Source organism: Gilliamella sp. B2772, assembly GCF_026536985.1.
Classification (GTDB): Bacteria; Pseudomonadota; Gammaproteobacteria; order Enterobacterales; family Orbaceae; genus Gilliamella; species Gilliamella apicola_E.
Genome location: NZ_JAFNNB010000001.1, coordinates 576,715 through 632,176 on the forward strand (window position 1 = coordinate 576,715; position 55,462 = coordinate 632,176).

68 protein-coding genes, 2 tRNA genes and 1 pseudogene (2 of these 71 running past the window's edge) are annotated in these 55,462 nt (G+C 34.4%); 29 read left to right on the forward strand and 42 right to left on the reverse strand.

Features of this window, described 5'->3' with window-relative positions; translation table 11 throughout:
* On the reverse strand, nt 1 holds a 1-nt sliver of the coding sequence (locus tag J3T98_RS02685; protein ID WP_267362081.1) for a major capsid family protein. The gene continues 956 nt to the left of window position 1, outside the view; just 1 of its 957 coding nucleotides falls inside the window; its start codon straddles the left edge of the window (only 1 of its three bases is visible, at nt 1); the stop codon falls past the left edge of the window.
* Complete coding sequence (locus J3T98_RS02690; RefSeq protein WP_267362082.1) at nt 1-501, reverse strand: structural cement protein Gp24; 501 nt, start codon at nt 499-501, stop codon at nt 1-3. The genes J3T98_RS02685 and J3T98_RS02690 overlap by 1 nt, the downstream gene beginning before the upstream one ends.
* A 1-nt stretch (nt 502) precedes the next feature.
* Entirely contained in the window at nt 503-1,645 is a 1,143-nt protein-coding gene (locus J3T98_RS02695) for a DUF2213 domain-containing protein (RefSeq protein WP_267362083.1), read from the reverse strand.
* A gap of 62 nt (nt 1,646-1,707) precedes the next feature.
* The gene (locus tag J3T98_RS02700) at nt 1,708-2,547 is read right to left on the reverse strand and encodes a phage minor head protein (protein ID WP_267362084.1); all 840 of its coding nucleotides are present in this window, start codon (nt 2,545-2,547) and stop codon (nt 1,708-1,710) included.
* Nucleotides 2,504-3,772 (reverse strand): DUF1073 domain-containing protein, encoded by a 1,269-nt coding sequence (locus J3T98_RS02705; protein ID WP_267362085.1) that lies wholly within the window; start codon nt 3,770-3,772, stop codon nt 2,504-2,506. Before J3T98_RS02705 ends, J3T98_RS02700 begins: the two co-directional genes overlap by 44 nt.
* Nucleotides 3,769-5,187: a phage terminase large subunit gene (terL, locus tag J3T98_RS02710; RefSeq protein WP_267362086.1), complete on the reverse strand. Its 1,419-nt coding sequence runs from the start codon at nt 5,185-5,187 to the stop codon at nt 3,769-3,771. Before terL ends, J3T98_RS02705 begins: the two co-directional genes overlap by 4 nt.
* The gene (locus tag J3T98_RS02715) at nt 5,141-5,599 is read right to left on the reverse strand and encodes a DNA-packaging protein (protein WP_267362087.1); all 459 of its coding nucleotides are present in this window, start codon (nt 5,597-5,599) and stop codon (nt 5,141-5,143) included. Before J3T98_RS02715 ends, terL begins: the two co-directional genes overlap by 47 nt.
* A 26-nt stretch (nt 5,600-5,625) precedes the next feature.
* Nucleotides 5,626-6,312 (reverse strand): KilA-N domain-containing protein, encoded by a 687-nt coding sequence (locus tag J3T98_RS02720; RefSeq protein ID WP_267362088.1) that lies wholly within the window; start codon nt 6,310-6,312, stop codon nt 5,626-5,628.
* A gap of 307 nt (nt 6,313-6,619) precedes the next feature.
* The gene (locus J3T98_RS02725; RefSeq protein ID WP_267362089.1) at nt 6,620-7,036 is read right to left on the reverse strand and encodes a hypothetical protein; all 417 of its coding nucleotides are present in this window, start codon (nt 7,034-7,036) and stop codon (nt 6,620-6,622) included.
* Between the two features lie 353 nt (nt 7,037-7,389).
* Entirely contained in the window at nt 7,390-7,749 is a 360-nt protein-coding gene (locus J3T98_RS02730) for a hypothetical protein (RefSeq protein WP_267362090.1), read from the reverse strand.
* The gene (locus J3T98_RS02735; protein ID WP_267362091.1) at nt 7,746-8,186 is read right to left on the reverse strand and encodes a D-Ala-D-Ala carboxypeptidase family metallohydrolase; all 441 of its coding nucleotides are present in this window, start codon (nt 8,184-8,186) and stop codon (nt 7,746-7,748) included. The genes J3T98_RS02730 and J3T98_RS02735 overlap by 4 nt, the downstream gene beginning before the upstream one ends.
* Nucleotides 8,186-8,494: a phage holin family protein gene (locus tag J3T98_RS02740; protein WP_065563004.1), complete on the reverse strand. Its 309-nt coding sequence runs from the start codon at nt 8,492-8,494 to the stop codon at nt 8,186-8,188. The genes J3T98_RS02735 and J3T98_RS02740 overlap by 1 nt, the downstream gene beginning before the upstream one ends.
* A 419-nt stretch (nt 8,495-8,913) precedes the next feature.
* Nucleotides 8,914-9,741, reverse strand: coding sequence for a hypothetical protein (locus J3T98_RS02745; RefSeq protein ID WP_267338474.1), 828 nt, complete (start codon nt 9,739-9,741; stop codon nt 8,914-8,916).
* Between the two features lie 318 nt (nt 9,742-10,059).
* Here J3T98_RS02745 and J3T98_RS02750 point away from each other — a divergent pair, with 318 nt between their 5' ends.
* Together J3T98_RS02750 and J3T98_RS02755 are read left to right on the forward strand one after the other, a co-directional pair.
* On the forward strand, nt 10,060-10,257 hold the full coding sequence (locus tag J3T98_RS02750) for a ribbon-helix-helix protein, CopG family (RefSeq protein WP_267362092.1): 198 nt from the start codon (nt 10,060-10,062) through the stop codon (nt 10,255-10,257).
* A 28-nt stretch (nt 10,258-10,285) separates the two neighbouring features.
* Nucleotides 10,286-10,816 (forward strand): hypothetical protein, encoded by a 531-nt coding sequence (locus tag J3T98_RS02755; RefSeq protein ID WP_267338472.1) that lies wholly within the window; start codon nt 10,286-10,288, stop codon nt 10,814-10,816.
* A gap of 159 nt (nt 10,817-10,975) precedes the next feature.
* Here J3T98_RS02755 and J3T98_RS02760 read toward each other — a convergent pair whose 3' ends face one another.
* Genes J3T98_RS02760 through J3T98_RS02815 form a run of 12 tightly spaced genes read right to left on the reverse strand, consistent with a single transcriptional unit; the run spans nt 10,976 to nt 15,968 of the window.
* The gene (locus J3T98_RS02760; protein ID WP_267362093.1) at nt 10,976-11,410 is read right to left on the reverse strand and encodes a hypothetical protein; all 435 of its coding nucleotides are present in this window, start codon (nt 11,408-11,410) and stop codon (nt 10,976-10,978) included.
* Nucleotides 11,411-11,467: 57 nt separating this feature from the next.
* On the reverse strand, nt 11,468-11,821 hold the full coding sequence (locus J3T98_RS02765; protein WP_267362094.1) for an antiterminator Q family protein: 354 nt from the start codon (nt 11,819-11,821) through the stop codon (nt 11,468-11,470).
* Nucleotides 11,821-12,174 (reverse strand): RusA family crossover junction endodeoxyribonuclease, encoded by a 354-nt coding sequence (locus tag J3T98_RS02770; RefSeq protein ID WP_267362095.1) that lies wholly within the window; start codon nt 12,172-12,174, stop codon nt 11,821-11,823. Before J3T98_RS02770 ends, J3T98_RS02765 begins: the two co-directional genes overlap by 1 nt.
* The gene (locus J3T98_RS02775) at nt 12,171-12,458 is read right to left on the reverse strand and encodes a DUF1364 domain-containing protein (protein ID WP_267338087.1); all 288 of its coding nucleotides are present in this window, start codon (nt 12,456-12,458) and stop codon (nt 12,171-12,173) included. Before J3T98_RS02775 ends, J3T98_RS02770 begins: the two co-directional genes overlap by 4 nt.
* Entirely contained in the window at nt 12,442-12,576 is a 135-nt protein-coding gene (locus tag J3T98_RS02780) for a hypothetical protein (RefSeq protein ID WP_267328496.1), read from the reverse strand. The genes J3T98_RS02775 and J3T98_RS02780 overlap by 17 nt, the downstream gene beginning before the upstream one ends.
* Nucleotides 12,576-13,019 (reverse strand): recombination protein NinB, encoded by a 444-nt coding sequence (locus J3T98_RS02785; RefSeq protein ID WP_267362096.1) that lies wholly within the window; start codon nt 13,017-13,019, stop codon nt 12,576-12,578. Before J3T98_RS02785 ends, J3T98_RS02780 begins: the two co-directional genes overlap by 1 nt.
* A gap of 2 nt (nt 13,020-13,021) precedes the next feature.
* Entirely contained in the window at nt 13,022-13,204 is a 183-nt protein-coding gene (locus tag J3T98_RS02790; RefSeq protein WP_267338467.1) for a hypothetical protein, read from the reverse strand.
* Nucleotides 13,189-13,347, reverse strand: coding sequence for a hypothetical protein (locus J3T98_RS02795; protein WP_267362097.1), 159 nt, complete (start codon nt 13,345-13,347; stop codon nt 13,189-13,191). Before J3T98_RS02795 ends, J3T98_RS02790 begins: the two co-directional genes overlap by 16 nt.
* Nucleotides 13,348-13,372: 25 nt before the next feature.
* Nucleotides 13,373-14,788: a replicative DNA helicase gene (locus J3T98_RS02800; RefSeq protein ID WP_267362098.1), complete on the reverse strand. Its 1,416-nt coding sequence runs from the start codon at nt 14,786-14,788 to the stop codon at nt 13,373-13,375.
* Nucleotides 14,785-15,501 carry a replication protein gene (locus J3T98_RS02805; protein WP_267362099.1) on the reverse strand — a complete coding sequence of 239 codons (717 nt, stop codon included), beginning with the start codon at nt 15,499-15,501 and terminating at the stop codon, nt 14,785-14,787. Before J3T98_RS02805 ends, J3T98_RS02800 begins: the two co-directional genes overlap by 4 nt.
* Nucleotides 15,494-15,784, reverse strand: coding sequence for a hypothetical protein (locus tag J3T98_RS02810; protein WP_267362100.1), 291 nt, complete (start codon nt 15,782-15,784; stop codon nt 15,494-15,496). The genes J3T98_RS02805 and J3T98_RS02810 overlap by 8 nt, the downstream gene beginning before the upstream one ends.
* Nucleotides 15,768-15,968, reverse strand: a complete 201-nt coding sequence (locus J3T98_RS02815) for a helix-turn-helix domain-containing protein (RefSeq protein ID WP_267362101.1) — start codon at nt 15,966-15,968, stop codon at nt 15,768-15,770. The genes J3T98_RS02810 and J3T98_RS02815 overlap by 17 nt, the downstream gene beginning before the upstream one ends.
* A 113-nt stretch (nt 15,969-16,081) precedes the next feature.
* Between J3T98_RS02815 and J3T98_RS02820 the strand changes: the two genes are divergently transcribed.
* Complete coding sequence (locus tag J3T98_RS02820) at nt 16,082-16,726, forward strand: LexA family protein (RefSeq protein ID WP_267362102.1); 645 nt, start codon at nt 16,082-16,084, stop codon at nt 16,724-16,726.
* Nucleotides 16,727-16,806: 80 nt separating this feature from the next.
* Nucleotides 16,807-17,952, forward strand: coding sequence for a type I restriction endonuclease (locus tag J3T98_RS02825; RefSeq protein WP_267362103.1), 1,146 nt, complete (start codon nt 16,807-16,809; stop codon nt 17,950-17,952).
* Between the two features lie 576 nt (nt 17,953-18,528).
* On the opposite strand, the gene J3T98_RS02830 is transcribed toward J3T98_RS02825, so the two are convergent.
* Nucleotides 18,529-19,050: a super-infection exclusion protein B gene (locus J3T98_RS02830; RefSeq protein WP_267362104.1), complete on the reverse strand. Its 522-nt coding sequence runs from the start codon at nt 19,048-19,050 to the stop codon at nt 18,529-18,531.
* Nucleotides 19,051-19,429: 379 nt separating this feature from the next.
* Here J3T98_RS02830 and J3T98_RS02835 point away from each other — a divergent pair, with 379 nt between their 5' ends.
* From J3T98_RS02835 to J3T98_RS02870, 8 genes are all read left to right on the forward strand, one after another.
* Complete coding sequence (locus J3T98_RS02835) at nt 19,430-19,711, forward strand: hypothetical protein (RefSeq protein WP_267362105.1); 282 nt, start codon at nt 19,430-19,432, stop codon at nt 19,709-19,711.
* On the forward strand, nt 19,708-20,532 hold the full coding sequence (locus tag J3T98_RS02840; RefSeq protein ID WP_267362106.1) for a PD-(D/E)XK nuclease-like domain-containing protein: 825 nt from the start codon (nt 19,708-19,710) through the stop codon (nt 20,530-20,532). The genes J3T98_RS02835 and J3T98_RS02840 overlap by 4 nt, the downstream gene beginning before the upstream one ends.
* On the forward strand, nt 20,525-21,343 hold the full coding sequence (locus tag J3T98_RS02845) for a hypothetical protein (protein WP_267362107.1): 819 nt from the start codon (nt 20,525-20,527) through the stop codon (nt 21,341-21,343). Before J3T98_RS02840 ends, J3T98_RS02845 begins: the two co-directional genes overlap by 8 nt.
* A gap of 36 nt (nt 21,344-21,379) precedes the next feature.
* The gene (locus J3T98_RS02850) at nt 21,380-21,931 is read left to right on the forward strand and encodes a DNA N-6-adenine-methyltransferase (protein WP_267362108.1); all 552 of its coding nucleotides are present in this window, start codon (nt 21,380-21,382) and stop codon (nt 21,929-21,931) included.
* The gene (locus J3T98_RS02855) at nt 21,924-22,106 is read left to right on the forward strand and encodes a hypothetical protein (protein ID WP_267362109.1); all 183 of its coding nucleotides are present in this window, start codon (nt 21,924-21,926) and stop codon (nt 22,104-22,106) included. The genes J3T98_RS02850 and J3T98_RS02855 overlap by 8 nt, the downstream gene beginning before the upstream one ends.
* Before the next feature lie 68 nt (nt 22,107-22,174).
* A complete protein-coding gene (ssb, locus tag J3T98_RS02860; protein WP_267362309.1) occupies nt 22,175-22,624 on the forward strand; it encodes a single-stranded DNA-binding protein in 450 nt (149 codons plus the stop codon).
* 144 nt (nt 22,625-22,768) lie between these two features.
* Nucleotides 22,769-22,972: a hypothetical protein gene (locus tag J3T98_RS02865; protein WP_267362110.1), complete on the forward strand. Its 204-nt coding sequence runs from the start codon at nt 22,769-22,771 to the stop codon at nt 22,970-22,972.
* Between the two features lie 271 nt (nt 22,973-23,243).
* Nucleotides 23,244-24,290, forward strand: a complete 1,047-nt coding sequence (locus tag J3T98_RS02870; RefSeq protein WP_267362111.1) for a tyrosine-type recombinase/integrase — start codon at nt 23,244-23,246, stop codon at nt 24,288-24,290.
* Between the two features lie 26 nt (nt 24,291-24,316).
* On the opposite strand, the gene J3T98_RS02875 is transcribed toward J3T98_RS02870, so the two are convergent.
* Nucleotides 24,317-24,393 (reverse strand) — tRNA-Ile (locus J3T98_RS02875).
* Nucleotides 24,394-24,606: 213 nt separating this feature from the next.
* Between J3T98_RS02875 and J3T98_RS02880 the strand changes: the two genes are divergently transcribed.
* Nucleotides 24,607-24,966: a DUF4156 domain-containing protein gene (locus J3T98_RS02880; protein WP_065734066.1), complete on the forward strand. Its 360-nt coding sequence runs from the start codon at nt 24,607-24,609 to the stop codon at nt 24,964-24,966.
* Nucleotides 24,967-25,023: 57 nt separating this feature from the next.
* Here J3T98_RS02880 and serC read toward each other — a convergent pair whose 3' ends face one another.
* The 6 genes and pseudogenes from serC to J3T98_RS02910 form a co-directional block, all read right to left on the reverse strand.
* Entirely contained in the window at nt 25,024-26,103 is a 1,080-nt protein-coding gene (serC, locus tag J3T98_RS02885; protein ID WP_267362112.1) for a 3-phosphoserine/phosphohydroxythreonine transaminase, read from the reverse strand.
* A 152-nt stretch (nt 26,104-26,255) separates the two neighbouring features.
* Nucleotides 26,256-27,632, reverse strand: a complete 1,377-nt coding sequence (gene argH / locus J3T98_RS02890) for an argininosuccinate lyase (RefSeq protein WP_220226003.1) — start codon at nt 27,630-27,632, stop codon at nt 26,256-26,258.
* Nucleotides 27,633-27,926: 294 nt separating this feature from the next.
* A pseudogene (locus tag J3T98_RS02895) lies at nt 27,927-29,144 on the reverse strand (argininosuccinate synthase); the annotation flags it as partial.
* A 107-nt stretch (nt 29,145-29,251) separates the two neighbouring features.
* Nucleotides 29,252-30,031, reverse strand: a complete 780-nt coding sequence (argB, locus tag J3T98_RS02900; protein WP_267338677.1) for an acetylglutamate kinase — start codon at nt 30,029-30,031, stop codon at nt 29,252-29,254.
* 59 nt (nt 30,032-30,090) lie between these two features.
* On the reverse strand, nt 30,091-31,101 hold the full coding sequence (gene argC, locus J3T98_RS02905) for an N-acetyl-gamma-glutamyl-phosphate reductase (RefSeq protein WP_220226000.1): 1,011 nt from the start codon (nt 31,099-31,101) through the stop codon (nt 30,091-30,093).
* Between the two features lie 187 nt (nt 31,102-31,288).
* On the reverse strand, nt 31,289-32,752 hold the full coding sequence (locus J3T98_RS02910; RefSeq protein WP_267362113.1) for an aminoacyl-histidine dipeptidase: 1,464 nt from the start codon (nt 32,750-32,752) through the stop codon (nt 31,289-31,291).
* 150 nt (nt 32,753-32,902) lie between these two features.
* Between J3T98_RS02910 and gpt the strand changes: the two genes are divergently transcribed.
* From gpt to proA, 6 genes are all read left to right on the forward strand, one after another.
* On the forward strand, nt 32,903-33,433 hold the full coding sequence (gpt, locus tag J3T98_RS02915; RefSeq protein WP_081299561.1) for a xanthine phosphoribosyltransferase: 531 nt from the start codon (nt 32,903-32,905) through the stop codon (nt 33,431-33,433).
* A gap of 22 nt (nt 33,434-33,455) precedes the next feature.
* Nucleotides 33,456-34,709 carry an esterase FrsA gene (gene frsA, locus J3T98_RS02920; RefSeq protein ID WP_267362114.1) on the forward strand — a complete coding sequence of 418 codons (1,254 nt, stop codon included), beginning with the start codon at nt 33,456-33,458 and terminating at the stop codon, nt 34,707-34,709.
* A gap of 26 nt (nt 34,710-34,735) precedes the next feature.
* Nucleotides 34,736-35,845 carry a glutamate 5-kinase gene (gene proB / locus J3T98_RS02925; protein ID WP_065563543.1) on the forward strand — a complete coding sequence of 370 codons (1,110 nt, stop codon included), beginning with the start codon at nt 34,736-34,738 and terminating at the stop codon, nt 35,843-35,845.
* Nucleotides 35,846-35,858: 13 nt separating this feature from the next.
* Nucleotides 35,859-36,149 (forward strand): hypothetical protein, encoded by a 291-nt coding sequence (locus J3T98_RS02930; RefSeq protein ID WP_267362115.1) that lies wholly within the window; start codon nt 35,859-35,861, stop codon nt 36,147-36,149.
* Between the two features lie 31 nt (nt 36,150-36,180).
* Nucleotides 36,181-36,597, forward strand: coding sequence for a hypothetical protein (locus J3T98_RS02935; RefSeq protein ID WP_267362116.1), 417 nt, complete (start codon nt 36,181-36,183; stop codon nt 36,595-36,597).
* A gap of 594 nt (nt 36,598-37,191) precedes the next feature.
* Nucleotides 37,192-38,445 carry a glutamate-5-semialdehyde dehydrogenase gene (gene proA / locus J3T98_RS02940; RefSeq protein ID WP_267362117.1) on the forward strand — a complete coding sequence of 418 codons (1,254 nt, stop codon included), beginning with the start codon at nt 37,192-37,194 and terminating at the stop codon, nt 38,443-38,445.
* A 52-nt stretch (nt 38,446-38,497) separates the two neighbouring features.
* Here the strand turns inward: proA and yegQ are convergent, their stop codons facing one another.
* On the reverse strand, nt 38,498-39,841 hold the full coding sequence (gene yegQ, locus J3T98_RS02945) for a tRNA 5-hydroxyuridine modification protein YegQ (RefSeq protein WP_267362118.1): 1,344 nt from the start codon (nt 39,839-39,841) through the stop codon (nt 38,498-38,500).
* A 383-nt stretch (nt 39,842-40,224) separates the two neighbouring features.
* Between yegQ and J3T98_RS02950 the strand changes: the two genes are divergently transcribed.
* The 3 genes from J3T98_RS02950 to J3T98_RS02960 all read left to right on the forward strand — a co-directional run bounded on the left by J3T98_RS02950 (nt 40,225) and on the right by J3T98_RS02960 (nt 44,066).
* Nucleotides 40,225-41,529, forward strand: coding sequence for a GntP family permease (locus J3T98_RS02950; RefSeq protein WP_220225997.1), 1,305 nt, complete (start codon nt 40,225-40,227; stop codon nt 41,527-41,529).
* 17 nt (nt 41,530-41,546) lie between these two features.
* Nucleotides 41,547-42,686, forward strand: a complete 1,140-nt coding sequence (locus J3T98_RS02955) for a glycerate kinase (protein ID WP_267362119.1) — start codon at nt 41,547-41,549, stop codon at nt 42,684-42,686.
* Nucleotides 42,687-42,917: 231 nt separating this feature from the next.
* On the forward strand, nt 42,918-44,066 hold the full coding sequence (locus J3T98_RS02960; RefSeq protein WP_267353193.1) for a sugar diacid recognition domain-containing protein: 1,149 nt from the start codon (nt 42,918-42,920) through the stop codon (nt 44,064-44,066).
* 25 nt (nt 44,067-44,091) lie between these two features.
* On the opposite strand, the gene J3T98_RS02965 is transcribed toward J3T98_RS02960, so the two are convergent.
* The 3 genes from J3T98_RS02965 to J3T98_RS02975 form a co-directional block, all read right to left on the reverse strand.
* A complete protein-coding gene (locus tag J3T98_RS02965) occupies nt 44,092-44,286 on the reverse strand; it encodes a thermostable hemolysin delta-VPH (RefSeq protein ID WP_065734052.1) in 195 nt (64 codons plus the stop codon).
* Nucleotides 44,287-44,960: 674 nt separating this feature from the next.
* Entirely contained in the window at nt 44,961-45,215 is a 255-nt protein-coding gene (locus J3T98_RS02970; protein WP_267362120.1) for a hypothetical protein, read from the reverse strand.
* A 726-nt stretch (nt 45,216-45,941) separates the two neighbouring features.
* Nucleotides 45,942-46,015: transfer RNA gene (locus J3T98_RS02975), tRNA-Cys, on the reverse strand.
* A gap of 389 nt (nt 46,016-46,404) precedes the next feature.
* Between J3T98_RS02975 and J3T98_RS02980 the strand changes: the two genes are divergently transcribed.
* From J3T98_RS02980 to J3T98_RS03010, 7 genes are all read left to right on the forward strand, one after another.
* Nucleotides 46,405-46,701: a DUF6694 family lipoprotein gene (locus J3T98_RS02980; RefSeq protein WP_267356614.1), complete on the forward strand. Its 297-nt coding sequence runs from the start codon at nt 46,405-46,407 to the stop codon at nt 46,699-46,701.
* A 200-nt stretch (nt 46,702-46,901) separates the two neighbouring features.
* Nucleotides 46,902-47,753 (forward strand): MurR/RpiR family transcriptional regulator, encoded by an 852-nt coding sequence (locus tag J3T98_RS02985; RefSeq protein ID WP_267362121.1) that lies wholly within the window; start codon nt 46,902-46,904, stop codon nt 47,751-47,753.
* A 197-nt stretch (nt 47,754-47,950) separates the two neighbouring features.
* A complete protein-coding gene (locus J3T98_RS02990; RefSeq protein WP_065563527.1) occupies nt 47,951-48,382 on the forward strand; it encodes a PTS sugar transporter subunit IIA in 432 nt (143 codons plus the stop codon).
* Nucleotides 48,383-48,393: 11 nt separating this feature from the next.
* A complete protein-coding gene (locus tag J3T98_RS02995) occupies nt 48,394-48,867 on the forward strand; it encodes a PTS system mannose/fructose/N-acetylgalactosamine-transporter subunit IIB (protein ID WP_065563528.1) in 474 nt (157 codons plus the stop codon).
* Nucleotides 48,868-48,912: 45 nt separating this feature from the next.
* Nucleotides 48,913-49,704 carry a PTS mannose/fructose/sorbose/N-acetylgalactosamine transporter subunit IIC gene (locus J3T98_RS03000; protein ID WP_267356612.1) on the forward strand — a complete coding sequence of 264 codons (792 nt, stop codon included), beginning with the start codon at nt 48,913-48,915 and terminating at the stop codon, nt 49,702-49,704.
* A complete protein-coding gene (locus tag J3T98_RS03005; RefSeq protein WP_065563530.1) occupies nt 49,701-50,516 on the forward strand; it encodes a PTS system mannose/fructose/sorbose family transporter subunit IID in 816 nt (271 codons plus the stop codon). The genes J3T98_RS03000 and J3T98_RS03005 overlap by 4 nt, the downstream gene beginning before the upstream one ends.
* 14 nt (nt 50,517-50,530) lie before the next feature.
* Nucleotides 50,531-51,589, forward strand: a complete 1,059-nt coding sequence (locus J3T98_RS03010; protein WP_267356610.1) for a tyrosine-protein phosphatase — start codon at nt 50,531-50,533, stop codon at nt 51,587-51,589.
* A gap of 480 nt (nt 51,590-52,069) precedes the next feature.
* Here J3T98_RS03010 and truC read toward each other — a convergent pair whose 3' ends face one another.
* The 5 genes from truC to uvrA all read right to left on the reverse strand — a co-directional run.
* Nucleotides 52,070-52,780: a tRNA pseudouridine(65) synthase TruC gene (truC, locus tag J3T98_RS03015; RefSeq protein WP_267353189.1), complete on the reverse strand. Its 711-nt coding sequence runs from the start codon at nt 52,778-52,780 to the stop codon at nt 52,070-52,072.
* A gap of 16 nt (nt 52,781-52,796) precedes the next feature.
* Nucleotides 52,797-53,618 (reverse strand): pyridoxal phosphatase, encoded by an 822-nt coding sequence (locus tag J3T98_RS03020; protein WP_267353188.1) that lies wholly within the window; start codon nt 53,616-53,618, stop codon nt 52,797-52,799.
* Nucleotides 53,619-53,691: 73 nt separating this feature from the next.
* A complete protein-coding gene (recR, locus tag J3T98_RS03025) occupies nt 53,692-54,297 on the reverse strand; it encodes a recombination mediator RecR (protein WP_267356605.1) in 606 nt (201 codons plus the stop codon).
* Nucleotides 54,298-54,453: 156 nt separating this feature from the next.
* On the reverse strand, nt 54,454-55,053 hold the full coding sequence (gene plsY / locus J3T98_RS03030) for a glycerol-3-phosphate 1-O-acyltransferase PlsY (protein ID WP_141673967.1): 600 nt from the start codon (nt 55,051-55,053) through the stop codon (nt 54,454-54,456).
* Nucleotides 55,054-55,096: 43 nt separating this feature from the next.
* On the reverse strand, nt 55,097-55,462 hold the 3' portion of the coding sequence (gene uvrA / locus J3T98_RS03035) for an excinuclease ABC subunit UvrA (RefSeq protein WP_416380615.1). The gene runs 2,469 nt beyond the window's last position; the window shows 366 of its 2,835 coding nt (coding positions 2,470-2,835); its start codon lies off the right edge, out of view; it ends in the stop codon at nt 55,097-55,099.

Below are 55,462 nucleotides of genomic sequence, written 5' to 3' on the forward strand. Positions count from 1 at the left end.
TTATGCCTTAACTCCTCTGGTTCCTGCTTTTACCGATTGAGAATAACCTAGTGTGATTGCCGCGCAGTGATTGCCGTTGCTTACGCGCTCAACCCAGTAGCCTAAATCGATATTGTTTTCTGCTACATTTGTGATTTTGCCTGCATCGTCGCCCGTTGGTACGATATAAACACGCTCGCCTCGCTTTAATTCAATGTCATTTACTGCTAACGCAACAACAGAATCACCATGTGAAAAATGCCCGATGTTAATTTGGCGATTATTTGGGTGCTTGTCACCGTAAATATCTCGAACAATAATTCCGTGGATTAAATCATTTGCAGATTCGATTGCTTTAATGCCTCCCTCAGCGTTTACTGCCACGAAAGTACCGCACAATAAATCTTTGCCAGTTAAATTTTCTTCACCCCAGACTTTACTGTCTGAGCTAGATACACGGTAAATAGAACCAGGTTGCATTGTCCCTTGTTCTGAATCCCAACTTGTAAAACTGTACCCCATATTATTTACCTCCTAAGCGTTTGCTAGCTGATTTTGTTTGCGCTCCTTTGCTGTCATTAAGCAAACGTGAAACAGCCTTGTTCTTCTTCGTGCTTGTTGCTACCAATCCAGCATAAGCTGCTCTGATTTCAGCATCTGTTAATTTTGATGCTTGGTCCTTTGTGTAAATGCCATGATCCACTAACACACCGACACGAACATCACGACCGCTTTTAGCGTCATTTAGTTTAACTTTTGGGAATCTGACTTTGGCGTCATTCATCACGTTTTCCTTGTCTTTTTCAGCCTCCAGCTCTTCAACTCGTGCTTTCAATTCATCACGCTCTTTTTTGACCTGTTCAAGTTCTGCTGTTAACGATGCTATTTGTGCATCTTTATCATCTTCACCTATTGTTGGTTCTTCATCATTCAAAGTTTCAAGCTTTGCTTTTAGCTCATCGATTTGTTTTTGAAGCTCATCAGCCTTGGCTTTTGATTCCTCATCTTCTTTATCTTGCACTTCCTTAAGTTGCGCCATGAGTTCATCAATTTGTTTATTGATTTCCTCTCTTGATAATTCGCCCTCTGCATCATTTAAACGCTTACGAAACGAATCTATTAGCGCGAGTAATTTATTTTTCTTCGGCATTGATTTTGCTCCTGTTGTTTTTGGTTTACTGTCATTTAGTCTGCAATCTGAGCCAGCTCTACCCTCTGCGACGATTGCAATATGATTAACTCGGATATTTTTGTGATAAAACTTTCCATTAACTTCTTGAATATCAGATGGTTCATAACCAACCGATAATTCGCGAATATCTTTGTTTTTGAGTAACTCAATTGCTGACGCATCTTGAATATATGCATCACATACAATGTAATTGCCTTCTGCTCTCGGATTTTGAACATGGCCAACCGTTTTATTTTTCCAATCACTAGCATCAACCGATTTTTTATCGGGGTGTGTAATTGTGATCGGCATACCGTTAATTGATTTGAGCGTGTCTGGTTTACTAAGCTCCTCAATTGTGCGGTTAACATCAACAAGCCTATTTGCTCTGCTGTCTGTTAATCCAATTTCATGCCCGTAATACTGTAAAACCCCGCTTTTAGTGATTTTTGCGGTTGTTTTCAAATACCCTTGCGGTGTTATTTCCCAAGCCATAAAGCCCTCTTTTAGACGTAAATACTCCTACTCAGTTAAGAGCATTTAATTAGTAATTTTGATTAGAATTTAATATAAGGAATGGCTAGGCATCGGCATTGATAATCCTCACCACATTTACCGATATACCCGCCAATTGACTTGCGCTTTTTCCATGTTTTACCCTCGTCATCTGAGTAGACTGTCGGGTCTGAATATTTGCATAACATGTTATTTAAAACTAAATGCGATTCGCGCTCCCGTGCGTCACCTGTGCCTTTCCATTTGTAGATATCAAACCCTAATTTTTTGTTTCGCTCTTCCTCAAAATCAGCGTTAATTTTAGCTGTCTGGTCACGCGCTATAAGTTTTGCACGAGAATATGAAACATTGCCTCTGGCACGAATTTCATTAATTAGCTCGCCATGCCTGAAGCCTTTTTTGTAGTTTGTGAAAACATTTGAGCCGATATCATTAATAAAATCGTTTTTGATTGAAGTGATTAAATCTACATTTTGTTGAATGGCGATAGATAACGTATCGCCTAAAATTTCTTTTTCGATGATACTTGAAAGGTCAACATCAAACGCATTTTTAAAGTTCCTCGTAAATTGCGTTTTGTTCTGATAATGAACCTTTTTAACGAATCGAGTAGCCAATAATTTAGCCCTTTCTTCTATGCGCTCACCAGCAATTGACGCCAGAACTTCAATTAGAGAATTGATATAATCATCATCACTAATCGCTACAGCATCGACGAGATTTTTTTTACTGAGCGCAATAGTTATCCGATTTACCATTGTTCTAATAAAATCAGCTAATGCTTCACGATAATAAACCTCGGCGCGCTTACTCGGTGTTGTTGGTGGTAAAAACCTATCACGCCCCGACAGCGAACTCTTCAGTAGAGAATAAATCTCCATCTTTCAAATCCTCCTCGGTCGTATTAATTAGGAGTTTACGTGCTATTAGCTCAGTTTGTGCTACTTTATCAGAAATGATATTAGCGGTAACTAAAGCAGAAAGAGCGCTCGCGAATTGACCGACTCTAGCAGCTTCTTTGTCTTCGTTAACCACTTTTATCGAGGGGTATTCAAACATTAATCCGTGATTAGGCATCATTTTATCGAGAATAAACTTATCGATAAACTCTTGTGCGGGTCGCAATCGGCTTTCTTGTAATGCGTTAATTGTTCCGTGGTACGATTCTAAGTCTTCCTCACCAGTTGAAAAGCCACTTGCAGATAATCCAAAAAGCACTGTAATCGGTCTATCTAAAGCCCCTGCGGTAACCGTTATCAACTTAGTTAGAACTTCCGACAACCCAGCGTATGTAGCTGTTTTTTGCTCCCAACGACCTTGAGCCTCACTATTACCCGCATCTAACGCAATAGCATTCATTGACGATTTAGTATGATTGATTAGATTGATGAACTTTCTGATATCATCCTCTTTGCCTTGAGCCACTTTTGCAATCAAATCAGGGATAAACAACACATCAACATTGCTGTCCTGAATAATATCGCCAATACATGTAATTGTCGTATCAAACAACCGAATAGCATTGTATTTGTTTTGTAAATCCGATATACCAAATTGATTTCTATCTGTCAGTTTTGATTTACCTAACTTTAATCTGTGGCAACGTGAATGATGAACATTGTCATTTTTCCCGATTGTGTAGTAAAGTGGCTTGCCAAAATTAGCCGACGTTAAATTATCATCGATATCGCTATCAGGGGTGAACTCACCCTTTGTTAACACAATGAAACGTTGAATATCTTCGATATCCGATAGCGGTTGCGACAAATCATCAGTATCAGTAATAGCGACAATTAACGCATCACCGAGCAATGAGCTAAACGCCAAAAATTTCTCTTTTATCTCGTTTAGCTTTAATCGATTTTCTTTCTCGATAACGAGTTTTAGCAGGTTTTCATCATAATCACCGCTAAACACCCTTGGCAGTTTAAGCATGTCATCTGCTGTTTTGTCAATGTATTTACCAGTTAGCCACGAACTGCTATACATATTCAATAATTGCCTGTCAGATATTTTCTTATTCGAATATCTCACTGAATCATTTTTGTTACCAAGTGATGTGTACAGGCTTTCTAATGAATCCGTAAGATAGTTAATTTTTGTCATAAAACATCCCAGATATCAATAATAAATTTCCCAAAAATAATATTCAAACCATCCGACGTTGTATCTACCTGATCATCATGCGCCCCGTTCGGGAATTGTGCATGTTCAACAATAAAATCATTTAACCACTCCGCTTTTTCCGGTAAATAAACCCTGCCACTTTCGATGAATGGTGCAACATCATTAGCGCGCGTAATTTTGTCAATGTTACGTTGAACGGCTTTAATCGGTATAACGGGGTCAACTGATTTAGATAGCGTTTGAATTAGTGTTGTTCCGCTTACTTTATCTTCTACATTCATTGACCGAATGTTGAAAGTAGGAACGTGCTTATACCAGAAAGCTTTAGCCATTTTGATTAAGTCGGGCGATTCCCATTTACCGCGCAATATATCAATTAAATACGCATTACCGTCTTCACCTTGCCCCCAAAGCGCAAATACCGAATAATCGTTTTGCTCTTTCGTTTTTTGGGCTGTATCAACCGTGATAACTGTAAATTTAAGCTTAGGTAATACGCGATATGATTTGAACCATTCGGTTTTGAATATTCCACCGTCAGTAATGTATGGGTTTTGCTGATATAGCGCTTCAAAGTTAGCGGCTGGCATCACTTTCTTTCGAGCAAGTAGAAAATCAATACTTTTATGCTCTGGGAATAGCGCTTCACCTGTTTTTCTGTGCTTGTCATCCTTAATAGCTATAGCTGGATAACTTAATACTTTGACTGTCTTATCTGCGGCAATTAATCGACCTATTGGGTCATCAATATGCCAGCGCGTAAGTATTGCCAATAATGCACCATCTTCACTAAATCGCGTCAAAAAATCATCGGTGAACCAATCCCATGTTGAGTTACGAACAGTTAAGCTATTTGCATCTTGTCGCCCTTTTAATGGGTCATCAATAACACCTAAATCTAATGATTCGCCTGTAATAGAACCGCGCACAGTAGTATTTCTGAAATAACCATCGCGATCAATATACTCGATGATTTCTCGATTTCTTAATGTCTGAGATGAAATAGTAACGGCGTTTTTATTTGATATTTTTGTGTCAGGAAATATCTTTTGGTAAGTGGGGTTGTCGTAGATGCGTTGTAGTTTTAAGTTAGCTTTAATGCCTAATCGTTCTGAAAATGAAGCGTATATTGTTTTACAGTCTGGGTTATGCCCAGCAACCCATGATATAAAATCAATGATTGCAACTGATTTACCGTGCTGAGGTGGTGCCTGAATAACTAACTTAGGTTTTAACCCATTAACAAAATCATAATAAAATTTCTCTAACTCTTCACATACTTCCTTTACCCACCAATTGACTTTTAAATTCTTGTTGATCAACTGGCGATAAGTAAGAAATGATTTTCTAGCCTTTCTTATCCTCAGTTCCAGCAACAATTCTATTGATTTCATGTTCGCTGTAACCATTGGCTTTTAACTCTTTTATGATGTCATCGGTGGTCATCTTTGATATGTCCAATTTGTTTGTGACAGTTTGGTCTACTTCTTGCTTATCGGTGTAGCCATGCTTACCCAACATAAGCTTGACAATATTTGAATTAAATTCACCTGTTAAACCTTTGTTAAGTAACTTATTTTCTTGAACTGTTTTAACGCTTTCTAATATGTCGGAAAACTCACTGCTTTGCTCAGCGTAGTCATACATTGTTGAGCGGTGTTTACCTAAATAACAAGCCAACCCAGCCACACTTGGAACTACATCGCCAAATGTTTCATAATCCCCAAGCAAATACTCTTTAGCCTTGACTAAACATTCGGCTAACTCACTTGGGCGACCTATTTTTTTCTTTTCGCCCTTTGTCATAATTTTCTCCAACAATAAATACCGCACTAGGCGGCTATATGATGTTGTTCATCAAACAATGAAATAATATGGTTTCGTTTGAATAGCTCCATTAGCTTAACTTTTCGATCTTCAAACTCCATACCTAATTGAATAAATGTTGTATTAGCTCTTTGAAGGTCAGTAATGCATTTAATTTGGCACGGAGTTAAATAATCTCGAATTGATTCTGTTTTTCCAATTTCGTGAAATACTTTAAATTTCGCTGATGTCATCCCTAAAGCTATACGGTTGATTAAATCAGCTTCATTACTAAAGTGGTAATACTTAACTTCTTTGCCTTGATGCTCCTTCTCAAATTTTATTGCATCAGTCATTGGCTTATATTCAACTTTTGCCAATTCTCTTAATCGTTGTCGTTGAAAATCTTGCTCGATTACTTCATCAAAGGTTCGAATTACATAAAGATGAAACCTTGCATTAATCCACATAGCATAAGCATAAACTAATTCTTTGCATACATATGTACCCTGATTTAAACCACCTCTAACGACCGATAGCGGAATTCCGCCATCGCTTGATATTTCCGCTATAAGTTCTTTCGTGAGTTGATTTGAAAGCCAGTAACTTGGTTTGTGCTTATTTTTACCTCCAGCCGCTTTATGTATATCATTGATACAAAATAGCCCTTTCTTATCTTGTTTTATTGCAGTATTTAAAATTGTAATATTCATAGTGTTCTCCATTAGAAATGAGTTTTAGTCACACAGGGAACCAGTCCAAGAGAGGTAACCATGAAAACCATCTGGCGCCCTCTAAAACTCATTCCTAAGCGATCTCTTGTTATTGTGAATTGCCGTGTGTTGGCATTATGATTGATTGAAAAATGATTTAAATTTATTCGACTTGTAGATATCGGTTTTACAAGTCAGGGGTAATTATGATTAATTAAAAGTTGAATTGGGTTTGTGATGTTTCAAAAAAAATAGGTACAAAAAAACCGCAATTAAGCGGTTCTTGTGGATTCTATTATGTATTGCTTTACTTATTTTCTTCAGGGCATGGATGATAATATCTCACTGTAAGTCTAACAAAAAAATATAAATCCTCATCACCAAATTTCTTGATTGGATCACCATTAAATAAGTTTGCATATTGGTTCATCAACTTTTTAACTTCAAGTAATTGTAATGCCGATTTCGCACAATAAATTTTAGGTAATCCTTTTTGTTCACGTGCTATATTTTCCCAATTAAATGTATTAACAATCCCAGACAAATAAGCTGTACCAAATGATTGAGCTCTCTCGTCTTTAGAGGATATAAAATTATTAAAATCATTGTAAGAAATATAACCTTTTATAAGATATGGATTTATCCAATCATCTTTTTTAGCGTTATCTGCAAATACAATAAAAGGGAATAAAGTTAATATAAAGCAATATAATATTTTTTTCATAAACAACCATCCAAACAATAAGATGATTTATTATACCATTACCATTCAAAGAATAACTATAACTTAGAGTTAGTGTCATTTCTAAGTGTAACTGATTAAATATGCAGTTATTCTTTATAGCTGCTCGTGATTTTTTATACTTTATGCGGTAAAAGCGAATAATTATTTAAAATTGGCTGAGCGATTTTTCATTTAGTCGCGCTAACACTCAGCCGACGAGCTTTTATTTATTAGCAATTTGTTTGATAGCCCTTTTATCTGCATTACACTTCTCAATGACATTTAATAAATGCTCGTTATATCGTAAGCTATCGCCAAAAGTCATGGGATTAGGTGGTAAATTTGGTAAACAGTCACTTAATAGATTGGCTGGTATCGGTCGATTCACGTATACCTTTCGCTCGGTTGTACAAGCTTGTAGAAACAGGCATAGGCACAAACTGCTTAGCACAATCATTATCTTTGAGTTGCTCATTAATTTGCTCCTGCCGTTCTAGTGATTGTTTTTCTAGTTCACGTTTTGATAATTCGTTATCTGCGATGATTTGGTTGTTTCTAGATATGGTTTGCTCTAGCTGGTTAATTTGATTAGTTAGCTCGGCATTAGCTTCTTTTAACCGCTTTTTCTCCTGATAATTGTTGTAGCCCAAATAAATAAAGAAAACAAAACCGACAATAATTAATGCTATGCTTAATAACTTTTCTTTACTCATAGCAAACCGCTCTTATAAATAGTTTTACCGCCCTGCTTAACAGCAGTGAGTACTATTTGACGGTTATTATTAGGACTAAAGCCGATATGTACCCACTGGTTGTATTCTTGAATGAGTTTATCGAACTGAACACCAGCATCGATTAAGCGTTGACATATTTCTTTAGGGGTACCATACGGTGAATGGAAATCTACCGCTAATCCTTTCGTGTGTGCGCTAGTTGACACTCCACCAACACGTGCATTTAATACTGGGCAACGATAACCTGATGTAATGTTAATTGGCTTACCTAGTGCCTGCCTTACAAACTCCAGTTTAATAGCTGTTAATTGCACATTAGGCATTAGGTCGGCCGGTACTGAATTATCAATTTTTAAACGACTAGCAGTTAATGAACGTGTAAATTCTTCTAGCGTGAAATGTTCAGTTAATTTCATTAATCGTCTCCTTTAGCTTTTCTTATTAATCGTTCTTCTAATGCCTTGATTAGAGCCGCACCTGACCATCCAGCTAAGCCAGCTATACCTCCTGCTAACTCAAAGTCCCAATTAAAATAACTTGCGGCTAATACAACAAGCGTTCCAGCAAATATCGATATAAATATTTGCGCAAATAACACCCAGATATTGAATTTATTGCCATTTAGAAACTGATAGCAATAACTTGATAGAGAACCAAGCAAAGTGACGAAAAATAAATAAACAACAACTGTCCAATTGACGTTGTTAGGGTCTTTTATCGGCATGTTTAAATCTTCTTATTAAATGAGAGGTAGCGTACTAGCTAATGTTTAGTTATGTGTGTGTCTAGCATTGCTACCGATTCTGTGATGAGTGAATACTCAATATTGATAATAAAAAATACAATCAGCGGAAATATAGTGTTTTGATGTGTGTTAATGCTGATTGTAAAAAATGCATAAAAAAACCGACTTTCGTCGGCTTAATTACATTGTTGAGTAACGAACTTATTATCGTTACCCTGAATTTGTTCTATTAGTTTGTGCTCAGAATCAGATAAATTCACATTGTATTTATCTGATATATAGAAATAAGTACGAACTATGACTCCACGGATTTCGTTACGAGGCTGAAATTTTTCTATCTTTTTTATAAGTCCATTTATGAAAAAAAATTCTAATTTCTTAACTCAGACTAATATATTTTATTGTTTTGGGCAACTGCTCTTATCCATATGAATTACAAACGGCTTTTCATCTTCAATAGAATATATATAAGACACTCCATTAGGAAATATCATTTTTAATTGTTGGAGTATTTTAGGTTTTGATTCATCTATATTACAATATTTATCAACTGCTGATACTTTTAATAAAGCTTTAAGTATTTCATCACTAAAGTTATCTTTTGTATATTTTTTCACGCTTATTTTAAAGAATAATTCATTATTTTTTTTATAAACATCTTGCAATATAGAATATTCATCTAGATCCTTAGGAATTATTTTTTTAAAGGTTTCTATTATATTATCCTGTAATAAATTCAAATTGGCTTGAAGTTTTTGCACATCAATCTGATTACTAAAAGGATTTTCTTTGTAATATTTACAAAAAGGCAAAGTATCTTTATTGGTAGTATTAAGGTAATTAATTTCTATTTTATTGTAAGAATAACCTGGCATGTCATAGATAAGCTTTAATGCGGAATTTTCTATGTTCTCTACTTTTAGCTTACTAACGAATCCATCTTTAATTGATAATTGCCCTATGTATATAATTCCATCTTCTATTTTATATTGTTTAATAGTTTCGCCATTATATAATGCTTTTTTTGCATCATTATCACAAATATACGACTTTAAAGTAACTGTCCCATTATCGTAAAATGTGACAATATTAGCTTCATAACCAATTTCATACATATTCCATTTACCAATAATTTTTTCTTTTAATTCTTGGTCTGGTAATTTCTGTTTATCCGCAGCAAAAACAATACAAGGAATAATTAAGAGAATTAATAATATTTTTTTCATATTCATTACCTTTAGGACAATTATACCTAATGATAACAAAAATAATGTAGAAAACTATGTGAAATATTCAATTTTTTTAATAAATAATGTTGACTTTAAGGGTAGGTGCGACTACAATTATAAACATCAACAGGGAGTTGATAAAGCAACCCCCCAGCTTTCGATGGGGGCTTAAGGAGAAGAAAATGAAGTATTTAATCATATTTCTTCTACTACTTTTAAGTTTTCCGGCTTTCTAAGTAGTATCAAAGGCGGGGCGAAAGCCTCGCCGATGACCTTAAATATAACAACTATAGTATAAGAAATCAAGGTGATTATATGGCATTACCAAGAGCTGTAATTCAAAAGAAAAGTGATGAAAAACGTGGCGTAAAATCAAAAGGATACAAATTGCCTATTGAGATTATCGACTTAATAATAGAATTAAGTGCCAAGACTGAAAAATCACAAAGTAAGATCATTGAAGAAGCGATCTTAATGTACAAAAACACTTTAGTAAAAAAGCCTCTTAATTGAGGCTTTAAAATGTATAAGGAGAAATATAATGAAAAGCGATTATTTAAAAACATTGGGCGCTGCTATTATTGGTGCTTTAATATCAGCTATTACAACAATAATAATCACATATCACATTCCGAAATGGCAACAGGCAGATGAAGCCGAAAAATGGCTAAAGCTATTTGCAGTTGAAATAAAAGACTATCATGGTTCTGATATAATCTGCGAGCGAATTCAAACAGTAAAGAAAAAAATAAAAGATTTTAATAATACAAATCCTTTGGAAAATAGATTAATTACTCCTGACTCCGTATTAAATTTACCATCTGTCTACAAATCTAATTTAGATAAAATCAGATTATTAAAATTACAAGACGCGGAAAATATTATAAATTTTCATACTTATTTTAATAACTCTTTAGTAATCTTTGCTGAATCATCAATATATAATAAGATTGGGTTTACTGAAAAAACACTTAATGCATTATTAGAACAATTAACAAATGCAGAAAAGTACAGAAAAAAAGTATTAGATTCAGCAAATATAAAATATATTCCAAAATGTAATATAGATTAGCTGAGTTATTGAGTTAATAAAAAAGCTCGCAAATGCGAGCTTTATATTTTATGCGTTCTGAACCGCATTATAGGCATATTATCCGTTTAAACGTTTAAACAGTCAAGTGTTTTGTTTTCTAAACCACCTACTAGGCGGTAAACTTTTTTTGGCAGTCAATTATTTTATTCTAGTACAATGCATTATGTTTTTAGTTTTCTCATTATCTTCTGACTTATTCTGCGTTATTATAATCTCGGAAATCGACTTAAACTCATCGTCTGATATATATTCCAACTTATTGAATCCAACTGTTTTCATATCACCTATAGAATATTCAAAACTTCCATCCATTTTGTTGACATATTGTTTTATTTTTCTAAAGCTATTAGGCGATTTTACAAAAAGATCATTATCTACTTTTAGATATGTAACTAATGATGTTTCATGATCAATTGGCGGAGCATAATCTTGGAATAATCCATTTTTCCACTTAGCAACTTGCTCCTTAAAATTGCACCTCCAATCCCCAATAAGCATTTCTTCAGTGACTTTTTTCTCACCACAGCCAGTTAAAATAAATCCAATTAATCCAAACAATGCAATCTTTTTCATACCATCAATCCTTTTAAAATTTGAATTCATGGTATGAAATTTCATCTACTAAATCAACTATGCCACTTTTGGAAACAATTCAATAATATGACCTCGTATAAAGCACTCTGCCGCCAATAATATTTTTGTGATTTCAGAGGTTTGCTTACCCAGTATTCGCGCTTGTTTACTACAAGAGATTTCTCGAAGATAAAAAGCAGTTAAAATAGACCAATGCTCAACATTATCAGCTTTAAGCCTCAATACCGCATTATCAACAATCTGCGCCTCATCTTCCGTTAAGTATTGACGATAATCAAAATCACGGGGCGCACCTTCAATACCTGCGGATTTAGACGGATACTCTGTGCCCATTCGCTTAAGAACACGGGTATTTTTCCATGCAGTCAAAATATCTTTGGTTTCTCTCATCACACCCCCAATTTACTTATAGACAACTCAATTCTTCCGCCTTTGACAACTTCTTTTCTTTCGCTATGCAGTAAATCGATTTGTTCATCATCTAAGATGACATTGCTATGAATTAACGCATCAAAAATGGCTTTATTTATATTGTCTAGGTCTCGTTTTCTTTTATCTGGCATGTAAGCCTTAATATTTATCATTACCCTATCAGCTAACTTTTTATTAGCTTTATTCTGTAAAACAATAGCTATAACTGCGTTTCGAAATTTAATGCCGTCGGCTTTAATATATCTTCGTTTTCCCACCGTTCCCCAATAATGATTTACGGTTGGCGGGTATGGTAAAATCAAATGAATCACAGCTTTATTTTTCCATCTTTTATTAAAATGTTTTGTGTTTTCATAACTCCCTCTGCATGTGCTAATCTGACAAATTCATTTTCAAATATTCGTGTTCTACGGTCGATTTCATCATGGCAACTTGAACACGCCCATGCGCCTTGTAAATCGTTAGGTTTCATACCTACACCGCACGTACCAGCTAAACGATAATGCGCTAATACAGTAGTTTCAGGATTATGATTACAGCACGGTAAGCGCACTTGGCATTCTCGCCCTTTTGCTTCCTTAGTTAGTTTGCTCATCGTTAACCTTATTTAAATTATGCTGATTTATGTATTCTCTACGTTGTTCGTATAGCCATGCCAATAGTTGCTCGGCTTCTTCTATGCATTCATCAATTGTTTTCAATGTGTCGTTCATCATGCCACCTTTGATAACTGGTCTTTGTATTGCTCAGCTAGTCGTATTGCCTCCTGCGCATCTGAGCTAAATCTAACACCATTTTCTGCTCCAAATTGCTCTGCACAGATAACCACATCAGCAAATTCTTTTTTGTTCATTTTACGAGTTGATAGCCCCATAAAGACCAATCCTCCTTGAATCCCTTTTACACATTTCTGACCATGTAAATTGGCTGTGATTAAATGTTTCCATTCTTCTGCTGTCAGTTTTTCTCCGTTCCATTCAACTTGTTTTGCAATATCGTTTAAAACAACCCACATCATTCGATTTTGTGCTAATGTTCGCTTTTCTTCATCAATCACTATTCTTAACGGATGTTCGCTATCAACTGGTAATTGATTAATAAAATTTATAGCTGTGTTACGTGCGACTTCATGAGTTAATCGAATTTTTTTAATCATCTCTAAACCCTCTCACACGCAAAATTACGCACCTGCACATCAACTTTAGACTTACCGAATGGTGTTTGAACCGTAGATAGCGTTTTAATTAATGATTTTTCAGTTATCTTAGAATCACGTTTTAACACAATTGATCCCCAACTTTGCCACCCTTTTTTAATTTCTGCTGTTATTTTGTAAGCCATTTTTGTATCAATCCTCTTAAATTTTCCTTTTCTTCTTCCGAATATTTTTTAACTTGTTCGACTAGTTCATGTTTAATTTTTGCTACGTTTGCCCCTCGTTTTCTCAGCGCTGTAACATAGTCATATGCCATTTTGTCTAGCATGTGATAGTCTCCCTGTGAGCAGTGATTAACTAGCTTGCGCATATCTGCGTTCTTTTTTCACTGGCTCAGGGCGTGCTTTAGTGTATGATTCGGCTTGATCAACTTCATAAATACGACCATTACTAATTCCTGCATATACTGTGAAATTACCTGCACCGTGACGATTTAAAGCTACGTTTATTTCCATCAAGTTTTTATCGGCACTTTCGTTGTAAACAGCGTCACGATAAATCCCTAACCAGTAATCGCAATCCTGTTCGATCTGCCCTGTATCACGACTATCACTAGGTATTGGGCGCTTATCTGCTCGTGATTCTAGGTTTCGGTTTAACTGAGTTAACAGAACAACAACACAATTCAGTTCTTTAGCCAGCGCTTTTAAACCCTTTGTAATGGCTCCGTATATCAAATCGTTTCGTTGGTCATCACCGATTTTTTCTTTTCCCATTAGTGTCAAATAATCGACCATAATCATACCTATCTGTCCTCGCTCTCGTGCCATTCGACGAGATTCTGAGCGTATATGTGACAAGGTAATAGCTGGGGTATCATCAATGTAGATGTTATTAGTTTTTGTTAGCTCATTTAGATGAAGCATAACCCTCGAAAATTCCGCACCGCCATCCGTTCCCAATGCCCCATCGTAGAAAATATCGCTATTGACACATGACTCTTGAGCCAAAATATTTTCCAGCATTTGCTCATCTTGCATTTCTAGTGAGAACATCAAAACTGGCAAATTGTCATGCATTGCGCAATGGCGAGCCATGTTAATTTCAAATGTGGTTTTACCCATTTTGGGGCGAGCGCCAACAACAAATAATGAACCTCGGACCAATCCTTTTGGTGATAATTTTTTATCTAGTGCTTTAATTCCAGTTGACAACCCACGCGCACTATCTGCATTTGCTAATCGTTTATCTAGAGTTTCTGTCCATTTGTTGGCAATGGTTGATAGCGATTTAAGCCCTAACGATTTTCCCGTCTTGTTGTAGTCATCAATTTGTGTAAATAGCGATTGAATAGCTGATAATTTATCGCTAGTTGATAATGTTGATTTTTCAAAAATCATCGCGCTACAGTCGTTTAATTTTTTTAACGTAAAACGCTCAATTGCTTTGTCACGAACAATACCAGCATAAGCAATAATGTTGGTCATGGTTGGTGTGTTTTTGGACAGCTCAGCAAGATACGCTAAACCACCGCAATCTTTTAGGGTTCCCTTTTGCTCCATGCTGTCTGACAAAGTAATTAAATCTATCGGCTGATTTCTTTGGCTTAGCTCAATCATTTCAGCGAAAATAATTTGGTGCTGATGGTTGTAGAATGAATCTGTTTTTAATTTTTTAATCGCCAACTGGCAACGTTCTGAACCAAAATCCAACATCATTGAGCCAAGAACCGCCTGCTCTGCGAGCAAATCATGAGGAACTATGTTCATAGCGTGCCCTCCACAAGTTTTAAATGTGTTTTAGGTTTAACGATATAATCAAAATCAGCTCGCCACTTTCTGTCGTTCTCGCCAAAATAAAATGGTTTCGCCTGTTCAACAAAATCATAAAAATAATTTGCCAAGTTTTGGAATGTTGGTTGTTCAAACTCCTTGAGTAGTTTCTTCACTGCGTTTTTTCGTGCAGTAGTCATTTTCTGGATTTGAGGCAACCTGTTTTCTACAGCATCGTTGTACGCATCCATGACTAAATCAAAATCGATATTATTTTCTTTTGTAATATTGTTTTTTATATTGTCTTTTGTAGAGGTACATTTTTTGCTACTGGTGGCAGGTACATTTTTTGTCACTGGTTCAGTGCATTTATTGCTACCAGTAGCATTTTTTGTACCTGCATTTATTGCTACTGGTTCTGGCTCATCCAAAACGAGTGAATATTCGGTTATTTCACCATTATTTTTTATGGCGTTTATTAGATTTAATTCTACTAATTCAGATAGTGCTGAATAAACCGTTCTTTTGTCTTTTATGCCTAGTTTTTGCATGAATTGAGATGTGCTTATACGATCGCTCTCTTTACCCCAACCAGTAGTTTTACGAGTTATTAATAAATAACAACGCAACGCATTTGGTGACATATTAGCCATCAATTCATCAACAACAGCATTTGGAATTTGAAACGAATTAGCTATAAATTTACTCATGAGTAACTCTCGTTAGCCTGTAATAGTAGCAAGCCTTCCCTGTTTTTAAGTTGAAAGTTCGGCGTTTTTCTTTTACAAATCCATATCTAAATAAAGCGCTGTTTTCTCGTAGCCTAGCGCTTATAGCTGGTGTTGTATCAAACTGATCAAACCTTTGTTTAATCTCGTGTTGAATTGCTTCTAATGTTCGATATTGACCATCAGAACAAACCGCTATAACGCGCTCTTGTTGTGATTTTGGGTTTGTTATTTGCATATTCATCTCGCTAATCTTTTTTGCCATAATAGAGCCATTCAACTGAACAATTTAAAGCCTTGGCTATTTCCACAATATTTCTTGGCTTCTCTATATTTCCTGATTCTATATCGCTAATAGACTGTTGTTTCATACCCACCAAATCAGCTAAAAGCGATTGGCTAATATTTTTCTCTATTCGTTTTTGTTTTACTCGATCTCCGATTGTCATACATTCCTCATTGCAATCAACAGTTATAACTGTATTAAATAACAGTTTATACTGTTTGTCAATTACAGATTTATCTGTATTATTTTATTAATCATAAAAGGAGACTTTTAAAAATGAATAATCTTGGTCAAAGAATACGAGCAAGGCGAGAAGAATTAGGGCTTACACAAGAACAAATAGCATCACAGATTGGAATAAAACAGCAGTCCTACCAAGCTATTGAAAGTGGTAGTGTGAAAAAACCACGTTACTTATATGAAATTTCTCTTGCATTAAAGTGCGACATGGCATGGCTGTTAAGTGGAAAAGAAAAAGAAGTAAAGAATGTAAAAGTTATAAATTTTGAAGCTTACAAAGTACCTTTAATAAGTTATGTACAAGCAGGAGTATGGACAGAGTCTTGTGAATTAAGAGATTCAACTGGATTTGAATATATTATGACATCATTAGAATTATCGGATAAAGCATTTGCATTACAAATTAAGGGCGACTCAATGGAGCCTGAGTTTAAAGAAGGTGATGTTGTTATTATTGACCCTGCAGTAAAACCAACACCAGGTGAATTTGTAGTAGCAATGAACGGAGAATCAGAAGCAACATTCAAAAAATACAGAGAACTCGGATATGATGAGCATGAAAGAATGCAATTTGAACTCATTCCGTTGAATCCTGACTACACAATTATAAGCACGCTGAATCAACAAATAAGAATTATTGGGACAATGGTCGAACATAGGATATTTAGAAGAAAAAGATAGTACTTTTAAAGAAACTTAGAGAATATCTAGTAGTTTTATTATATCGAAACAGATAATCTGAACAATATAAGGCAAGAATTATGAATAACTTCAAAAATAAATTAAATAATCACTCTGAACACGTGAAAAAGGTTGGCAACCATTGTGCAACCGAAGAAACCACGAAACAAGCTTTAATATTACCTTTGCTAGATATTTTGGGTTTTACACCGTATGACCCGACTAAAGTAAAAGCAGAGTTTAAAGCTGACTTTCCTGGTGAAAAAGCTAATGAGAGAGTTGATTACGCCCTTTTTTGTCAGGATTTACCTGTAATGTTTATTGAAGCAAAATCATGGTGTGAAGAATTAACAAATCACTGCCCCCAACTTTCTAGGTATTTCAATGCAACGCCAGAAGTTGCTGTTGCAGCTATAACAAATGGTAGGGAATGGCGATTTTTTACCGATTTAGAACAAAAGAACATTATGGATGCTCATCCTTTTTTAAAAATTAATATTGAAGAACTGCAAGATAATGATTATGAACAGCTATATCAATTCAGATATGATCAATTTAAGCCCGAGGCGCTAAGAACTTTGGCAGAAGAAAGTATTTATTTCTCACTATTCACTAAAACAATAGCATCAACTCTAAGAGATGCCCCTATTGATTTTGTTAAATATGTTGCTAATAAATCCAATATTTCTAGACAGTTAAATCAAAAATTTATAGACAGCATTACCCCCATTGTAAAAAAAGCAATTGAAAAAGCTGTAAGTAATATGGTTGTTGTAGGTTTGACTGGTAAAAAAGAACCATTAGATGATTTGAACAGTGATACTGAAGAAAATAAAATAGTTGATGAGAAAGCAGATATTGTCGATCCTGAAAATGAAAAAATCATAACAACTTACTCTGAAAGAGTTCTGTTTGAACATATTAGTTCAATTATAAATGATAATGAATTGACCTATAAAGATACTGAGTCATATTTTGGTATACTATATCAAAACAAATCTAATAGATGGATTGCCCGATATTATGACAACAAACAACGCCCTTCTATTCAATTACCAATAGAATTAACCGAAAAAATAAAGACAGAAATAAAAAGAGCGGGATTAGAAATAGGTGCAGGAGATCAAATTATCATTGATAAACCAGAAAACATATTAAGGATAGCTGGATTGATTATTGATGCATACGAATACACAAAAGACGATGAAAACTTTAAAAGAAAGTGAATTTATTATCAATTTTTCTCTCACTTAACCGCTTCGGCGGTTTTTTTATATCTAAAACCCACAAATATTAACAACCCACAATAATAGATTAAAAAATAAGCAATCGATTCAAATGCAGTTAAAAATACAGTTTATTCTGTTTACAATAAACAGTTTTAACTGTACCATCGTTTCATCAAAACAAATCAACTTAACAACAAAGTTAAACAAGACTACGAGTTATTTAACTAGTTAACGAGATTCAAGTAGCTAGCTGAGGCATATGAAAGTACAGCGGTTTTGATTAGATAGTCGAACGGCGCGACTTTAAACCATGCGTCGGGACTGTGGCGGTAACTCAATACAGGCGGTAAACAATCAAACTAAATACCTTTCAATGAGAGATATATAGTTTGAACAAAATTGATGGTGGTCACCCCACCTTAACTGGTGACCGAATAATTCGGGAACTTTCTATAATGCTAACACTAGAAAGTTAGCGTGTATGTATAGGTTAAGAAATACAAGTGTAAACGGTTGCGAGGCTACTGCGATAGTGCAGCAATCAAATCAAAATAATACTAATCATCATAATCATTAAATTTTTTTGATTTCGTTTCTAATAAATTTTTCGAATGTTGAATCTAGTGTAAAGCGACATTCGGTATTGAATATGAGCGGAAAACTACTTTGAATAATCACTCCCTTATTAATGAGTTTGATAACATGTTTAGGTATTTTTTCCGCTTCAAATGAGATGTATGGATAACCACTATGTAATAAATAAGCAATAACTTCTTTCTCAGATTTATTTAACGAATTAATTAATGATACTAATTCATTTCGTTCTTTATTTAGCTGTTTTTTATTAGAAAATTTTGTATGGAACTTTTTAAAAGTTATCACTACAGAATAAATAAAACTGCACAAAATAAAACTGGTAGCAAAAACCGCTATTTCATAACTGAATGGAATTTTTACTTTTTCACTAAATTTAATTTGAATTTCGGTGGGAACTATAAAAAAAATACATAACGAAACAAGAACTATCAACATGCTTTTCAATGAAAAAATATCCTTTCTAAAGATAGAAATAATAGTAACTAGCCAATCTGGCATAAATAAAAATCCTTGTTTGTACGTGGTTATACATATTCTAAATCCTTGTACGTGGTTGTCAAGGAAGCACGAGCCTGAGCGTGTTGCAGTATTACTCAGGCATATTCCTAAGCTCGTTTACAAGAGTTATTACGAATACTGACAGCTCGGAAAGACGGCGCAATGCTACATCCTATTTGCCCTCCTAGCGAGGGCTTTTTTCGAGGTGATTATGACTAATAAAGATTTTGTTAATGTGAAAATCAAAGATAGATTTCACAAGGATTATGAGTTAACAGACAGCGAAATAAAGTTTGCCCTCTTTTGCACATACTTTGTGATTTTAGGTGGATTATTTGGCTTGTTCTACTGGATGCTACAGATTGCTACGAGGTGAGTTATGCAGTTACATAAATTGGTCGAAAATGGTTTCGAAAGAGCTTACTGCAATATGTTAAACAATATTGAAATGCAAGATGCTAAGGATGAATGGATTGAAAGCCGAACCGAAGAACTTATTAAAAACTTTGGTAATGACAATGACTGGCAAATCATCGAACTACTCAAAATCAAACTGGAAAGTAAAAGTATTGATGATGATATCTATAACCAATTTATCGTTGATATCTGCTACTCACAAGCTCGATTTGAGTATTCTAAAAAATTTGGAATAAAGTTATGAAACAAGGTATTTACTATAACATTTCTAACGAAGACTATCACAGTGGTGAAGGTGTGAGTAAGTCCAATCTAGATGATATTGCAAAGTGCCCTGCAATCTACAAATGGCGACAGAAAGCGCCAGAAGATGAAGATAAAAAGAAAGCTTTAGACATTGGCACCGCCCTGCACTGCCTTCTTTTAGAGCCTCAGCACTTCGATGAACGGTTTCTTGTAGTACCTCCGTTTGACCGCAGAACAACGCAAGGTAAAAAAGACCTCGAACAATTTATGGAAGAAAACTATTCACCCGAAAAGATTATTATCACTGAAGAAGAAGAACGAAAGTTAAGGCTTATGCAAGAGAGTGCTTTAGCACATCCAATTGCAAAAAAATTACTTGATATGGACGGTTATTGTGAATCTTCTATTTACTGGGTTGATGATAAAACTCAAGTTCTTTGTAAAATTCGCCCAGACAAATTAGTTAAAAATAACAGCAAATCAATGATTATTGATGTAAAAAAAACTAATTGCATTGAGGATTTCGGGAAAAGTATAGAGCTGTATAGATATCACGTTCAAGATGCAATGTATTGCGAGGGTTTTAAAAAACAATTCGGAGTAAATCCTCATTTTGTGTTTATTGCAGTAAGCGAAACTATCAATTGCGGTAGATACCCTGTAAGAGTTTTTGTTCTTGATGATTATGATAAAGAGATAGGTTACCAGCTTTTTAGGCGTGATTTGGATAAATATGCCGAATGCCTACAAACAGATACTTGGCACGGATTTGAAATTATACAACGTCCAGATTGGGCAAGGAGAAAGGACTATGAGTAATGAGATTGCAAACATCTTTGCAAGCAAAGAAAAAGATGAACCGAAAAGTAATTCACTAACACAAATAGAAAGCCAACGAGCTATTCAAGAAGTTCAGGCTGCTATGATTATAGCTAAAAAATTTCCGCGTGACCCTATTTCAGCAATGGATAGGATATTGAATGCTTGTACACGTCAAACATTAGCTGAAGGCGCGTTATATAGTTATCCTCGTGGAGGTGTAGAAGTAACTGGACCAAGTATAAGATTAGCTGAAGCAATTGCTCAAGAATGGGGAAATGTGCAATTTGGTATTAGAGAATTAGAACAGAATGATAAAGAATCGATTGTAGAGGCTTTTGCTTGGGATATAGAGCGCAATACCAGACAGATTAAAACTTTTACTGTTCCTCATGTAAGGTTTACAAAAAAAAATGGGCTAACAAAACTAATCGACCCTAGGGATATTTACGAAATGATAGCCAACCAAGGAGCAAGGCGATTACGAGCGTGCATTTTAGGTGTTATTCCCGGTGACGTTGTAGAGCAAGCACAGAAACAATGTGAAGTTACGCTGGCTGCTCATATTGAAGTAACACCTGAAACAATCAAAAAACTAGCCGACACATTCAAGGCGGAATTTAGTATCACCACAGAACAATTACAGGAACGTTTGCAATGTAAATTAGAAGCAATTCGACCAGCTCAATATCTGCAGCTTAGAAAAATCTATACAAGCCTAAGGGATGGTATGTCAAAACCTAGCGACTGGTTTGTGATTGAAGACAAACAAAGCGATTCAGCAAACAAGCTGAATGAGGTATTAAGCTAATAGCCGTCTAAATGACGGCTTTTTATTGGGGTAATTATGGCAATAACACATAAATCACAAACAGAGAAGCGGAACAAAGATTATTGGCGAACGCCACCGGAATTAATCGATGACGCGTTGAAACTAATCGGCGCTAGGGGGTTTGATATTGATGTTTGTTGCTCAGATGAAGAAGTTCAAATACCAAAAAGTTATTGGTGTTTGTTAGAAGACCAAGATGCGTTAGGTGACATAGATTGGTTTTCTGATAATTATTCCGATTGCTCTGGTCCAATTTTCACGACGTCATTTTGTAATCCACCATTTTCCAAAAAGTGGGAATTTTTTAAGAAAGCGGTTGAGCAAGTGAACAAACGGGGGAAGCAGGTTTTAATGGTCTTGCCGTACACTCCAATAACCAAACAGTGGCATGAAAATGTACACGGTCAAGACTGCATTATTTACGTTCCCGACGGTCGTTATCAATATTTATTACCAGACGGCACAAAACCAGTAAATAGCTGTAATTTTGAAACATGTTTAATTTTAATTGTACCGTTCAAATGCGGAAATGTAATAGTTAATTATAGGAGAGGTTTAGATGGCTAGATTTAGAGGTTCCTTTTTATACCTAACTGAGCTGGAATATGAATTTGATATTGAGGCGAACAGTAAAGAAGAGGTCGAGGAGCAAATTAAGAACGATGCATTGAAATATTTATTAGAAAAAGTTCCCGTTCACACATATGGAATAGACGCACACGGAGTCGAATTTTATGACTAAATTAAACTGGAAAAAATTCCCCGATGAAGCATCAGAACACGCAAAAATTCATACAGGAGATAGACAAAATGGCAAGAGGCGTTAATCGTGTAATTCTAGTGGGCAATTTAGGACAAGACCCAGAAGTGCGTATCATGCCTAATGGTAGCGCTGTCGCTAATTTTAGTGTTGCAACTTCCGAATCATGGAAAGATAAACAAACCGGTGAGCAAAAAGACCGCACAGAATGGCATCGAATTGTTGTGTTTGGCAAATTAGCTGAGATTGCTGGTGAATATGTTAAAAAAGGAACACAGGTTTATTTGGAGGGGCAATTGCAAACGCGTAAATGGCAAGACCAATCAGGACAAGATCGTTACACTACAGAAGTTGTTATCAACCCTATTGGTGGAACATTGCAGATTTTAGGTCCACGCAGTGATGATGCAAATCAGCAACAATCACAACAACCAATTAATCGCCCCATTCAGCAAAATGAGCCATCAACAGATTTTGATGATCAAGAAATCCCATTTTAAAATCAATTAATTAAGCTAAATAATCAACATGCCCCCCCAGGTCTCTTAATTGTATATTTGATTTCTACCCTATCCTATTAATTAAATTCAATTCTCATGCTGATTATTTAGTATTCGATTAACTATTCCCTAAAGGAAATGATTATGACTAAACAATTAAAAAAGATTCTTATAAATCACAATGGTTTCGCATATGTAAAAAGCGGTGAAGATAAGTTGATTATCAGTTGTGATTTAATTAGTAAAGAAAGCGACGGTTATATTGCGTCAGCTATGCATTCTGATGATTTTGTAGAGTGGGCTATGAATTTAGATGATGTAACCGAAATTATAACATTGCTTTATTAGTAGAGGCAAACATGACTAACTACACTAAAGAACAAAGAGAGATGATTGAGTAGGTAATTATTATGGAGATTATCACACTAAAAGAAGCGTCTAAAATATCCAAACTATCATATACATACCTCTATGAGAGAAAGCTCGAATACGGTTTTTCATGTCAATCTAAATCAGAAAATAGAGCTGGTAAATGGTTAGCTGATAAAAAAGAATTTGAAGAAAAGTTCAAAGCAAATCATAATGCGAATCGGCTAACCTCTGAAAAAGGAGGTAAAAAATGTCAATCAAGAAACGCGGTGAATTCTGGCACATTGATATCCAAGCGCCAGATGGATCGAGAGTTAGGCGCTCTACTGGTACGACAGACAAAAGGCAAGCGTTAGAATACCATGACAAGCTAAAAGCTGAATTATGGGAATTAACAAAGCTCAACAAAAAGCCTAAAAGACTTTTTGAAGAAGCAATTATATTAATGCTAAAAGATGCTGAACACCAAGCAAGATTTGACTATAAACAAGCACACGCAGAATACTTTTTAAAAATCTTTTCGGGTAGAGACTTATCAAGTATTACTGGCGAAGAACTAACGAATAGTATACCAAATTTTCACGCAGACACTAAGGAGCAAATAGCAAACGGTACTAAAAATCGTTACCGTTCGACTATTTTAAGGGCTTTTAGTTTAGCATATAAAATGAATTGGATTGATGCTATTCCTTATATTCCTCGTTATAGTGAGCCTAAAGTTCGTGTTAGATGGATAACGAAAGAAAAAGCAAATTTATTGATTCACAATTTACGGTTGCAATGGATGAAAGATGTTTGTTTTTTTGCGTTATCTACAGGTGCTCGTATGAGTGAGATATTTACACTGACATGGCATAATGTTGATTTTGTTAATCGTGTGGCTACCGTGACAAACGAAAATGCAAAATCGGGAAAAGCCAGAGCTTTATTACTAAATAATGATGCTATCGAATTATTAAGAAAGCTGAGATTTAGAAATAATTGTGAATATGTTTTTACTCGCTCAACTAACAGACGTGTTTACGATATTGATCGGAGAGACTTTAAGCAAGCATGTGAGCAATCAGGGATTGATAATTTTCATTTCCATGACTTGCGTCATACTTGGGCAAGTTGGCATGTACAAGCTGGCACACCACTTTATACACTCAAGAATCTTGGTGGATGGGAGACGTTAGAGATGGTCAACAAGTACGCTCATTTAAACGCTGATCATATGCTCGAATTTGCAAATAACGTCACATTTACGGCACAAAGGTCAATCGGTAACACTGAAATAAATGTAAGTAATGGTTAAATGCTTATATAAATCAAGGTGTTTAATGGTGGCCCCTACTGGACTTGAACCAGTGACCAATCGATTATGAGTCGACTGCTCTGACCAACTGAGCTAAGGGGCCATTAGGATGTGCTACTGACTTAGTAGGGTTGCGATTATAATAGAGTTAAAATTAATTTGCTACATTTAATTAACTAAATAGGTTGATTTGGTTATTTATTAAACTGAAACCTATTATCATTTCATCATTTGTAATAAGCGATATTTTTTAGTTAATTAACCTGCTACAATGATCTAAATTATTATTACTCGTTATATTGGTTGGGGAAATATTATGTCTATCAAGAAAATTCTTTTTATTAGTGCTGCGTTATCTTCTGCATTGTTTTTAAATGGTTGTAGTAGCTCAGATTATCAAGCGACTTCAGCTGGGCGACAAGTTCAGTTTATTGATACTAAACCAGCAGCAAATTGCCAATTTATCGGTAAAGCTGAAGGTCGCCGTAGTACTTTCTTTTCTGGTCTAAAAACTCATAGTGAGTTGATTCGTGATGCAGCTAATGATTTGATGAATAAAGCTGCTGCAATGGGTGGTAATGTGATTTATAACGCACAAGATGCATCGTTACAATATGTTTCAGATATTGCTCCAACAGATGCTGTGATGACTGGTGAAGTCTTTAGTTGTAAATAAGATTGTGTAAAATAGAAAAGGGATACTACTGTATCCCTTTTTTATTTGCCGATATAACTAACCATTTTGTTTTTCAAATTGTTTCATGAAATCTATTAGGTAGTTGACTCCATCAATATCCATTGCATTATAAATCGAAGCCCTCATTCCACCTGCAATTCGGTGACCTTTAATTCCAATGATATTTGCTTGTGTTGCTTCACTAACAAACTTTTTATCGAGATCTTCATTTGGTGATAAGAAGGTGACATTCATGATTGATCGATTAGCAATAGCCACAGTATTACGATAAAAATCGGATTGATCGATAAATTGGTAAAGTAATTTTGCTTTAGCTTGATTTCGTTGCTGCATTGCATTCAATCCACCCAAGCTTTTAATCCATTTAAAGACTAAACCTGACATGTACCAAGCAAATGTAGGTGGTGTGTTAAACATTGAGTCATGATCCATTAAGATTTTATAATCTAACACGGAAGGTAATGCTTTTTGAGCATGTCCAATTAGATCTTCACGAACGATGACAATTGTGATTCCTGAAGGACCAATATTTTTCTGTGCACCCGCGTAAATAATGCCATAGCGACTTACGTCAATCGGTTGCGATAAAATGCAAGATGATAAATCAGCAACTAGGGTTTTATCCCCAAAATTAGGTTGTTCGAATATCTCTACCCCGTCAATGGTTTCATTAGGGCAATAATGGATATAATCACTATTATCACTTAGTTGCCATTCGGACATGGGTTTGATTGAGGTTATACCCTGATTTTTAATTGTCACATTTTGTTCAATCACATTACAGTATTTGGTTGCCTCTTTGGCTGCACATTGGCTCCAATAGCCACTGTTAATGTAATCAGCATTTTTTGCCGAAATATTCATTGGCACAGCAGCAAATTGTGCCCTAGCCCCACCTTGGCAAAATAGAATTTTATAATTTTCAGGGACATTTAAAATATCACGAAGATCGTTAGTTGCTTCAATCGCACATGCATCAAAATCTTTACCGCGATGGCTTAACTCCATTACTGATGCGCCGGTGTCGTGCCAATTTAATAATTCAGCTTGTACTTGTTTTAAAACATCTGCAGGAAGTTTTGCTGGGCCTGCACTAAAGTTATAACTTTTATTCATTGCAATTCACTTTCATCCATCTAAAAATTGAAAATCTATTTTTACACTCTATTGAGCGATATACAAACAGATTTTTATCAAAAAAAAGTTGAGGAACGGGGTTTTTGAAGCATAAAAATACCGACAAAAGTCGGTATTTAAAATAAAAAGTACTATAAACAGAGTTGTTTTTTAGCATTGTCGATTGCCAATTTAACTTGTTTAGGCGATACGCCTCCTTTAGCAGATCGTTTAGCTAGGCAAGATTCGAGTGATAAAATTGGATAAACGTCATCTTCAATAACATCACTATAGACTTTTAATTCATCCAACGTTAACTCTTCTAATGCTTTTTGCTTAGCTATCGCGCCAACAACGGCTTCACCTACAATGTGATGAGCTTGTCTAAATGGAATACCTTTAGCAACGAGATAATCAGCAAGTTCTGTTGCATTTGAGTAGCCTTGTTTAGCTGCATTTTGGCAATTTTGGTAATTGATTTTAATATCTTCAAGAACTAACGCTGCCATGTCTAAACATTCTTGCCAAGTATCAAGTGCGTCAAATAGATGTTCTTTATCTTCTTGTAGATCTTTATTGTAAGCAAGTGGTAAGCCTTTAAAAGTCATCATGGCGCCAGTTAGTGCACCAACAACTCGCCCTATTTTTCCTCGAATAAGTTCTAATGCATCAGGATTTTTTTTCTGTGGCATTAATGATGATCCTGATGTGACACGATCAGACAGTTCAACGAAATCTGCTTCACCGCTATTGAAGATAATTAAGTCTTCTGCAAACCGAGATAAATGCACCATTCCTATAGATGCATTATTGAGTAATTCAAGTACATGATCTCTATCAGATACCGAATCTAAACTATTATTTGTTGCTGTTGCAAAACCTAACCAATCGGCTAGCTGATCGCGATCCATTGGATAAGCAGTTCCAGCTAAAGCGCCACAACCTAGAGGGCTTACATCCAAGCGTTTAAGTGTATCTTGTAAACGGCTTTCATCACGTGTTAGCATTTCATAATACGCTAAACACCAATGAGCAAAAGTGACTGGTTGTGCGCGTTGTAGATGAGTATAGCCAGGCATAACGGCATCTTGATGCTGTTCAGCGGTAAGTACTAAGCGTTTTCTGAGTTCATTGATAGCTGTGATAAGATGAGCGATTTCATCTTTACACCATAATTTTAGATCGGTTGTTGATTGATCGTTACGGCTACGACCAGTATGTAATTTTTTACCTAAATCACCGATTTTTTCAATAAGTTTTTGCTCTACCCAACTGTGAATATCTTCCGCATCACTTTGTAGAATCTGTTCTGGGTTTTGCCGTACTGATTCTAATAATTCATTTAAAGCTTTTTCTAATTTTTTTTGTTCATCATAAGATAAAACGTCAACAGTGACCAAAGCTTTAGACCATGCAATTGATCCAATGATATCTTGCTCCGCAAGCCGATAGTCAAAGCGTAGAGAATCATTAAAATGTTTAAATCGTTGATCTGCTGCTTGGCTAAAACGCCCACCCCATAATGCCATAATTACCTCAATTTTTAATCCTAAGCGATTTTAGTTTGATCGCTTTTTTAATAATGATAATTCAATAATACTATAAAAAATATATACAGACCAAAGTCTGTATATATTGTGTTTTATATTTAAGTAAAAAGTCATTAAAACTTACTTTTTAGCTTTGGCTTTCGCTTTCACTTTTGCGTTAGATTTTGGAGCAACTTTAGTTGTCGCTTTAGCATCAGCTTTAGCTACTTTTTTGACTGTTTTTTCAGTTTTTTTAGCTGTATCTTTTTTAACTGTAGCTTTTTTAGCTGGTTGTTTTTTCTTACCTTCATTTAGAGCTCGAATGCGTGAAGATAATGAGAATAAGCGAATAAATCCACCTGCATGACTGTGGTCATAGACTTCATCCTCACCAAAAGTCGCAAATTCTTCACTATATAAGCTATTTGGTGATTTTTTCTGAACAGCTGTTGCATTTCCTTTGTAGAGTTTAACTACAACTTCACCTGTCATATCTTCTGCTAATACATCAGCAGCGGCTTGAATTGAGCGACGATATGGTGCAAACCAACGACCATCATAAACAACGTATGCCATTTCTAAACCAAGTTGTTCACGCCATTTGAAGCTATCACGATCTAAAATTAATTGTTCTAAACCACGTAATGCAGTCATCATGATTGTACCACCTGGGGTTTCATAACAACCGCGAGATTTGATGCCCACCAAGCGATTCTCAATGATATCAACTCGACCAACACCATGTTTAGCACCAATTTTATTAAGTGTTGCTACGCAGTTATATGGAGAGAGTTTTTTACCATTAACAGAAACGACTTCACCTTTTTCTATACCAATGGTAACAAGTTCTGGTTTATTGGGTGCATCTTCTGGTGAGACAGTCCATGCCCAACAATCCGCGTTGGCTTGATTCCAAGTGCTTTCAAGCACACCACCCTCGGTAGAAATGTGCCAAGCATTTTCATCACGGCTATAGATTTTTTCAACGGTTGCTGTTGTTGGAATTTTTCGTACTTTTAAGTAATCAATTAAAGCTTCACGCGAACGTAAATCCCATTCACGCCAAGGTGCAATAACTTTAAGTTGTGGTGCTAGAGCTGTATAAGTTGTTTCGAAGCGAACTTGGTCATTACCTTTACCTGTTGCTCCATGACAAAGGGTATCGGCACCAACTTCTAATGCATATTCAACTTGGGCTTTAGCAATAATTGGGCGAGCCATTGAAGTTCCAAGATAATAAGTTCCTTCATATAAAGCGCCAGTTTTTAAAACAGGGTAAACATAATCTTTAACAAATTCTTCTCGTAAATCGACAACTTTACAAGCTACTGCTCCAGATGCTTTCGCTTTTTTCTCAACATCTTTTAGTTCTTTAGGATCTTGACCAACGTTAGCGACAAGAGCGTAAACTTCACAACCGCCATAATTTTCTTTTAGCCATGGAATAATAGCTGATGTATCTAATCCACCTGAATAGGCTAAAACCACCTTTTTTGTTGCACTTTTTTTCATGTTATACCCTTTCTTAAATTTACTGACGAAAAAATAAATGATTTAAAGATTAAATTAAGTATATTTAATAAAAAATATACTCAAATAATATACTAACTGATTTATATTTAAGCAATAATTCTTGTACCTGTTATTCCTGATTTTCCATTAAATAATTCAATAAGTTTGTCGGATTCTTTCCAACTAGCTATATCAATTGGTCGCCCAAGTGTTTTTGCTGCTTCGAATGCAGAATTGACTTTGACAATCATGCCATCAGTAATAATGCCTTGTGCGATCAAGTGATCAGCTTCTGTTTGAGTTAATGATTCAATTCGTTGTTTGTTAGCATCTAAAACACCGGCAACATCAGATAATAAAATTAAATCTGCATCTATTGTTTTTGCGAGTGCAACGGCAGCGTGATCGGCATTCACATTCATCATCTTGCCTTGATCAGTAATGCCAATTGAACTAACAATTGGTAAATAACCATTATTAAGCAGTAAATTGATTAAGGTTGGATCACCTATTTCGGCTTCGCCTACATACCCTAACTCTTCAGAAATTTGTTTAACCTTGACACTATCACCATCGGCTAAGCAGAGTCCGATACTTGGTATTTGTAATTTTTTTGCTTCTGACAATATTGTCGTATTGGCACTACCGGCAAGACTACCTACAATCACATCAATCTGGTCTGCGGGTGTAACGCGTAAACCATTGCGTCGTACTACCGGTAATGAAAGACGATCCATTAAGGCGTCAACAACACTACCACCACCATGAACAATAATTAAAGGCCTATTAAAATTCTTTTTATATTCGCTAATAATAATGAATAATTTACTTAACGCATCTTTGTTATCGAGTAATACACCGCCAAACTTAATAATTAATGGTTTCATCTTTATTCCCTATCCATTTAAACAAAGTCACTTGATTAATATTATTAACAAATGAGTATCTATAATAAGGCTGTAGTTTCATCAAAGCCAAATCGAATATTCATACACTGTACCGCTTGTGCTGCTGCACCTTTTAATAAATTATCTTCGACTGAAATTAAAATCAAATGTTGCCCTTTTAGTACAAAACCAATATCGCAATATGGCAGATTTATTACTGATTTTAATGCTGGCCAATGTTTTTGGTAAACCCTAATTAACGGTTTATTTTGATAATATTTATTTAATGCGTTACGAATATCATCAGATGTTACGCCTTTCTTTACCATACAGGTAATAGTGGCATGAATGCCTTGTTTGAAACATCCTAGGTGAGGCGTAAAGATAACTTCTTGGCCTAAGTGTGTTGCAATTTCAGGTTGATGACGATGTGTAAATAAGCCATAAGCATGTAAACTCACTTCACAAAATAAATTGTTAGTCGAAGGTTTTCGTCCAGCGCCACTTACACCACTTACAGCATTGATAATAGGCCATTGACTTTTGTCTAACAAATCTTCTTCAATCAACGGTTTTAATGGCAGTTGGGATGCTGTTGGATAACAGCCAGGAACTGCAATCAACTGAGCTTGTTTTATAGCCTCATAATTCCATTCAGCTAATCCATAAACGGCCTTCTCAAGCCACTGTCTATGTTGATGCTCAAAACCATAAAATTGAGTATAAAAAGAGGATGAATTGACACGAAATGCGCCCGATAAGTCGAATACTGTGCATCCTTTGTCTAAAAAATAAGGTGCGATATCGTGACTAACTGAATGTTCTGTTGCTAAAAAAACAATATCAATATCATGAATAAGAGATGAATAGTCAGCGGTTGCAATTAAGGGGAGATCAACTACACCTTTCAATTGAGGATATAAATCATAGTCCGAGATTAACTTTCCACCATCACGACTATTTTCAGATACGGTTAACGCGACTAACTCAATATTTGGATGCTTTGTTAAATAATATGCTAGTTTTGCGCCTGCATAACCACTTGCTCCGACAACTATTGCTTTTAACATACCTTTCCTTATCTATCACTAAGTTTTTTTTGGTAGTATAGTAGGCTTTCTGAAAAAACAAAGCAAGCATAAAATGCATTTTTATTCACTTTTAGTGAATTTATTTTCAAATTAGTCGATCTTTAGTAAAGCAAATAAGTCGGATGATTCCTCCTCTCTAATCAATCAGGAGGAGGAACCGCAATTTTTATTTCAAATAACAAGCCGATTTTAAGATCGCAATTAATAATTCCCAATAACGATATACACTATGAATATTGACTTTTTCATCAGGTGAATGAGGTGAAACTATAGTTGGTCCAATTGAAATCATATCCATATATGGATAAGGCTGTTTAAATAAACCGCATTCTAAACCAGCATGGATCACCATAATTTTTGCTTGCTTTGAAAAAATCTCTAAGTACTTATCTTTAGCTAATTGTAGTAGTCTAGAATTCAAATTAGGTTCCCAACCTGAATAACCACCACTGATTTCATAATTGGCATTCACTAATTGGCTTAATGATATTAAGGTTGAAACAACTGCATCTTTCGCGCTATCAACTTGAGAACGAATTAAAAAGTTTACACTTAACTGATTGTCACTAATATTGACAATGCCTAGATTTAAAGAAGTTTCAACCACACCATGGATCTCTTTGCTCATGCTGACAACACCATTAGGCGCAGTGTTTAAAATATTGATGATTTTGTTTTGTTGATCAATCGCGATAACTCTTTTAACTTTATCCGTTTTCACTTCTTTTAAAGTTAATTCAATATCTGGTTCAATCTGTCTAAATTCATTTTGTAATACAGATTGATATTGTTTAACAATTGCTTCTAACTTAGGCAAATCTTGCTTGCTTAAAGTTAATTCAGCAAAAGCTTCACGAGGGATTGCATTACGTAATGAACCGCCTCGAATGTCAGCTAATCTAAATGAGATATCTTGTGCGTATTGAGCTAGCAATCTTGCCATTAATTTTATGGCATTCCCTCGCCCAAGATGGATATCACAACCTGAATGTCCACCTTTCAAACCTTTTAGAGAAAGTTGTACATAGCAATCGTGAATCTCCGGCATAACCGCGTATGTAATTGTAAAATTCATTGAGAAGTCTATACCGCCTGCACAACCAGTAAATATCTCACCTTCATCTTCAGAATCAGTATTAATAAGATAACGGCTTTTTAACCAATTCGGTTGAAGACCAAAAGCACCATGCATACCAGTCTCTTCAGAAGTCGTAACTAAAACTTCAAGAGGACCGTGTTCGACAGATGGATCAATTAATACAGCTAGAGCAGATGCAAGCCCTACACCATTGTCAGCACCTAATGTTGTACCTTTTGCTTTAACCCATTCATCGTCTATATAAGCTTGGATTGGATCAATTAGAAAATCATGCTCTGTACCTTCGTTTTTTTGAGGAACCATATCCATATGGGCTTGTAAAGCAATAGATGGGCAATTTTCCATACCTTTAGTTGCGGTTTTGCTCAATAAAATGTTTCCAGCTTTATCAAGCTGACAATCAATGTGATGAGTTGCTGCAAAATCGACAATATATTTGGTTATCATTTGTTCATGATGAGAAGGATGGGGAATGTTACAAATATCATTAAAAATCTGCCAAACAAATTTTGGATTTAGGGTTGATAGCATAATTTATCCTCAGTATTAGCTAGGTAACAAATTAATCAGTGGTTTTTTTTATCTAATCACTCTATAATAAGGTGCAATTTTACATCTATTTCAAGTCCATTAATATTAATTTATTAAATTCGTTTATTCGATTAAAATTGCAGGTTACACATGTCAATAGAACAAACTTTAACAGAAGAAGAAATCAAAGCCAAAAAACAGCATAAAGCAGAGCTCATCGCTGAAAAGAAAAAATTCAACGTTACTTGGGAAATGCTTCAAGCTTATGGTCGTCAACTTTCTGAAAGATTATTACCCGCCAAACAATGGAAAGGTATCATTGCCGTTAGTCGTGGAGGCTTAGTTCCTGCGGCTATTCTAGCTCGTGAACTTAGCATTCGTTATGTCGATACCGTTTGTATTTCAAGTTATGACCACGATCATCAACGTGAAAAACTAATTTTAAAAGAAGCGAAAGGTGATGGCGAAGGCTTTATTGTTGTTGACGATTTAGTTGATACCGGAAGCACAGCTCATACTATTCGTGAAATGTATCCAAAGGCTCACTTTGTAACTATTTTTGCTAAACCTGCTGGCAAACCATTAGTTGATGATTATGTTGTCGATATCGCTCAAGATACTTGGATCGAACAACCATGGGATACTGGCGTTATGTTTGTTAAGCCACTTAGTGATCATTAATAATTAATTTAATAAGGTTGCTATGACTGAAAACCTTTCTGAAAAGATATTTAAACCACAATATGATTATCCTGAAACATCATCGCTAATCAATCGGTTAGATAGTAGCGATGGTAGCAGTATTAGTCCATTTGATGGTGAAATAGATTCAAAATGGTACCGAATCATTAATCCTATCCTATGGTTTTGGCGTGGCTTACCGAAATTGGAAATCGAAGAAGTTTTATCGCAAATCGCAATTTCGACTAAACGTCATACCAATGAAAAGTGGTTAGATTCGGTTATTGGTTATCAACCTGGCAATTGGATTTATGAGTTTTTAAATCAAGCTGCAAAATGGCAAGCTAAAGCGGATTCAATAGATCAATCTGACTTATCTGAAGAAGCAAAAAATAACTTACATCAAGATTATTTAATTGCAAGTGAATTTGCTAGTATTGCTAGCTATCCTCATTTTAAAAATGATGAGCTTGCCATGTATGCACAAACTTGTGCATATCAATCTTATATAAAAGCACTTGAGTTTTCGCCTTACACGACAAAACAGATAGAATTTAAAGTTGAAAATCGCAGTGTTAAAGCAATTTTACATTTACCTAAGAACTGTGATGGCGTATGCCCTGTCGTGTTAGTCTGTAATGCATTAGGTAATTTACAAATCGACTATTATCGCTACTTTAGTGAATACCTAGCGCCACAAGGTTTTGCAATGCTAACAGTAGATTTGCCAACAGTGGGCTTTAGTCGAAATTTTGTATTAACGCAAAATAGTAGCCAAATTCATCAAGCTATAATTGAGCAACTAGCGACAGTACCTTGGGTTGATAGCAATCGTGTAATTGTGGCAGGATTCCGTTTTGGTTCACACATTGCTACACGTCTTGCTTATTTAATGCCAAATAAAATAAAAGGGCTTTTCAACTTTACACCTTTTGTACATCAAATATTTGTTGATAAAACCTTACAACAAAATCTACCAAATTGTTATAAGGATATGCTAGCTTGTCGATTAGGTTTAACATCAGTTTCAAATCAGCAGTTAGCAGCTGAATTAAATTACTTTTCTCTAAAAAATCAGGGATTATTAACTCATTCTTGTCCTGTCCCAATTATGAATGTCATCTTTGAAGATGATAAGTTAAGTAATTTAACTGAAGCAAAATTAATTCAATCCTCAAAGCAAAGCAAAATTGTGACTATTCCTAAAACACCATTACAAAAAGGCTTACAAAATGCTTTAACTCAATCAGTTAAATGGATGGAATCTATTTTGTAAGAGATGATTTAAATAAGATTATTGCTATGACTAATAAAAAAAAGCAAACTGTCGTTATTAAGTTAGGTACCAGTGTTTTAACTGGTGGAACTAAACAGTTAGATCGCGCTCGAATAGTTGAACTGATTCGACAATGTTCTTATTTACATCAAATTGGTCACAAAATTATAATAGTTACATCGGGAGCAATTGCTGCTGGTCGAGAGTATCTAAACTTCCCTAACCTTCCAAATACTGTTGCATCAAAACAATTACTTGCTTCTGTTGGACAAAGTAAACTTATCCAGCTTTGGGAACAGCTGTTTTCAATATATAAAATTTTTATTGGACAAATGTTACTGACACGAGCTGACTTAGAAGATCGTGAACGCTTTTTAAATGCACAAGATGTTCTAAAAGCGATGCTAGATAATCATATTGTGCCTGTCATCAATGAGAATGACGCCGTAGCTACAGCCGAAATTAAAGTGGGTGATAATGATAACCTCTCAGCACTAGCGGCAATTTTAGCGGAAGCCGATAAACTCATATTACTGACAGATATTGAAGGATTATATACTGCCGATCCAAGATCTGATACTAATGCTCAATTAATAAAAGAAGTTTCTCATATTGATGAGAGTTTACGAAACATAGCTGGTGATAGTGTTTCAGGGCTCGGAACCGGTGGTATGAGCACAAAAATTCAAGCAGCAGAAGTAGCAGGTAGTGCAGGAATAGAAGTAATAATTGCAGCTGGAAATAAAGAAAATGTGATTATTGATGCAGTCAATAATCAATCGGTAGGCACGCGTTTTTTACCACAGAAAACCCCATTAGAGCATCGTAAACATTGGCTATATGGTGCACCTAATGCAGGAAAGGTGTTAGTTGATGATGGTGCTATAAATGCTATTTTGAATAATGGTAGTTCGCTCTTACCAAAAGGAATTATAGCGGTTGAAAAAGATTTTTCGCGGGGAGAAGTAATAAATATCTGTGATAAGTCAGGAAAACAAATCGCACGAGGTGTAAGCCGTTATAATAGTGATGCGCTAAAACAAATAGCAGGACATCACTCACAAGAAATTAGTCAAATTATTGGCTATGAATATGGATCTGTAGCCGTACATCGGAATGATATGATTATCAAATAATAAGGAGATTAAAATGGGACTAGCTATAGGTGGTGTAATAGCCAACTGGTTTGGTGTATTAATTGTTTACTCGAATTCACTAGAAGACTCAAGTTATCGAATAATATTACCTTATGTAATAATATCTGCATTAATAAGTACATTAGGTATTTTATTTGCAAGATATAATCAAAAACTAGCCGGCACTTTAATTATTATTGGCAGCATTCTCTTTATCCCTTTAGGTTTAATAGGGATTCTGGGTGGAAGAAAAATAATTAACCAGACTAATGAAAAAACACTAGAACAAAGACGTAATTTATAGAAAAATTGGATATTAATTTTAAGGATAAAAAATGGACTCTCAAAACATAAAACCTTTTCGTGCTCGACGACACCTCAAACTTATAACTATATTATATATAATTAACTTCTTCGCTTTTCTATTTTTCCCTGGTAATTTAAAGATAGGCGTAGGATTACCCATATTACTAATTATTCGTACTATTTGGCAATACAATTTGGTTTATATTTCAATTGGGGAAGACTTTATTACTTATCAACCTGCTGCTCCATTGAGAAAGAGTGTGAGCATACTTTTTAAGGAAATCACATCAGTTAGTTATAAAAATAATAAGGTGATCATCAATTACATAAATAAAATTAGTAACAAGCAATATACTGTAAATATACCTTTATCAATTATGGAAGACGCAGAAAAAGAAAAACTTTTAAGCACTTTACATATAATATTGAAAGATAAAGAAATATAAACTATAAGATTATAATTTTATGAAAAAAAATATCTTTGCCTATACCTTTTTCTATTAATTTAAAAGTTTATTTTATGAATTTATAATACATTGCCAATACTGTAATTGAAATTAATTATTATTGAATAGTATAGATCATTATTTTAAATACTTAACTAATGGTTACAGCTTGTCAGCAAAACATAATTAAAAATTTACTTAATAAGTATTGATAGAGCTATTGTGTAAATTGGCGATAGATGATCAAATTTGAATACTTTATTAACTTATATATTACAGCCTTTATAACAGATAGATTTGTTTACTTGTTATATTGGCTTTTTTTCATCATTATCTTATCATCACAGCTTACTTTTAAGCTTCATAATTGACAATCGCCTGAAAAATACATTATTGTTGGAATAAATTGATTCCTATTAGCAACATTTGTTTAAGGTGACAGCTCATACCTCTTTAACTCTATTATTTATTCTAAATCTTTTATAAATAAGAATTAAAGTGGGATAACCTGTATAATATCATTAGATAAATTATTTTTTAGAGAATCTGTATTCTGTCAAACACAGTGTGAGTAAAATCTATTAAGGTTAAGCAATGATAAACCAAATTGGAAAGTTAGCAAAACAAGCCTCATATCAATTAGCACAATGCCCAACTAAAATCAAAAATCAGGCTTTAATTAGTATTGCTGATTTATTGGAGCAAAGCTCTCAAAGCATTTTAGAGGCGAATCAAAAAGATATTGCTATAGCAAAAAATCAAGGATTAAGTGAGGCAATGCTTGATCGTTTATTATTAACGCCAGAGCGATTATCCTCTATTGCTAATGATGTTCGCAAAGTTGTCTCCTTAACCGATCCTATTGGGCAAACTATCGATGGGTCAGTTTTAGAGAACGGATTAAAGTTACAACGTCACCGAGTTCCGCTAGGTGTAATTGGTGTAATATATGAAGCCCGCCCTAATGTTACTATAGATATTGCTGCTCTTTGTTTAAAAACAGGTAATGCAGCGATACTTCGTGGTGGAAAAGAAACGGTTAATACTAATGCGGCTATCATATCCATTATCCAACAAGCATTAAATCAAGCCGGCTTACCTGAAACTACTATTCAATCAATCGATAATCCTGATCGTAAATATATCACTGAGTTACTCAAACTTGATAAATATGTAGATATGATTATTCCCCGAGGCGGTGAGGCTCTACATAAACTTTGCCGTGAACATTCAACCATTCCGGTCATAACTGGCGGTATTGGAGTTTGCCATATCTTTGTCGATGAAAGCGCAGATTTTGACGCAGCTTTTTCAATCATTCTAAATGCCAAAACTCAACGACCAAGTACATGTAACTCTGTAGAAACATTACTCGTACATACTGAAATTGCAAATACTTTTCTGCCTAAGCTTAGTCAAATTATGGCTGATAATCACGTCATATTACATGCTGATCCTGATGCTTATAAAATTTTAAATTCAGGCGTAGCAAATCTATTTCCAGTAGAAGATGACGAACTTAGACAAGAGTGGCTTTCCAAAGATCTGAACATAGTGATTGTTGATTCACTTGAATTAGCAGTTGAACATATTCGAGAATATGGAAGTGGCCATTCAGAAGCCATTCTAACTCGAAGTCTACTTAATGCAGAGCAATTCATTAAGCTAGTTGATGCGGCTGCAGTTTATGTTAATGCATCAACTCGATTTACGGATGGCGCACAATTTGGTTTAGGTGCCGAAGTTGCTGTTAGTACTCAAAAATTACATGCCAGAGGACCAATGGGTTTAGAAGCATTAACAACTTATAAATGGATTGGTTATGGTGAAGATTTAATCCGTCAATAATGATATTAGCTAACTGTTTATAAATTCAAACAGTTAGCTAAATAGAGATGGACTAATCAAAATTACGCATTAAAAGCGCATAATTTAAATCGATATCTTCAGCTACCGGAATATAAACAATATGGCCATCACCGAGTCCAGCAGGAACAAGTTGGCCTTTTTTATTTTCCATTCGTTCAATAATGAACGTTGTGTTACCTTTTGGTGTCATCATCTCAACACTATCACCTACTGAAAATTTATTTTTCACAATAATTTCAGCTAATCCATTTAAACGTTGACCACTAAACTCTCCAACAAACTGTTGTCTATCTGACACTGAATGGCTATGAACATAGTTCTGCATATCTTCATGTTTATGACGACGCAAGAAGCCTTCGGTGTATCCTCGATGAGCTAATGAATCAAGTTCAGCTAATAAACGAGGGTCAAATGGCTTACCTTCACTCGCTGCATCAATAGCTTGACGATAAACCTGAGCGGTTCTAGCGCAGTAATAAAAGGATTTTGTCCGCCCTTCAATTTTTAATGAATGTACGCCAATTTTTGTCAAATCTTCGACTAATTCCACCGCTCTTAAATCTTTGGAATTCATGATATAAGTTCCATGTTCATCTTCAAAAGCTTGCATATATTCACCAGGACGACCAGATTCTTCTAACATAAAGACTTGATCGGTTGTTGTGCCAATGCCCAAAGTCGGTTCAATCTGTTTTACAGGAATGGGGGCATATTTATGTACTATCTGCCCTACTTCGTCCTCCTTACCTTCGGACACTTTATATTCCCAACGACAAGCATTGGTACAAGTTCCTTGGTTAGAGTCACGTTTGTTAATATAACCCGATAATAAACATCGTCCCGAATAAGCCATACAAAGCGCACCATGAATAAAAACTTCAAGTTCCATCTCGGGGACTTTTTCACGAATTTCTTTGATTTCGTCAAGAGACAACTCTCGTGATAACACAACGCGAGTTAATCCAATATTGTGCCAAAATTTTACCGTTGCCCAGTTAACCGCGTTTGATTGTACAGACAAATGAATTTCCATTTCAGGAAAATGCTCACGAACTAACATAATTAAGCCTGGATCTGACATGATAAAAGCGTCTGGCTTCATATTCACAATCGGTTCTAAATCACGAATGAAGGTTTTAAGCTTTGAATTATGAGGAGCGATATTTACAACTACATAAAATTTTTTGCCTTGCGCATGTGCTTCATTAATTCCAATCGCTAAATTTTCATGATTAAATTCATTATTTCGAACACGCAAACTATAACGTGGTTGACCAGCATAAACCGCATCTGCCCCATAGGCAAAAGCGTATCGCATATTTTTAAGCGAACCAGCAGGAGAAAGTAATTCTGGTTTTGAATATATATTTGTCATTAAAAAATGCCTCTGATTTCAAGTCAGTATTACCCTATAAGGTAATAGGTTAAGCAAAATAGGATGGGCATTTTACGCTTTAGCTATAGGATTGGCAAATTAATTGTATTTACAATAAGGAAAATCGCAATAAGAAACAATAATTTCTCAAATCTAATTTTATCGCCTAATTTTAAATGAGCTGATGATCTAGATTTTTATAAAATTGGATATGTAAAACGCGCTAAATTTGTGACGAAGATCACATAACGCTATTATAAAGCCCAATATTTTTTTGTTTTTATAGCTCACATTTGTGCAAAACCACATAGATAGCAAACTAATTCGATAATAAAATTAGCGCAATATTTTTTAATAGTCATAAAAACATGAGGAAAATTTAAATGACTGAACTCATTAGTTGGTATGGAGCTATAATAGGACTTTTTCTTGCAATTTTTCTTATATTACGTGGAATAAACCCAGTCTATTCGTTATTTTTTGGGGCGATAATTGGTGCTTTCATTGGTGGAGCAAATCTAATACAAACTGTCACGATTTTAACTACTGGTACACAAAGTATTATGGGCACGGTGATTAGAGTATTAGCCGCGGGTATTCTAGCTGGGGTAATGATGGAATCAGGCGCAGCGGAAACTATTGCTCAAGCTGTTGTTAGAAAATTAGGTGAGAAAAAAGCATTACTCGCTTTAGCATTAGCAACAGGTATTATTACTGCATCAGGCGTATTTATTCCAGTTGCTGTATTAATCGTTGCACCGATTGCTTTATCAGTTGGTAATAAAATGGGCATTTCTCGATTAGCCTTATTATTAGCACTTTCTGGTGGTGGTAAAGCTGGGAATATTATATCACCTAACCCAAATACCATCGCTGTTGCCAATGGTTTCAATTTAAGCTTAAGTGATGTGATGATAGCAGGTTTTATTCCTGCTCTATTTGGTTTAATTGCAACTGTCGTTATCGCTTCATTGATAAAAAATAAAGGAGATAAAATTGCTAACGACGAAGTCGTTGCATTACAAAAAAATGATGCTGAACAGAAAAATAAAAATCCATCATTAGGTAAAGCAATCGTTGCTCCTGTAACAGCAATCCTTCTATTAATGATTAGCCCTATAGGCAATATTTTCCATATTGAAGCACTAGCTAATTTAAAGATTGATGCATTATATGTGCTTCCTGTAGCAGGGATCATCGGCATGTTAGCAATGGGACAACATCGTAACATTGCAATGTATACCAAATCTGGGATTGAAAAAATGACACCAACAGTACTTATTCTTGTCGGTGCTGGTGCTATTGCAGGTTTGATTGGTTCATCAAACTTAGCAGCTCAAGTTATCAATATCATTGATTCAATGGGAATTTCTGGTTATTACTTATCACCAATTTCAGGTGTCTTAATGGCAGCAGCTACAGCATCAACTTCAACAGGTGTAATTTTAGCAACAGGTACATTTGGTTCAACCATCACAGATTTAGGAATACCAGCTATTAGTGCAGCTGTTATGATGCATACAGGTGCAACAGTTATTGATTCATTACCGCAAGGAAATTACTTTCATGTAACTGGCGGTAGTATGAATATGACAATTAAACAGCGTATGAAATTAATTCCATATGAAGCGATGGTTGGTGGAACAATGACAATTATTGCCATTATTTTCTATCAATTTATTATGTAATATTAAGAGTAATTTTTATGAAACAGAAAACATTTGTTCTTGCTCCTGACTCATTTAAAGAAAGCTTAACAGCAAAGGAAGTGTGTCAAGCAATGGAGTCAGGTTTAAAAAAGGTATTTCCAGATGCCAAATATATTCATGTCCCAATGGCCGATGGTGGTGAAGGTACAACACAATCACTAGTCGATGCGACTAATGGAACTTTACATGCTTGTGAAGTTACTGGTCCACTTGGTAACAAAGTGACGGCTTATTATGGAATCCTTGGAGATAACACCACTGCAGTCATTGAAATGGCCTCAGCAAGTGGTATCCATCTTGTTACCAAAGAACAACGTAATCCATTAATTACTACAACCTTTGGTACAGGTGAATTGATTCTTGCCTGCTTAAAACAGGGTATTAAAAAAATTATTTTGGGTATTGGCGGTAGCGCGACAAATGATGGTGGAGCCGGAATGGCACAAGCCTTAGGCGTAAAGCTTTACGATAAAAACAACCAACTACTCCCTAAAGGTGGAGGAGCATTAGGCAATTTAGCTAGAATTGATATATCTGAAGTAAATCCTCAACTTGATAGAGTAGAATTTATTGTTGCAAGTGATGTTACCAACCCACTCTGTGGTGAAAAAGGTGCTTCAAGAGTATTTGGACCACAAAAAGGAGCAACCCCTGAGATGGTTGAACAATTGGATGCGAACTTACAACATTATGCATCAATCATAAAATCTCAGTTAAATAAAGATGTTGCGACTATTCCTGGTGCTGGTGCTGCTGGCGGATTAGGGGCAGGATTAATGGCATTTACCAATAGTAAAATGGAAAAAGGCATCGATATTGTTATCAAATATAGTAATTTAGAAAACCAATTAATTGGTGCCGATTTTTGTTTTACAGGAGAAGGGGGAATTGATTTTCAAACCAAATTTGGAAAAACGCCTTATGGTGTTGCACAAACTGCAAAAAAACACAATATTCCAGTTATTGCATTAGCAGGAATGATTGGTGAAAACATCGAAGAACTTTATCCAGAAGGAATTAATGCCATTTTTGGAATTATCCCATCTCTATCTAAGATTGAAGATTTATTGGCTGATGGATTCAAAAATATTGAACGAACCAGTGAAAATATTGGTCGCTTAATTAGTATTACTTAACTTTAACATTTTTAGACACTAACAAACAAAAGCATGGGGAAATAAAGAGGCTATTCTTTATTCCCCAATTATTATCTAATTAAACATAAATAAATCTTAATCTTAAAGTAACAGACCTAAAGTCTGCTATAATTAAAAAGTTTTAACACGATCTCAACAAGAATTATAGTAATAAAATTAGAATCAATAAGTTATAAATTAGAACTTGTTAATAATATAAGGTTTATCGCTATGAAATCGCAAAGCATCTCACCAATACTTGCTCAATATATTGTTGATAAAACTATGAAAATCATCAACTGTAATGTCAATATAATGAATAATCATGGTGAAATTATAGGTAGTGGTGATACACAACGTATTGGCGAATTACATGAAGGTGCAGTGTTAGCAATATCACAAGGCAGGGTTGTTACCATTGACAATCCAACTGCAAAAAAACTTAAAGGTGTTAAACCTGGTGTTAATTTTCCATTAAAACTAAAAAAAGAAATTGTTGGCGTTATTGGCGTAACAGGTGAACCAGCACAAATAATCCAATTTGCTGAACTTGTTAGTATGACAGCAGAGATGATAATGGAACAAGCATTATCATTCAATCAACAATCTCAAGAGAATCGGTTAAAAGAAGAGTTTATATTATCAGTAATTCAATCAGATAAAACGCTTTCAAATATAAATGAATGGAGTCGAAAATTAAATATTGACTTATCGTTAGCTTATGTTGCTGTTATTATTGAAATCGAGAGTGGTCAGCTAGGAATTCAAACAGCAATGGAGGAGTTACAACAAATCCGAAATGAACTCGAAACACTAACCAAACTAGTGGCCATAAAGTCACTAACCGAAATTGTTATATTACTACCTGCTTTAAATAAGTTTAACCGATGGGATTTTTCAGAACATAAAACAAAACTAGAAAAACTAGTTAGCCATACAAAATTGCTTAGTCAATTTGCAATAAAAATATCTTTAGGGAAATATTTTCATCAAGGAAACGACACAATAGCAAGATCTTATCAAACAGCTAAAACAGCTTTAGAAATCGGTAAAAAAAGATTACCAGAATGCCGTAACTACTATTATCAAGATCTTATCTTACCGGTTTTATTAGATGGTTTAAATCAAGATTGGCAAGCTGAAGAATTACTTTCCCCTTTAAATAAATTAAAAGCATCTGATACAAATGGTTTATTGCAAAACACGCTTGAAACTTGGTTTTTTAATAACTTACACAATAGCAATACTGCCAAAAATCTATTTATACATCGCAATACACTTGAGTATAGATTGAATAATATTGCCAAACTGACTGGATTAGATTTATCGAAATTTGATGATCGTGTACTGCTTTATATTGCACTACAACTCGATAAATAACCTTAAATTTTTAAATATAATTAAATTATTCATCACCAGCTTCAATAAGCGGCAAATACTCTTGCCAGCGATATTCTCTTATCGGCATTGGATTTGAATTCTCAAAATATAAAACTAGTGCTGGTTTGATGCCATTCCAATTATCGACAAACTCATATCGAGTAAGAAAACCCTCTTTTATCAATTTTTTGGCTTTAGCGTGATAATTAAAATAACTCATAATTTATATTATCCTAATTATTGATAAAAATAATAAAAAAATCGCAAGTTAATCAATTTTGAATTATAAATGATAAATCTTCATTGAAGATATAAAGTAAACTTTTAAAAATAAAAATCGGAACCATGGATAAAAGTGCTAACCACAAAGATTTAATAAAAATAAAATGCAACGGCTTAATTTAGTTTATTAATAATATGGCAAATTCCGATTATCCAGCAATATTAAATAATAAGATATAAATAAATATTACATAAAACCGTTAGTGAACTTTGTTAACTTAATGAATTATAAAATTATTTTTAAAAGACTTTGGATTAAGGTTGGTATCTCTACCACTAATCTATAGCAACTTATTTTATTACAGAAATTTTAATTAATTAAAACATTGACGTTAATGGAGACGAGTCCCCAAGTCGAGATAGACGGATTTTCAATTTGTTATAATTTTAATTCTTACATACCCTAACATTTTTTCAATTCGCCTCAACGTTGTTAGAGTAAATCTTTTATAACTAAATATTGGTTTTTGACAAATTTAATTAATTTCATTATATAAGCACACAAAAAAAACAGGCCACCTTGTGTGAGATTTTTATTACTCATAATTTTTACTCAAATAACTAACTTTTAGAAATATTACTGATCAACTGTTAATATAAATTTATTAATATTTAAAAGGCGTATGGAAATAATTGATGATATATTACATATTCAGTCCCAATAGAAAAATTACCAACTGCTTTAGTACTTGAATCAATACTTTTATTGTATGGGGTTATACTGATTCCATTTAAAGAGCAATCCATTAAGCAATCAATATAATCTCTATGTGTGCTTTTATTGATTCGATTTTCATTATCATCTGTATCATTCACTAAAGAAAAATCCATTTTAAAAGCCTTATCTTCATTTTTTAATTTACTCATCTTTACCCCTTATTTTTTAGGCCATTATATGATTTATTTTTTATTACGTTCTTAGGTATTCTACTTACCGAGGTATATAGGAAAGCGATTTGATAATGCTTTATATTAAATATATCACCGGTTTATCCCTATGTATATAGGGAACACATTTCCCCTAGAATCGCCATCATTTCCATTCCCGGTTTATCCCTATGTATATAGGGAACACTAGATTTTAGCTGTATACGATACAATTTCCATCGGTTTATCCCTATGTATATAGGGAACACAAAAGAAACAGCTTGATGTATGTTTGCAAGTTCGGTTTATCCCTATATATATAGGGAACACCCTTATTATAACCTATTGTTTATTAATTAAAATAGCAAGGTATAAAATTCCACCAATTTTTTTGATGTTTTTTTAATCAGATGACACTTAAACCTCAATCGGTTAAATCTATAATTTTATCAATGTGTTAAATGAAATTAATAAAGAGTTTTGTATACTACCCGTTTTTGTGGTTTTTGTTGGTACCAAACAATATTTTGTTGGTTAATAGTTCATAGCCTATAGTAAGCTCACGAACATCTATTGTCGCGTTACTTTTATCTTTGATAATTTTAAACATTAAGAAAAGAGAATTTTAAAAAACTTCTTGTGGATTGGATACATTAACCCAATACTATTAATAAAAAATTTAGCCTATATTGTTTTATGAGCAAAATAAAATTCTTGGGATTTTAATGGAGGCGCGTCCCGGAGTCGAACCGAGGTAGACGGATTTGCAATCCGCAGCATGGCCACTCTGCCAACGCGCCGTAGAGGTCTATCTGAATAGGTGGCAAATATTAGCATTGGCTTACTCTATCGTCAAGGTTAAATAGGTTATAAATACAGCAGTCGTAGCGATTATTTCAATTGTCCTATATTTAGGACATTAATAAAAAATTTAAAATCACCTAGGTCAAGATAAATTATTGCAAAAAAAGTTGAGGAACGGGGTTTTTGAGTTTAAAAATCGACTTTATACGTAAAAAATTACCTTTTTATATAGCTAGAAATAAAAAGAATATAATTCGTGTTATAGATTCCAAATTATTTAAAATAATATTTATTTTTGTATAGAAATTGATTTATCACTTGATAATTGACCATATTTAGTATAAAAATAGCGCTGCATTTAACAATATATTTTTAAGGAAAGGAAATGTTCAAGAAATTACTAGCTGTATCATTATTAAGTTTTGTCCTAGTTGGTTGTGGTGACGATGGACCTAAAATTGATTTATCTACTCAAGAAACTTATGCGACTTCTATTCAAAAAGCTACTGAAAAATTAAGTGACTCTGATAAACTTGCTTTTGGACGAGCAGTAACTAAAGTAGCTTCTGCTGCAGCACTTAACCAAGCTAATGCTGGCGATCAAAATAAAATCTTTACTGAAATGAAAAATAAACTTGATGGAAAAACAGCAAAAGAAATTATCAGTGAATTTGATAAATAATTTTCTTTTATTACACTAAAAACCCGCTTTTGCGGGTTTTTTTATGGAAAAGTCTAATATTATTGAATACTTTTTTATTATTGATAGCAACTAATAGGATTATGTGAAGTAAATTTGATTAATAAATTATAAAATTATTTTTAATTTCTAAGACGAATTTTATATACTTGCTTCACTAAAATAGTTTTTTGAGGTGTGCAATGATTGAACTAAAACTCAGAGAAGTAAAAAAAGACTTATCAACTAAGGAGTTAAAAGTATCCGAATATATTATTGCAAATACTCAAGCGCTAAAAAATATGAGTATACAAACCTTAGCAAAACACAATCATGTTAGCACAACGACCATTTTACGACTTTGTAACAAATTAGGTTATAAAGGTTTTAGTGATTTTAAGGTCGATCTTATCGGCTCAATTCCTCAAAAGCTTAGTACTGAAATTCTTCAAGATGATATTAATTTGAATGACTCTCTTGAGGAAGTAAATAGCAAAGTTCAAGCTATGGAAAAATCCTCTATAGACGAAACTCATTCCATTGTTAATACTCATGCATTAAACAGTGCCATCGAATTAATAATCAAAAGTAACAAAATTGTGATATTTGGCGTAGGAAGCAGTGGCTTGGTTGGTAAAGAGTTTGAATATCAACTAATTAAAATCAAGAAAGATGTAAATTGTCATTTTGATGCTCATATTTCACGTAGTTTGATCAGCACGTTAGACAAGAATGATCTTGTTATTATTATTTCGCATTCTGGTGAAACACCTGAATGTGTAGATTTACTTAAACTTACTGGTCAATCATCAGTCCCTTCTATTGCTATTACTAAAATGGGACAAAGTCAAATTTCATCATTAGCCTCTTTTGTCTTACATACGACATCTATGGAACACGCTTCTAGATTGATTCCTGTTCGTTCCAAAATTTCACAAATATCAGTCATTAATATGTTGTTAACTAACTTATTTATTCGTAAATATGATGAAAGGTTACTACAGCAAACTCAAAATCGTGAAAAACGAAAATATCCTCGATATACCCAGAAGTAATAACAAATTTACCAATCAAATAATATCATCAAGTTGAAAAGTCATTAACTTAAACTTTTCCTTTAATAAATTTGATCTTGTTCACAAAATTATAAAAATTTCTTAAAAAATGGATGACTATTTTTAAATGTAGATGTAACTTTATTACTAAACATACTTATATATTTAGTAATAAAGTTACAAACAAGGAAATTTTTATGTCTAATCCTTTACCTATCATTTTAGCAAGTCATGGCCCTTTTGCTCAGGGTGCACTTGAATGTGCACAGATGCTTATGGGCGAGCAAGAAAGTATCCACATTATTTCAGTTTTAGTTGATAGCAATATCAATAATTTACGACAAGAAATGCAAAGTAGTTATAAAAAACTTAATCAAGGCAATGGAGTAATTATTTTGGTTGATATTATGGGAGGAACTCCCTGCAATCTTGCTAGTGAATTACTGATATCCCATGACGATGTTTTACTATTTTGTGGTTTTAATATTCCCGTACTACTTGAAGTTTTAAACAATCGAGAGGGAACATTGAACGATGCCAAACAAGCTATTGAAGAAGCATTTCCTCAAAGCTGTAAAGACGTTAGACAACTGCTAAATATTAAAAATGAAGAAGTTAATGAATTGTAAGGAGAACACCAATGCCAATTAATGTAGCACGAATCGATGACCGATTAATTCATGGACAAGTTATTACAACTTGGGTGAAAAACTATGATATCGAGCAAGTATTAGTCATCAACGATAAAGTTGCTGATGACAAAGTTCAACAATCAGTATTAACCATGTCTGCACCGCCAGGATTAAAGGTTTTGATCTTTGGAGTACAGCAATTTATCGAAATCTTAAAAAAGACACCTATCAAAAAAAGAACAATGTTACTGTTCACCAATAGTATTGACGTTGACGCATTAGTGGACGGTGGATTGTCACTTGAAAAACTCAATGTAGGTGGAATGCGTATGCAAGATGGTCGTCATCAATTATCAAGAGCGGTGTCTGTCACACCAGAAGAAGAACAAGCATTTAGAAATCTCATTGCAAAAAATGTTGAAGTTGAAATTCAGATGGTGCCTAAAGATCCAATTGTCGATCTAAAAACCCTACTCAGCTAACACTATTTATTAAAACATTTATTTCTATAATTTGGAGGTTAACACATGTTAACACAAGCTATTCTTGTCGCCATTTGGGCGGGAATTTGTTCACTCGATGATGTTGGGCCACAAATGTTACGTCGGCCTTTATTAACTGGTACTGTAGCAGGCATCATCATGGGTGATATGGTTCAAGGATTAGCCATTGGTGCAACACTTGAACTTATGTGGATGGGCGTTGGAAATGTTGGAGCTTACTCTGCGCCAGATATTGTTGCTGGTGCAATTATTGGCGTTTCATTAGGTATTTCAACTGGCGGTGGTGTTGCCACTGGAGTTGCATTAGCCCTACCCGTTTCAATACTTTGCCAACAATTACTTATTCTATGGCGATCATTTGCTTGTTTCTTAAATCCATGGGCTGAAAAAAGCATACAAAATGGAGATTATAAAGGACTAGTTAAAGTACATTATTTTTCAACACCTATATGGTTTTTAATTAGAGCTGTTCCATGCTTTTTAGCAATTTATTTTGGCAGTGATCTTATTAAAACAATTTTAGACGCTATTCCAAAGAATATAATTGATGGTATGGGTGTCGCTTCAAAATTAATCCCCGCAGTAGGTATTTGTATTCTATTGTTGATGTTATTAAAAGGCTCAATGTGGTTCTTCTTTTTACTCGGATTTGTTTTAACTAGTTACCTAAAACTACCAATCATACCTGTTACCTTCGTTGCACTTGCCTTTGCTGTTTTATATGACATGGCATTCACCGCGGGCAAAAACAATAATCAAAATAATCAAGAAAAACCTATGCAAAATGACAGTATTGAAAAGGAATATGACCTATGAACAATGAAAAGAAAATTACTAAAAAAGATCTTAATAGTGTCTTTTGGAAAATACAAACAATCCCTTTTTCATTCAACTATGAAAAATTACAAACGATTGGATTTGCTCACTGTATGATTCCAATTCTAGACCGTCTTTATAAGGACGCCGATAAAGAAACTCGCGTTAGAGCAATGCAACGCCATTTTGAGTTTTTCAATACGCAAGTTAATGCCGGAGCATTAGTTCTTGGCGTTACAGCTGCTGTCGAAGAGAAAACAACGGAAGAAGAAAAAGATGCGGTCATTTCGTTAAAAGCTGGATTAATGGGCCCGTTTGCAGGTTTGGGTGATAGTCTACTGAAATTTACTTGGATGCCGATATGTGGAAGTATTGGTGCAGCTTTTGCGTTACAAGGTAATATCATTGGACCCATATTAATGTTTTTCATCTATAATTTAGTCAACATTTTTACAAAATATTTCTTTGTTCATTATGGATATAACAAAGGAATTGATCTTATAGAGCAATCTAAAAATTCAAATATTATTCAGCGAATTAGTAACGTTGCTAATGTCGTTGGCGTAATGGTGCTAGGATCGTTAATAGCCTCAACAGTAAAAGTATCAACACCTTATTTAATTGAAGTTGGTGAGCAATCAATAAAAGTTCAAGAAATGTTTGATAAGGTAATGCCAAATTTATTAACGCTTCTTTTTACCTTAGCTGTTTTTTTCTTAGTTAGGAAATTTCAAGGTAAATATACAGTATCGCTCATTATTGCTGTAATGGTAATTGGAGTCGTTCTTTCATCAGTCGGCATATTACACTAGGTAGGAAGAAAGTTATGTTAGAAAAAAATAATGAAATATCAGTAATTAGGAATAAGCAAGGAAAATTAGAAGTTACTTTTAATAGTGATAAGCCTGCAGATTTATATTGGACAACCGAAGCTGATGTAAACACTAATAATAAAACACTAATTGGAAATGCATTAAAATCCCCAGTAATATTTGATGATCCATTAAACGCTAAAAGCCGAATCTATCTCATATTACAAATAAATGGCCAAAAACCATTTTTATTTGGAGAACGAACATTACCAATCAATGGACTAAATAATTTCCGTGATTTTGGTGGTTATGTCGGTGCGAAAGGAAAACTTATAAAATGGGGAATGTTGTATCGCTCTAATCATCTTCATGGCCTAAAACCTGATGCACAACAATATATAAAGGCATTGAATATAAAAACAATCATTGATTATCGTTGTGAAAATGAGGTTAAAACAAGCCCGAATTGTTCAATAGGTGAAAGACAAACCTTTAATTTGGATGCCTCTGCTCAAACAGCTGAATTAGCTGCACAATTTGCAGCTGATCCAAGCAACGAAGATCGCGCATTAATTGAAAGTGTTCTTCGTGATATTCCAAAAGAATTAGTTAATGGTGACGGAATACAAGTACTTGAACAATATCGCAACTTTGTACTAAGTGAAAAATCTAAAAAAGCTTATCGAGAAATGTTAAGAGTAATTTTAGATTCAAATAATAGCCCTAGCCTTCAACACTGTCGCGGAGGTAAAGATCGGACTGGTTATGGTGTATTGTTAATTCAAGTTATGTTAGGCGTATCTGAATCAGATATTATATATGATTATATGCTAACACATGATAATCGATTGGAACGCAATAAAATAAAAATGGCAGCTTATCGAGAGATCACTGATAATGAAGACGTTTTGGGTTATCTACTAAGTTTAATTGATACCCGAGAAATCTTTATTAATGAGGTTTTCGATACTATGAGAAAAATTGCAGGCTCACCTAGCAATTACATTAAGCAAGAACTTGGTTTTACCGATAAAGATTTCGAAAAAATGGCGTCTATTTATCTCGAAGCTTAATCATTCAGTTAATAATTTAAAAGCGTAATTGTAAAATTGCGCTTTTTTCAATTTAAACAAATTATTGAAATAAATTGTAGAAACATGAAGCATAAATAAAAAGTGCTGAAAAACTTTAAAATGAGCTTTCTACTTTTTCCACTATTCAACTAAATCTAATTGATCTGAGTATAATTTTCGAAAGCAAAAGAAAATCAATTATCACCACTTATCAAAAGATGTCAGATGTATTTCCATGCTGAAGTGAAATTGAATTTATATTCAATAATGAAGAAAAATTTTAAAAAACTGATGATTATAACGCTATGAATCCATTACTATATTTGATTAAATTCTTAATCTAATGCTTTTAATTATTTTGTTTTAAAGTATTTAATTGAGACAAAGAATATAACCATCATTAATATTGCCATGTTATGTTTATCATGCTGAATGACAAAAACTATTAATAATGTTAGGAGACATTTGCCCCAAATAGACTTATTTAAAATTTTGTAATATCGTTAACCAATCATCACTTAATTTTGCATGAATAGTGATAGGGGTAGATGTAATGGGATGAATCATTTTAACAGTACTAGCATGTAACATCAGGCGCTTAATATCAAAATATTGACTAAAAGCTCGATTTTGATGAAGATCACCATGTTTACTATCACCTATGATAGGGTGAAAAATATGTTTAAGATGACGACGTAATTGGTGCTTTCTTCCTGTTTGTGGCTTTAATTCAACAAAGCTATATCTTGCCGTTTTATATTTACCCACTTCAATAGGCAACTCTATTTTACTCAAACCTTTATAAAAAGTTATAGCATCTTGGGCCGGCTTATCTTTACGAGTAAACTTATCAGCGATTTTATCCAACTCTTCAACTAAGGGATAATCAATGATTGCTTCATCATCAACATAACCACGTACAATAGCATGGTAAACTTTTTCTATTTGTTTGGATGCAAATTGTTCAGACAATAATCTTGCAATCTCACTAGATAAAGCAAAAATTAATACACCTGATGTTGGTCGATCAAGACGATGGATGGGATAAACATGCTGTCCGATTTGATCGCGCAACGTTTGCATGACAACGACAGTTTCATTTTTATCAAGCCAGCTTCGGTGCACTAACCACCCTTCTGGCTTGTTGATTGCGATTAAATCATTATCTTGATAAAGAACTTCAAAGACCATCTTAAAATTAATATTTCTAATTTAAAAATATTTTTTCAAGTTCAGCGGCAATACTTGGGCTGTTATTATCGCCAATTGAATAATTGGCTTTTTCTTTGACTTCTTTATCCGCATTACCCATTGCTATGCCTAATCCTGCTATGGATAACATACTGATATCATTGTAACTATCACCAAAAGCTACAATTTCACTTAATTTGATATTTTCATGTTCAGCCCAATGCTTTAATCCGTTTCCTTTAGTATTCCCTTTTACCGCTACATCAGCACGATTTGACCATGACCATTCACAAGAAAACTCACCGAGCGCATCAACCTCATTTGAAAATTGTTTTAATGCTGAAATATCATGACTACTGGTCGCAAATTTGAAAATCAAATTTGCTTGATCAATCAGTTTCTCGAAGTCATCAACTTTTTTAACTTCTGGTTGTAGAAATTCAGGTAAAGACTTCACCCATTGAAAGAAACCTTCTAAATGATCATCAAGAACTTCATAATTCATAAACTGATCAGTATAAATCATAGTATGAATACCATATTGGTTAACTAAATTTAACAATGTCTTTGCTTGTTGTTTAGTCATTGGTTTTGCAGCAAAGTTTTGCTGCTTTTCGAAATCGTATAAATAGGTCCCATTACAGCAAATCGCAGGTGTAGATAATTTTAGTTGGTAGTAATAAGGGTGAATAACGGTATGATGACGACCTGATACCAAAATGACTTTAATTCCTTTATCACTAATTCTTTGTATCATATCTACTGTTTCAGGAAGGATTAAACGATTACTACCAAGTAACGTTCCATCCATATCAAATGCGACTGCTTTATATTTCATAAGCTCTCTCTTCCTATTTTTTCTTAATACATATTAACCGTTAACAACCTAGTTGTTCATAAATCGCAAAAAGCTAAAAATCTATCTTTTGTCGACCAACAAAGGAATGTGACAATGTTGTACCATCAACCATTTCAAGCTCTCCACCCACTGGTACACCGTGCGCAATTCGAGTCGCAACGATATTAAATTCATTACACATCTGGGCGATATAATTGGCTGTAGCATCACCTTCAACCGTTGGATTGGTAGCTAAAATAACTTCACTAATTGATTCTGAACTTAACCTAATTTTTAAAAGGTCGAGACCAATATCACTCGGGCCAATACCATCAAGTGGTGACAGATGCCCCAGTAAAACGAAATAACGACCACTATACTGCCCTGTTTGCTCAATAGCAAAAATATCTGCTGGAGATTCAACCACACAGAGTTGATCGCTACTTTGTCGACGGACATTCGCGCAGATATTGCAGATCTCCTGTTCAGTAAAGGTTCGACATTGTTTGCAATGACCAATATTATTCATAGCCTCATTTAACTCTTCAGCCAAATGGAGACCTGCTTGGCGATTACGTTGTAATAGATGATAAGCCATTCGTTGTGCTGATTTTGGACCAACCCCAGGTAAGCAGCGAAGTGCGCTAATAAGTGATTCTAGTAACGGACTGATTTGCATGAATTAACCACATAATTAAAAGATGAATAATAATACCTTGTTTGAATTGTCTGTAAAACAAAAAATATTCTATTACTTTAATTTAAAAATAATTAATCTTTCATATATCACTAATAACGATTAGTAACTGAAAATTAAGCTTAGTTGTGTTTTAGATTATTTTTTACTGCGACGATAAAAGCTTTTGGGCTCTTCGCCTTTTAATAGGCGCATTATGTTGCTACTATGGCGAATAATGATTAAGCATGAAAGCATTGTAACAGGTAATGTCAATTCTGGTTTAAATAACCAAACATATAAAGGTGCAAAAAGAAAACCGACTATTGCCGCGACAGAAGAATAACCCGTTGTAATTAATGTAAAAAACCAAGTCAACAAAAAACAACCTGTAAAATCAAGTCCAATCGGCGCCATCATTCCTAACGCAGTTGCAACACCTTTTCCACCACGAAAATGAAAAAAGCATGGAAAAATGTGTCCAAGACAAGCCGAAATACCAATAATACCCAAAAAGAAAGGTGATATTCCAAGTCGATAAGCAATATAGACCGGAATAGCACCTTTTAACATATCAAAGATTAATACAAAAACAGCAGGTAATCGCCCATTAATCCTTAATACATTTGTCGCACCGGGGTTATGAGAACCATATAAAGAAGGATTATGTAACTTCATCAAATGGCAAATTATCATAGCACCTGAAAGTGAACCACAGAGATAAGCAATAATGATCATTAGTATAATCTGTAATGACAAAATCCTTCTCCTATGGTTAACTTTATTTATATAACAATACTTACTACTTTTGTTTTTCCAGTAATGGTTTTAAGTATTTACCAGTATAAGATTTTTTCGATTTAGCAACGTCTTCTGGTGTTCCTTCGGCGATGATTTCTCCACCGCCACTACCGCCTTCTGGACCTAAATCGACAATCCAATCGGCAGTTTTGACAACATCTAAATTATGTTCGATAACTACAATAGTATTGCCTTTATCTCTCAATGAGTGTAGTTGAGCAAGCAATTGTTTTACATCCGCAAAATGTAAGCCCGTAGTTGGTTCATCTAGGATATAAAGTGTGCTACCAGTATCTCGCTTAGATAACTCTTTTGCAAGTTTTACTCGTTGCGCTTCACCTCCAGATAATGTTGTTGCTGATTGACC

What these genes read in the sequence shown, in the direction of transcription:
- J3T98_RS02690 (WP_267362082.1), bottom strand. Translation starts at nt 501, where the DNA reads ATGGGGTACAGTTTTACAAGTTGGGATTCAGAACAAGGGACAATGCAA.
- J3T98_RS02695 (WP_267362083.1), bottom strand. Translation starts at nt 1,645, where the DNA reads ATGGCTTGGGAAATAACACCGCAAGGGTATTTGAAAACAACCGCAAAA.
- J3T98_RS02700 (WP_267362084.1), bottom strand. Translation starts at nt 2,547, where the DNA reads ATGGAGATTTATTCTCTACTGAAGAGTTCGCTGTCGGGGCGTGATAGG.
- J3T98_RS02705 (WP_267362085.1), bottom strand. Translation starts at nt 3,772, where the DNA reads ATGACAAAAATTAACTATCTTACGGATTCATTAGAAAGCCTGTACACA.
- terL (WP_267362086.1), bottom strand. Translation starts at nt 5,187, where the DNA reads ATGAAATCAATAGAATTGTTGCTGGAACTGAGGATAAGAAAGGCTAGA.
- J3T98_RS02715 (WP_267362087.1), bottom strand. Translation starts at nt 5,599, where the DNA reads ATGACAAAGGGCGAAAAGAAAAAAATAGGTCGCCCAAGTGAGTTAGCC.
- J3T98_RS02720 (WP_267362088.1), bottom strand. Translation starts at nt 6,312, where the DNA reads ATGAATATTACAATTTTAAATACTGCAATAAAACAAGATAAGAAAGGG.
- J3T98_RS02725 (WP_267362089.1), bottom strand. Translation starts at nt 7,036, where the DNA reads ATGAAAAAAATATTATATTGCTTTATATTAACTTTATTCCCTTTTATT.
- J3T98_RS02730 (WP_267362090.1), bottom strand. Translation starts at nt 7,749, where the DNA reads ATGAGTAAAGAAAAGTTATTAAGCATAGCATTAATTATTGTCGGTTTT.
- J3T98_RS02735 (WP_267362091.1), bottom strand. Translation starts at nt 8,186, where the DNA reads ATGAAATTAACTGAACATTTCACGCTAGAAGAATTTACACGTTCATTA.
- J3T98_RS02740 (WP_065563004.1), bottom strand. Translation starts at nt 8,494, where the DNA reads ATGCCGATAAAAGACCCTAACAACGTCAATTGGACAGTTGTTGTTTAT.
- J3T98_RS02745 (WP_267338474.1), bottom strand. Translation starts at nt 9,741, where the DNA reads ATGAAAAAAATATTATTAATTCTCTTAATTATTCCTTGTATTGTTTTT.
- J3T98_RS02750 (WP_267362092.1), top strand. Translation starts at nt 10,060, where the DNA reads ATGGCATTACCAAGAGCTGTAATTCAAAAGAAAAGTGATGAAAAACGT.
- J3T98_RS02755 (WP_267338472.1), top strand. Translation starts at nt 10,286, where the DNA reads ATGAAAAGCGATTATTTAAAAACATTGGGCGCTGCTATTATTGGTGCT.
- J3T98_RS02760 (WP_267362093.1), bottom strand. Translation starts at nt 11,410, where the DNA reads ATGAAAAAGATTGCATTGTTTGGATTAATTGGATTTATTTTAACTGGC.
- J3T98_RS02765 (WP_267362094.1), bottom strand. Translation starts at nt 11,821, where the DNA reads ATGAGAGAAACCAAAGATATTTTGACTGCATGGAAAAATACCCGTGTT.
- J3T98_RS02775 (WP_267338087.1), bottom strand. Translation starts at nt 12,458, where the DNA reads ATGAGCAAACTAACTAAGGAAGCAAAAGGGCGAGAATGCCAAGTGCGC.
- J3T98_RS02780 (WP_267328496.1), bottom strand. Translation starts at nt 12,576, where the DNA reads ATGAACGACACATTGAAAACAATTGATGAATGCATAGAAGAAGCCGAG.
- J3T98_RS02785 (WP_267362096.1), bottom strand. Translation starts at nt 13,019, where the DNA reads ATGATTAAAAAAATTCGATTAACTCATGAAGTCGCACGTAACACAGCT.
- J3T98_RS02790 (WP_267338467.1), bottom strand. Translation starts at nt 13,204, where the DNA reads ATGGCTTACAAAATAACAGCAGAAATTAAAAAAGGGTGGCAAAGTTGG.
- J3T98_RS02795 (WP_267362097.1), bottom strand. Translation starts at nt 13,347, where the DNA reads ATGCTAGACAAAATGGCATATGACTATGTTACAGCGCTGAGAAAACGA.
- J3T98_RS02800 (WP_267362098.1), bottom strand. Translation starts at nt 14,788, where the DNA reads ATGAACATAGTTCCTCATGATTTGCTCGCAGAGCAGGCGGTTCTTGGC.
- J3T98_RS02805 (WP_267362099.1), bottom strand. Translation starts at nt 15,501, where the DNA reads ATGAGTAAATTTATAGCTAATTCGTTTCAAATTCCAAATGCTGTTGTT.
- J3T98_RS02810 (WP_267362100.1), bottom strand. Translation starts at nt 15,784, where the DNA reads ATGGCAAAAAAGATTAGCGAGATGAATATGCAAATAACAAACCCAAAA.
- J3T98_RS02815 (WP_267362101.1), bottom strand. Translation starts at nt 15,968, where the DNA reads ATGACAATCGGAGATCGAGTAAAACAAAAACGAATAGAGAAAAATATT.
- J3T98_RS02820 (WP_267362102.1), top strand. Translation starts at nt 16,082, where the DNA reads ATGAATAATCTTGGTCAAAGAATACGAGCAAGGCGAGAAGAATTAGGG.
- J3T98_RS02825 (WP_267362103.1), top strand. Translation starts at nt 16,807, where the DNA reads ATGAATAACTTCAAAAATAAATTAAATAATCACTCTGAACACGTGAAA.
- J3T98_RS02830 (WP_267362104.1), bottom strand. Translation starts at nt 19,050, where the DNA reads ATGCCAGATTGGCTAGTTACTATTATTTCTATCTTTAGAAAGGATATT.
- J3T98_RS02835 (WP_267362105.1), top strand. Translation starts at nt 19,430, where the DNA reads ATGCAGTTACATAAATTGGTCGAAAATGGTTTCGAAAGAGCTTACTGC.
- J3T98_RS02840 (WP_267362106.1), top strand. Translation starts at nt 19,708, where the DNA reads ATGAAACAAGGTATTTACTATAACATTTCTAACGAAGACTATCACAGT.
- J3T98_RS02845 (WP_267362107.1), top strand. Translation starts at nt 20,525, where the DNA reads ATGAGTAATGAGATTGCAAACATCTTTGCAAGCAAAGAAAAAGATGAA.
- J3T98_RS02850 (WP_267362108.1), top strand. Translation starts at nt 21,380, where the DNA reads ATGGCAATAACACATAAATCACAAACAGAGAAGCGGAACAAAGATTAT.
- J3T98_RS02855 (WP_267362109.1), top strand. Translation starts at nt 21,924, where the DNA reads ATGGCTAGATTTAGAGGTTCCTTTTTATACCTAACTGAGCTGGAATAT.
- ssb (WP_267362309.1), top strand. Translation starts at nt 22,175, where the DNA reads ATGGCAAGAGGCGTTAATCGTGTAATTCTAGTGGGCAATTTAGGACAA.
- J3T98_RS02865 (WP_267362110.1), top strand. Translation starts at nt 22,769, where the DNA reads ATGACTAAACAATTAAAAAAGATTCTTATAAATCACAATGGTTTCGCA.
- J3T98_RS02870 (WP_267362111.1), top strand. Translation starts at nt 23,244, where the DNA reads ATGTCAATCAAGAAACGCGGTGAATTCTGGCACATTGATATCCAAGCG.
- J3T98_RS02880 (WP_065734066.1), top strand. Translation starts at nt 24,607, where the DNA reads ATGTCTATCAAGAAAATTCTTTTTATTAGTGCTGCGTTATCTTCTGCA.
- serC (WP_267362112.1), bottom strand. Translation starts at nt 26,103, where the DNA reads ATGAATAAAAGTTATAACTTTAGTGCAGGCCCAGCAAAACTTCCTGCA.
- argH (WP_220226003.1), bottom strand. Translation starts at nt 27,632, where the DNA reads ATGGCATTATGGGGTGGGCGTTTTAGCCAAGCAGCAGATCAACGATTT.
- argB (WP_267338677.1), bottom strand. Translation starts at nt 30,031, where the DNA reads ATGAAACCATTAATTATTAAGTTTGGCGGTGTATTACTCGATAACAAA.
- argC (WP_220226000.1), bottom strand. Translation starts at nt 31,101, where the DNA reads ATGTTAAAAGCAATAGTTGTCGGAGCAAGTGGTTATGCAGGCGCAAAA.
- J3T98_RS02910 (WP_267362113.1), bottom strand. Translation starts at nt 32,752, where the DNA reads ATGCTATCAACCCTAAATCCAAAATTTGTTTGGCAGATTTTTAATGAT.
- gpt (WP_081299561.1), top strand. Translation starts at nt 32,903, where the DNA reads ATGTCAATAGAACAAACTTTAACAGAAGAAGAAATCAAAGCCAAAAAA.
- frsA (WP_267362114.1), top strand. Translation starts at nt 33,456, where the DNA reads ATGACTGAAAACCTTTCTGAAAAGATATTTAAACCACAATATGATTAT.
- proB (WP_065563543.1), top strand. Translation starts at nt 34,736, where the DNA reads ATGACTAATAAAAAAAAGCAAACTGTCGTTATTAAGTTAGGTACCAGT.
- J3T98_RS02930 (WP_267362115.1), top strand. Translation starts at nt 35,859, where the DNA reads ATGGGACTAGCTATAGGTGGTGTAATAGCCAACTGGTTTGGTGTATTA.
- J3T98_RS02935 (WP_267362116.1), top strand. Translation starts at nt 36,181, where the DNA reads ATGGACTCTCAAAACATAAAACCTTTTCGTGCTCGACGACACCTCAAA.
- proA (WP_267362117.1), top strand. Translation starts at nt 37,192, where the DNA reads ATGATAAACCAAATTGGAAAGTTAGCAAAACAAGCCTCATATCAATTA.
- yegQ (WP_267362118.1), bottom strand. Translation starts at nt 39,841, where the DNA reads ATGACAAATATATATTCAAAACCAGAATTACTTTCTCCTGCTGGTTCG.
- J3T98_RS02950 (WP_220225997.1), top strand. Translation starts at nt 40,225, where the DNA reads ATGACTGAACTCATTAGTTGGTATGGAGCTATAATAGGACTTTTTCTT.
- J3T98_RS02955 (WP_267362119.1), top strand. Translation starts at nt 41,547, where the DNA reads ATGAAACAGAAAACATTTGTTCTTGCTCCTGACTCATTTAAAGAAAGC.
- J3T98_RS02960 (WP_267353193.1), top strand. Translation starts at nt 42,918, where the DNA reads ATGAAATCGCAAAGCATCTCACCAATACTTGCTCAATATATTGTTGAT.
- J3T98_RS02965 (WP_065734052.1), bottom strand. Translation starts at nt 44,286, where the DNA reads ATGAGTTATTTTAATTATCACGCTAAAGCCAAAAAATTGATAAAAGAG.
- J3T98_RS02970 (WP_267362120.1), bottom strand. Translation starts at nt 45,215, where the DNA reads ATGAGTAAATTAAAAAATGAAGATAAGGCTTTTAAAATGGATTTTTCT.
- J3T98_RS02980 (WP_267356614.1), top strand. Translation starts at nt 46,405, where the DNA reads ATGTTCAAGAAATTACTAGCTGTATCATTATTAAGTTTTGTCCTAGTT.
- J3T98_RS02985 (WP_267362121.1), top strand. Translation starts at nt 46,902, where the DNA reads ATGATTGAACTAAAACTCAGAGAAGTAAAAAAAGACTTATCAACTAAG.
- J3T98_RS02990 (WP_065563527.1), top strand. Translation starts at nt 47,951, where the DNA reads ATGTCTAATCCTTTACCTATCATTTTAGCAAGTCATGGCCCTTTTGCT.
- J3T98_RS02995 (WP_065563528.1), top strand. Translation starts at nt 48,394, where the DNA reads ATGCCAATTAATGTAGCACGAATCGATGACCGATTAATTCATGGACAA.
- J3T98_RS03000 (WP_267356612.1), top strand. Translation starts at nt 48,913, where the DNA reads ATGTTAACACAAGCTATTCTTGTCGCCATTTGGGCGGGAATTTGTTCA.
- J3T98_RS03005 (WP_065563530.1), top strand. Translation starts at nt 49,701, where the DNA reads ATGAACAATGAAAAGAAAATTACTAAAAAAGATCTTAATAGTGTCTTT.
- J3T98_RS03010 (WP_267356610.1), top strand. Translation starts at nt 50,531, where the DNA reads ATGTTAGAAAAAAATAATGAAATATCAGTAATTAGGAATAAGCAAGGA.
- truC (WP_267353189.1), bottom strand. Translation starts at nt 52,780, where the DNA reads ATGGTCTTTGAAGTTCTTTATCAAGATAATGATTTAATCGCAATCAAC.
- J3T98_RS03020 (WP_267353188.1), bottom strand. Translation starts at nt 53,618, where the DNA reads ATGAAATATAAAGCAGTCGCATTTGATATGGATGGAACGTTACTTGGT.
- recR (WP_267356605.1), bottom strand. Translation starts at nt 54,297, where the DNA reads ATGCAAATCAGTCCGTTACTAGAATCACTTATTAGCGCACTTCGCTGC.